This window comes from Pseudomonas sp. LF020, from assembly GCF_053456425.1.
Window position 1 is genome coordinate 1 of record NZ_JBRFIX010000005.1, and the last position, 57671, is coordinate 57671.

Consider the following 57671-nt stretch of genomic DNA (forward strand, 5'->3'; position numbering starts at 1 on the left):
CTCGAAAACACAGGCATTGGTAGCTCTTGCTCGCAAGCTCTGCCGAGTGGCATTCGCCCTGATGAAGAATCAGGGCGAATACCGATCAGTTTGAGATTCTAGGGTTGCTGAGCAACATAGAATCTCCCACAGGGTTTTATGCAAGCAGAACTATCCGCGTAATGTCAGTCGATTCCTATGTCACAGACATACCGCCTTCGCCAGCAGGCTGGCTCCCACAGGGGGATTTGTGCGGGGCATGACTATCCGCGCAACAGGCCCTGCTCCGCCTCGCACAGGCCGACGACATAATCCCAGACCACCCGCAGCCGCACCGACTTGTGCAGCTCGCGCCGGGTACTGATCCAGTAGCTGCGCTCGATGCTGTCATCCGGCAACAACGCCACCAGATCCGGATCCGACGCGGCCATGTAGCAAGGCAACACCGCAATGCCCAATCCCGAGCGCGCCGCTTCCTGCTGGGCGATGACGCTGGTGCTATGGAACACCACGCGCGGGCTGCGGCAGAAGCTGTTGAGGAACATCAGTTCCTGACTGAACAGCAGATCATCGACATAACCGATCCACGCATGCCGCCCGAGGTCTTCGCGGCTGCGCAACGGCGGTGCGTTGTCGAGGTAGCGTTGGCTGGCATAGAGCGCCAACCGATAGTCGGTGAGCTTGCGCGTGACCAGCATGTCGGCGGCCGGGCGCTCCAGATGAATGCTGATTTCCGCCTCGCGGTTGAGGATGCTGACGAAGCGCGGCACGGCGACCAGTTCCACTTCCAGCCCCGGATAACGTTCGAACAGGCCGATCATGCGGCTGGCAAGAAACTTGATGCCCAGCCCTTCGGTGACACCGACGCGGATCTTGCCCAGCGGCGCGGTGGACTGGGTGATTTCTTCCTGGGCCAGCAGCGCGACGTTCTCCATGGCTTCGGCGTGCTTGAGCAGCGCCTCGCCTGCCGGGGTCATTTCATAGCCTTGGGCGTGCTGGACGAACAGCGCGGTGCCGAGGCTTTTTTCGATGGCCTCGATGTGCCGGGCCACTGTGGCGTGGGTGGTGTTCAAGCGCCGAGCGGCGGTGAGCAAGCGGCCGCTGCGTTGCAACTCCAGAAAGAACCGCAGGTCGTTCCAGTCGAACATGGGGTGTCCTTGTCAGCTATCGTCAATCCAGGCTGTTTGAAAACGCACAGCGGCTGCGCAAAAACTAACATTCTTTTAACGAAAGCTAACAACTAGAGTGTCCGACAATAAAAACAAAAAGCGAGGTCAGGGAATGCAGACTTCCCTTGAAGAATACGACTACATCGTGGTCGGCGCCGGCCCCGCCGGGTGCCTGCTGGCCAATCGACTGTCGGCGGATAAACAGCAGCGGGTGTTGCTGCTCGAAGCCGGCGGGCGCGACAACTACGCATGGATTCACATCCCCGTGGGTTACCTGTTCTGCATCGGCAACCCGCGCACCGACTGGTGCTTCAAGACTGAAGCGCAACCCGGCCTGCAAGGTCGCAGCCTGAGCTACCCACGCGGCAAAGTGCTCGGTGGCTGCTCCTCGATCAACGGCATGATCTACATGCGCGGTCAGGCCGGCGACTATGACGGCTGGGCCGCCGAGGGCAATCCGGGCTGGGCCTGGAACGACGTGCTTCCACTGTTCAAACAAAGCGAAAACCATTTTGCCGGCGCCGCTGAATTTCACGGTGCCAAGGGTGAATGGCGGGTCGAGCAACAGCGCCTGTCGTGGCCGATTCTCGACGCGTTTCGCAGCGCCGCCGAGCAGAGCGGCATCGCCAGCATCGACGACTTCAATCGGGGCGACAACGAGGGTTGCGGCTACTTTCAGGTCAACCAGAAGGCCGGGGTGCGCTGGAACGCGGCCAAGGCGTTTCTCAAACCGGTTCGCGAGCGGGCCAATCTGACGGTGCTGACCGGGGTTGAAGTGGATCGGGTGCTGCTGGAAAACGGTCGCGCATCGAAGGTCAGCGCACGTCACGAAGGTCAGGTGAAAAGCTTCAAGGCGCGCAAGGAAATCATCCTCTGCGCCGGCGCCGTGGGTTCGCCGAGCATTCTGCAGCGTTCCGGGATCGGCCCGCGTCCGTTGCTGGAACGCCTCGGCATCGGGGTGATTCATGAGCTGCCGGGGGTTGGCGGCAATCTGCAGGATCACCTGCAATTACGGCTGATCTACAAACTGCAGAACGCCCGCACACTCAATCAGATCGCTGGCAGCGTGTGGGGCAAGATGGGCATGGGCTTGCGCTATCTGTATGACCGCAGTGGGCCGTTGTCGATGGCGCCGAGTCAGCTCGGAGCGTTTGCCCGATCCGGGCCGGAGCAGACCTCGGCGAACCTTGAGTATCACGTGCAGCCGCTGTCGCTGGAGCGTTTTGGCGAGCCGCTGCACAGCTTTCCGGCGTTCACCGCGTCGGTGTGTGATTTGCGTCCGCAGAGCCGTGGCCGCATCGACATCCGTTCGGCGGACCCGCAGGACGCACCGCTGATTCAACCGAATTACCTCAGCCATCCCGAGGATTTGCGCGTGGCTGCCGATGCGATTCGCCTGACCCGACGCATCGTCAGCGCCCCGGCCCTGCAAGCGTTCAAACCGGTGGAGTATCTGCCCGGCGACAGCCTGCAAAGCGAGGAGCAACTGCACGAAGCCGCGGCGCGTATCGGTACAACGATTTTCCATCCGGTCGGCACCTGTCGCATGGGCAATGACGCTGAAGCGGTGGTCGATGCGCAACTGCGCGTGCATGGCGTGCCCGGCCTGCGCATCGCCGACGCCTCGATCATGCCGCGCATCACCTCGGGCAACACCTGTTCGCCTACGCTGATGATTGCCGAGAAGGCGGCGCAGATGATCCTCAACCCACCGACCAGGACCTGCACAGCAACCCCAGAACTGGCCCAAACCCTGTAGGAGCTGCCGCAGGCTGCGATCTTTTGCCTTTGGCTTTTTCAGATCAGGAACAAGATCAAAAGATCGCAGCCTTCGGCAGCTCCTACAGGGGACCGTGTAATTCGTTCAAGGCAGCGCGCAACACCAGTGGAACAACAAAAACAATCACTGTGAGGGATACCGACATGTCAGAACACGCTCAGCCGCTGGACGCCGCGCGCGGCGCCAGCACCAGCAATGCCACGCAGAAAGTCATCTTCGCCTCGTCCCTGGGGACGGTGTTCGAGTGGTATGACTTTTTCCTCTACGGCGCCCTCGCGGCGGTGATCAGCAAGCAGTTTTTCGCCGGGGTCAACGACACCACGGCGTTCATCTTCGCGCTGATGGCCTTCGCCGCCGGGTTTATCGTGCGCCCGTTCGGGGCGTTGGTGTTCGGTCGGTTGGGGGACATGATCGGACGCAAATACACCTTCCTCGCGACCATCATCCTGATGGGCATCGCCACCTTCTGCGTCGGCCTGCTGCCGACCTACGCCAGCATCGGCATTGCCGCACCGATCATTCTGGTGGTGCTGCGCATGCTCCAGGGCCTTGCGCTGGGCGGTGAATACGGCGGCGCCGCGACTTATGTGGCGGAACACGCGCCGATCGGCAAACGCGGTTTCCACACCAGCTGGATTCAGTCCACCGCGACCCTCGGCCTGCTGCTGTCGCTGCTGGTGGTGCTGGGTTGCCGCTACTTCACTGGCGATCAGTTTGAAGTCTGGGGCTGGCGCATTCCGTTCCTGCTGTCGATCGTGCTGCTGGGCATTTCCACCTGGATCCGCCTGAGCCTGCACGAGTCGCCGGCGTATCTGAAAATGAAAGAGGAAGGCAAAGCCTCGAAAGCGCCGATCCGCGAATCCTTCGGCAAATGGGAGAACCTCAAGGTTGTGCTGATCGCGCTGTTCAGCATCAACGCCGGGCAAGCGGTGACTTTCTACGCGGCGCAGTTCTACGTGCTGTTCTTCCTCACCCAGTTCCTGAAAATGGACCCGGCGGTGGCCAACAGCCTGCTGATCATCAGCGTGGTGATCGGTGCGCCGTTTTTCATCATTTTCGGCTGGCTGTCGGACAAGGTCGGGCGCAAACCGGTGCTGATGCTCGGCCTGCTGCTGGCCACTGCGCTGTACTTCCCGATCTTCAAATCCCTGGCGCATTACGCCAACCCGGCAATCGATCAGGCCAGCCGTCAGGCACCGATCACCGTGCTGGCCGATCCGGCCACCTGCACCTTCCAGTTCGACCCGGTGGGCAAGGCCAAATTCGACAGCCCGTGCGACAAGGTCAAAACCTTCCTGGTCAAACAGGGCCTGCCCTACTCCAGCGCCGCCGCCCCGGCCGGCAGTGGCGTGCAGGTGAGCATCGGCGACGTGAAGATCGACGGCTACGATGAAGCCGCCCTGCGCGGCGCCGTCACCCTCGCCGGCTACCCGCAACAGGCCGACCTGCAACAGATCAACAAACCGATGATCGTCGCCCTGATCGTCGCGCTGATCATCATCTCGGCCATGTGCTACGGCCCACTGGCGGCGCTGATGGTCGAACTGTTTCCGACGCGCATCCGCTACACCTCGATGTCGCTGCCGTATCACATCGGCAACGGCTGGTTCGGCGGTTTCCTGCCAACGGTGTCGTTCGCGCTGGTGGTGTACACCGGGGATATTTTCTATGGGCTGTGGTACCCGGTGCTGATTACCGGGGTGAGCCTGGTGGTAGGGATGATTTGTCTGCGTGAGACGAAGAATATCGATCTGGACAAGAACTGATTCCAGATCAACTCAGCTTACCTGTGGCGAGGGAGCTTGCTCCCGCTCGGCTGCGAAGCAGTCGCAAACCCTGTAACCGTGGTGTACCTGATGCACTGTGTTTAGGGTCGCTTCGCAACCCAGCGGGAGCGAGCTCCCTCGCCACAGGTGATTTACTCGGTCACAGACTTGCGTGTCAGGCATCCGCCTTGATCACTTCAAACTTCACCTGATCCGGATAAAACGCCACATAGTCCTTGATCTGCTCGACCGAGATCTTCGGTTTCTCGTAAGTCCACACCGCATTCGCCCCCTCATGCCCCGGCACTTGCAGGCTGAAGTAATTGGCATCGCCCTTGTACGGGCAATAACTGGTGTGGTCGGTGCGGGCGAAGTATTTCTCGTCGATGTCCTCGCGGGGCACGTAGTACACCGGCGGGTAGTTGGCCTCATGGAGCACCAGCACATGCGAGGACGCCGCGACCTGGATGCCGTGGAATTTCACCAGCAGGCAACCGGGGAGTTCTTCGAGGGTGATGACGGGGTTGAGGCCGGTGGTGCTCATGGGGTTTCTCCAGGGACAAATGAACTGTGGCGAGGGCGCTTGTCGAATCGTCGCACCGTCCCGCTGGTCTGCATAGCAGACCCAAATCCGGAAATCGCGCTGCATCAGGTATAACGCGATTTCAGGTTTTGCGACGGCTTCGCCGCCGAGCGGGAGCGAGCTCCCTCGCCACAAGCGTCAGGTTGGCCCTGTCATTTCACATCAAACCACGATATCAGTCGCCAGCGCCTGCCCCACCACACCGACGGCAAAGTCAACCTCACCCTGCCCCGTCAGATCAATCAGCAGCCCGGTCTGACCACTCTGCGCGTAATAAGTCAGGATCGCATCGCCCGCATGGCCGGTGAAACTGCTGACGAAGTTCAGCGTGGCCGCACCCGTGGCGAAACCGGCGATGCCCGAGAGGTCGATCTTGTCCAGGCCGCTTTTGAAATCCATGATCCAGTCCGGCTGATTGTCGGTCGAATCGCTGGCTGCGCCGAACACAAAGGTGTCTGCGCCCTCACCGCCCCACAACGTATCACCGCCGCCGCCACCGTAGAGAATGTCGTTGCCGGCACCGCCATGCAGAACGTTGACCGCCGAGTTGCCGATCAGCAGGTCATTGCCCGAACCGCCAACCGCGTTCTCCACGGTCACGCCATAGGCAATCGACACGTTACCGACCAGCCCGCCAACGTCAGAGAACGCCCCCTCATTGAGGTTGATCTTCTGGTTCTGGGTGAAGCCGGAGAAGTTCAGCGTATCGTTACCGCCACCGTCCCACACTGAGAACACAACTTTCGACGCCGCCGATGTCGCGCTGTAGAAATCGCGGCCGGCGTTGGAGCCGAAACCGTAGGTGGTGTCATCGGCGCGGGTTGCATAGTTGGCGCCGTAGAGTTTCTGCACCGCAACGATATCGTCGAGCAACGGTGCGGAGGCATAGGCGCCGCTGCCGTCCTTGCTGAAGTTCTGGTCGGTATTGGCTTCGCTCCAGTAGCTCATCAGGCTGTAGCCACGGGTGTCTTCGGCGTACTTGGCGTCGTTGTAGGTCGGGCTGCCGTTGCCGGCGTTGTAGGCGCCCGGGTGCGACAGGCCGAGGGTATGGCCGATTTCGTGGGTCAGGGTCTGACGCCCGTAGTTGTTGGTGTCCGGGGTCTTATTGACCTGATATTGATTGTTGATCAGGTACCACGACTGACCGTCATAGCTGCCGCCGCTCGGCAGGTAAGCGAACGCCGCGCCGCCGGTGCTGACGTCGTAGTTGCCGAAGGTCATGTGGCCGTCGCCGCCATTGCCTTCGGTGAAGGTCACCTTGGCCACGTCGGCCCAGGATTGCATGGCCAGCACGGCTTGAGCCTTTTGCTGCGCGCTGAACTGGCTGAAGTTGCCGAGGTTCGGGTTGTAGTTCGCCGGTTTCTCGGTGAGGAAGGTGTAGGTCAGGGAGATTTTGCCGTCGCCGTTCTTGTCGTGCCACGACAGGTTTTTGCGCAGGATTTCGTCGGCTGCCTGGTCGGCGGTGAACGACGGTTTGCCGTTCACCAGGCCGACGCCACGGTCATACAGATGGCTGAAGGCGTTCACTTCGTCATAGGCGCTGCTGGTTTTCGCTTTGGCTTGAGCCATGGTGGGACTTCCTTGTTTCAGAGTTGGCAGTACGCGTCGGGAACGGCGATCCACTGGCGAGATCGTCCGCTCACTCGCGTTTCTAAGAAGCCCGGTGAACCTGACACGAGCGTCAACTGCCCTGCCAATCGATTTCTCGATAGCCACGCGCGACGTCCCGGTAATTCCGGTCATTCCCGGCAATGTTTTGATCTGTATATCCATACAGATAAAAGTTGCTCAGGGCGCCAACTGCGGCCATTCTGTGCACCTCCAGTGAACTGATCGACGACGGTGGTTATGCGGCTGTACCTCTGTGAAAAACCTTCCCAGGCCAAAGACATTGCGGCCGTGCTCGGCGCCAGGCGTCGGGGCGACGGCTGTTGGCTGGGAACGGACGTCACGGTGACCTGGTGCATTGGCCATCTGCTGGAAACCGCACCACCGGATGCCTACGACGCGCGCTACAAGCGCTGGGTGCTGGCGGATCTGCCGATCATTCCCGACAAATGGAAAATGACCGTCAAGCCGCGCACCGCCAGCCAGTACAAAGCGGTCAAGCGCCTGCTCGGCGAGGCCAGCGAACTGATCATCGCCACCGACGCCGACCGTGAGGGCGAGATGATTGCCCGGGAACTGGTCGAGCACTGCCGCTATCGCGGACCGATCCGCCGCTTGTGGCTGTCGGCGCTGGACGAAGCGTCGATTCGCAAGGCTTTGGCCGCGCTGAAGCCGGGGGCGGAAACCTTCAGCCTGTATCACTCGGCGCTGGGGCGCTCGCGGGCCGACTGGCTGATCGGCATGAACATGAGTCGCCTGTTCACCTTGCTGGGCCGGCAGTCCGGCTATCAGGGCGTGCTGCCGGTTGGTCGGGTGCAGACGCCGACCTTGCGGCTGGTGGTGGATCGTGACCGCAGCATCGCCGATTTCGTGCCGGTGCCGTATTGGGCGATCGATGTGCAACTGCTGCACGACGGCACGCCGTTCACTGCGCAATGGCGTGCGCCCTCGGACGTTTGCGACGATCAGGATCGCTGCCTGAATCAGGCACTGGCCCAGCAGGCAGCCGCCGCTCTGAACAGCGCCGCCAGTGCGCGGGTGGTCAAACTGCGCACCGAACGCATGCGTGAAGTGGCACCGCTGCCCTTCGATCTGGGCACCCTGCAGGAAGTCTGCTCGAAGAAACTCGGTCTCGGCGCCCAGGAAACCCTCGACATCGCCCAGGCCCTCTACGAAACCTACAAGGTCATCACCTACCCGCGTAGCGATTGCGGTTTCCTGCCGCTGAGCCAGCACAGCGAGGCACCGGGGATACTCGCAGCACTGCGTCAGGCCGACCCGAGCCTTGACGCGCTGAACGGTCACCTCGACCCGCAGCGCCGCTCGCGGGCGTGGAACGACGCCAAGGTCAGCGCCCACCACGGCATCATCCCCACAGCGGCGGCGAAAAATCTCGAGCGTTTGAGCGGTAAACACCGGGCGGTCTACACCCTGATTCGCGCGCGCTATCTGGCGCAATTTCTGCCCAACCACGAATACGATCGCACCCAGGCCGATTTCGATTGCGCCGGTGAAGCATTGCGCGCGGTCGGCAAGCAGATCATCGAACCGGGCTGGAAGCGCGCCTTGCCCGAAGCTCTGGCCCCGGCCAAGGGCCGTGAAGCGCCGGCTCCGCAAACCCTGCCGGCGCTGAGCCAGGGTATCGACTGCGCCGTAGCCGGCGTGAACCTCAAGGATCTGTGGACCCAGCCGCCTAAGCCCTACACCGAGGGCGATCTGATCAAGGCGATGAAGAACGTTGCCAAGCTGGTGGAAGATCCGCTGCTCAAACAGAAACTCAAGGACACCACCGGCATCGGCACCGAAGCGACCCGCGCCTCGATCATTCAGGGTCTGCTGGATCGCGGCTATCTGGTGAAGAACGGCAAGGCACTGGCCGCCACTCCGGCGGCCTTCAGCCTGATCGACGCCGTGCCCCGGGCGATCGCCGACCCCGGCACCACCGCCATCTGGGAACAGGCGCTGGACATGGTGCAGAGCGGCGAGATGAGCCTGGAAGAGTTCGTCACCAAACAGGCGGCGTGGATGAGCAAGCAGGTCACTCGCTGTTCTGCCCTAAGCCTCACCATCAGCGGCCCGCCACCGGCCGGCAAGGCTGCGGCGCCGTGGAAGAAGAAACGCAAATCGACGCGCAGTAAAACCACCAGTGCAACCAAGCGTACCGCCAAATAACTCAAACCTGCTGAGCTGCTGTGGCGAGGGAGCTCGCTCCCGCTCGGCTGCGCAGCAGTCGCAAAACCTGCAACTATGGTCTATCTGAAACATCGCGATTGCAGGCTTTAGGGCCGCTTCGCGCCCCAGCGGGAGCAAGCTCCCTCGCCACAGGGTTCTTAAGTCTCCCTTTTGGAGTTCATTGAACATGCCCACCATCGAACTGCACCCCGCCCACCGCGACGAACTGCAAACCATCGAAAACCTCATGCAGTTCTACATGTACGACTTCAGCCAATGGCTACCACTGAAACTCGGCGAACACGGTTTCTTCAGCATTCAGCAGAAAGACGATTACTGGCGCAATCCCGCTACCCAACCGTTCCTGATCCGCGTCGACGGTGAACTGGCCGGCTTCGTGACCGTGGATGACGACACCCACATCGACGGCGCCGAACACAACATCGGCTACTTTTTCCTCACCCGACGCTTTCGTGGCCAAGGCGTCGCGCAGTTTGTCGTCTCTGCCCTCTTGAGCCGCCTGCCCGGTCAATGGCAGATTTTCCACATCGACGCCAACCTGCCTGCGCAGCGCTTCTGGGCCAGGTTGATCCCCGAATTGACTGGCGGCGCGTTCACCCGTCAGCGGCGCGCCGTGGACGGTTACCCCTGCACCTTCTACGTCCTGTACGCCCCCGCATCCGTTGCCTGAACGGATCTTTTCTCATTCCAAAACCGCTTTGTCCGACAATATGTAGTGAGCAAAAATAATCACTACAAAACCGTTGACGGCACCGTTTTGCTTTTGCATGATGAAGACGTTCCCCGATCGGGAACATCGGTAACACGCTTGAGCAAACTCGTCTGACCGCCGAGTTGTTTTTTCCGGATACACGCTGCCCACAAGGCAGATTGAAGAAGCTGACCTGGCCTGAACGTCCAGTACAAGGACGAGAAGCGCTGGCGAAAATTCTCAAGACGCTTGTGGTCGACCCTGAAAACGTCGTCAAGGAGCCTCCCGGTTTTCGCTGCTTCTCCTCGTTGTGACGCTATTGCGTAGCAGTTATTCAACACGACTACATGCAACAGATGCATGACCCCGTACTTCACACGGGCGACCGCTGACGTCCTGGTTTCGGTGCCAGGGATCAACTAACCGATGGGCTACCTGTATTAGCGAATCAACTTTGAAAGATCACCAGACTGGTCAAGGGGCAAACATCATGAATCTGAACAATCAACCTACTATCGAAGAACTGGCTCGTATGTTCGCTGCGCAAAAAGACAGCCACGACAGCCACATTCTCTGGATCAGCAAGTCGGGTCAGGTGCATATCGACTGCCTGTCACCCCACGCTGGTGAAGAAGAATTCGACCGCAGCCACCAGAACCTGCTGGCCCGCCTGAAGATGTACCGCCGCGGCCACGGTTATGTCGGCAAGAAAGCTGCGGCCGACAAGGACTTCATCAGCAATGTCCTGCAGACGCTGAAACAGGCGTGGGATTCGATGCAGAACAAGAACGAAGTTCGGGTGATTGACCGGTTCTACTGATTTACAACTTCAATAAATAAAAGGGCCTGCTTCCTATAAGGAGCAGGCCCTTTTTATTGCTCCCTAAAACTCCGTGTAGGAGCTGCCGAAGGCTCGGGCCGCGATCGGACGATCTTTTGATCTTGTTTTTTAAGATCAAGATCAAGATCAAAAGATCGCAGCCTTCGGCAGCTCCTACAGTGAGATGTCAATGGCGTTGCAGTACCAGATTCACAAACGCCAGCGCCGCCGCGCTGTGATAATTATTGCGCCGCCGCAACAACGCCGCCCCACGCTGCGGCGCTTCGTTCTCGACGCTCAAGCGACGCAACGCCCGGTCTTCGCTGGCAATCGCTTCGGGCAACATCGTCGCCATTGGCGAATGACGCACCACTTCCAGCAAGGTACTAACCGAGTTCACCTCGATCCGCACCTGTGGCGTGATCCCCTGCTGACGAAAGTATTCATCGATCGATAACCGGGTGATGAAGTCCGGCGCCAGCAAGGCAAAATCCAGTTGTGCAAGGTCACTCGCCGTCAGCACTGACTGGCTCTCATACAGCGGATGCTCCCGCCCGACCATGATCCCCAGGGTTTCGGTAAACGCCGGAATGCATTCGATGTCCGGGTTGCGCACCGGCGTAAAGGCAATCGCAACATCCAGCGAATCGTCAGCCAGCCCCGCCTCGATGTCGTCCATCGACAACTCGAAAATCTGCAGATGAATACCCGGATGGCGCGCCGCAAAGTCGCGCACCAGTGGCCCGACCAGATAAGCCATGAACGTCGGGGTCATGGCCAGGCGCAGACTGCCACGGGACAGATCCTTCACGTCATGCAACGCGCGCTTGCCCGCTTCCAGTTCCACCAGCACGCGCCGCGCACACTCAATGTAAGCCTCGCCGGCATCGGTGGCTCTAACGGTGCGTGAAGTGCGATCAAACAGATTCACCCCGAGGCTTTCTTCCAGTTGGCGCATCTGTTGCGACAGGGTCGGCTGCGACACATGCAACGCCTCCGCCGCCCGGGTGAAGCCGCCGTGATCGGCCACGGCCAGCAGATATCGCAAATGTCGCAGCAGCATTGGACTCACCATCTATAGGCAGGACTTATGCGAAGCATTGTATATCGGTCTTGGACGCTATGGATCAATCAGCAGAAGATGGCTCCCAGACAGCAAGCCAACCTTGAAAGGAGTGACACCATGCAACAGTCCCACGCCTACAACGATGCCAGCCTGGCCCTGACCACCCGCATCCTCGACATCAAGGCCCGCAAGAATCTGTCATGGCAGGATCTGGCCGATGGCACTGGCCTGAGCCTGGCCTACGTCACCGCTGCCCTGCTCGGCCAGCACCCGTTGCCGCAAGACGCTGCGCAAGTGGTCGGCGACAAACTCGAACTGGACGCCGACGCCGTTGCCGCTCTGCAGATCATCCCGCTGCGCGGCAGCCTCAGCGGCGTACCGACCGATCCGACCATCTACCGCTTCCACGAAATGATCCAGATCTACGGCACCACCCTCAAAGCCCTGGTGCACGAGCAGTTCGGCGACGGCATCATCAGCGCCATCAATTTCAAGCTCGATATCAAGAAAGTCGAAGACCCGGAAGGCGGCTCACGCGCCGTGGTCACCCTCGACGGCAAGTTCCTGCCGCTGCGTCCGTTCTGATCCGCCAGGCCCGCACCCCGCGTGCGGGCCGACCGCTCTCTTGTTCAATGAGGACACGCCCATGAAAGCCCTGATCGACGGTTTCCTGAAGTTCCAGAACGAAGCCTTTCCGCAACGCACCGAACTGTTCAAACACCTGGCGACCACCCAGCAACCCGGAACCCTGTTCATCACCTGTTCCGACAGCCGTGTGGTGCCGGAACTGCTGACCCAGCAAGAACCCGGCGAGCTGTTCGTGATCCGCAACGCGGGCAATATCGTGCCGTCCTACAGCCCGCATCCGGGCGGGGTTTCGGCAACGGTGGAATACGCAGTCGCGGTGCTGGGTGTGACTGACATCGTGATCTGCGGGCACTCCGATTGCGGCGCGATGACCGCGATTGCCCAGTGCAAATGCATGGATCACCTGCCCGCCGTCAGCGGCTGGCTGCAACATGCCGAGTCGGCGAAAGTGGTGAACGAGGCGCGGCCCCATGCCAGCGAGGCGGCGAAATTGAGTTCGATGGTGCGGGAAAACGTGATCGCGCAACTGGCGAATATTCAGACTCACCCGAGCGTGCGCCTGGCCCAGGAGAAAGGCCTGCTGAATCTACATGGCTGGGTGTATGACATCGAGACCGGCTCGATCGATGCGCTGGCGGCGGATCGCCGTACGTTTGTGCCGCTGGCCGAACAGCCGGCGACGTGTGCCATTCAAGCAAATACCAGCGCAGCCGCGTGAAGGAGAACAGTGCAACCCTGTGGCGAGGGAGCTTGCTCCCGCTGGGGCGCGGAGCGGCCCTCGCTTTTTTCGGTCTGCTGCGCAGACCAGCGGGAGCAAGCTCCCTCGCCACAGGTTTGGTGTTCAGATCAGCGCTTTACGCTGAGGTCGATCTGGGTCATGCGACTACGCACCGTAAACACCCCATCCCCCGAAAGAATCGCACTGCGCGCAAACAGGCGCCCGCTCTCCCAGTTCGAAAGCCCCAGCTCCGGCTTGTTCAGCGCGTACTGCCCGTCGACCCAACGGGTAATCCCGTTGCCCACGAACGGCGCATTCACCGCGTTGTAAAAGCGTTCCTGAGCAGCAGCATCCTCGCTGATCAACGACACCGTGAACTGCGGGCTGTAGCGGTTGAACAGCGCGATCGCCTGATCCAGATCGTCGACGATCATCAGGCTGACTTCCGGGGTTTCTTCCCATTCCCACTCGCGGCCCAATTCGGACTCCGCCAGCGCTTCAGCCAGGGCTTCGGTCTGATAACCCTCGGCGCGATAGACCTCGACCGTTGCGTTCTGCCACTCGGCCGGCAGGCAGCTTTCGCTGCCGGCGACGATGTGCAATTTGCAGCCCTGCCCGCGTGCGCTGCCCGCCTGCTGCAGTGCATCGAGGAACAGCGGCACCAGTTCGGCGGCACGATCACGTTGAATCAGGCAAACGTTCAGGGTGTTGCAGACTTTGCGATCCAGCGAATTACGCACCACGGCGGCAAAACGTGTGGCATCGGCGTGACGATCGGCAATCAGCCACGCGCCACCAGTGCCATGCAGGCTGACCGCCGTGCCCGCCTGCTGGGCGATGCTGCCCAACTGGCTAACTGCACGCCCCGAACCCCGGGCCACCGCCAGCGATAGACGCCGGTCGGCGAACATCGCCCAACCGGCGGCATGATTGACGCTTTCCACCAGCGACACCGCCCCCGCCGGCAGACCGGCATCGGCCAGCGCCGGGTTCAGCGCGTGAGTGACGATCGCTTGCGCGGTGCCCAGCGCATCGCTGCCAATGCGCAGCACCGCAGTGTTGCCGGTGCGCAGTACGCCCGCAGCGTCTGCGAACACGTTCGGTCGACCTTCAAACACGAAGGCGACAATGCCCAGCGGCGACACCACTTGTTCGACCTTCCAGCCGTCGTGTTCGACGCTGCTGATGACTTTGCCGCGCGTGGCCGGTGCATCCCGCCAGGCGCGCAAACCGGCGATCATGTCGCGGCGCATGCGCTCGTCGGCGAGCAGCCGGGTGGTGGAGCGACCACGGGCCTTGGCGCGTTCGATGTCGGCCAGGTTCGCCGCTTCGATCAGGGTCCAGCACTCCGCGGTTTCCAAGCGTTGTGCGAACAGATCGAAGAAATGACTGATGGCCTCGTCGGACACCGCCGAAAGTGCAGTAAATGCCGCTGCTGCACGCTCGATTGCCACCGCAGCCGCTTGTTGATCGACCACCGGAATCAGCAACAGCTCGCCACTCACCTGCTCGACCAGCAGGTGGTCACCGGGCTGAAACCGCGCCGCCAGTTCGGGGCTGACCACGGTCACGCGGTTACCAGCGAAAGGGATCGGCGTGCCAGCGACTAGACGTTCGAGCGCAAGAGACATGAAGCGGATTCACCATATGAGGGGCGGCCGGAAAATGTAGCGGATTCTGCGCTGAAACACACCTTCTACAAACACCATCAAACCTGTGGGAGCTGGCTTGCCAGCGATGAGGCCGGCAAGCCCAGCATTGATGTTGCTGAACCACCGCTATCGCTGGCAAGCCAGCTCCCACAGGGTTTGGCAGTGTTTGGAAGATTGGGTCAGAACACCGACCAGCCAATCCGCGAACTGAGCATCTCCAGCGCCGCCATCCCCGCCAGCGAGTTGCCGGCAGCATTCAGTTCCGGCGACCACACGCACACCGTGAACTGCCCCGGCACCACCGCGACGATCCCGCCGCCGACCCCGCTCTTGCCCGGCAGGCCGACGCGATAGGCAAAATTGCCGGCCTCGTCGTACAGGCCGCTGGTGGCCATGATCGAGTTGACCTGCTGGGTCTGCCGCCGGGTCAGGATCTGTTCGCCGCTGTGTTTGCAGAAACCGTCGTTGGCAAGGAAACAGAACGCCCGCGCCAGATCGATGCAGTTCATGCGTAATGCGCAGTGGCTGAAGTAGCTGCGCAGCACCGCTTCGACATCGTTGTGGAAGTTGCCGAACGATTGCATCAGGTACGCCATGGCCGCGTTGCGGGCGCGATGCTGGTATTCGGATTCGGCGACCTTGCCGTCGACGATCACCTGCGGATTGCCCGACAGGCGTCGCACGAAGTCGCGCATCGACAGGGCCGGCGCGGCGAAACGCGATTGATTGATGTCGCAGATCACCAGCGCCCCGGCATTGATGAACGGATTGCGCGGGCGACCGCGTTCGAACTCCAGTTGCACCAGCGAGTTGAACGGCTGGCCGGACGGCTCATGCCCCAGGCGCTCCCAGATCGCCTCACCGGAATGCTCGATCGCCTGCACCAGGCTGAAAACCTTGGAAATACTCTGCACCGAGAACGGCGTCTCGGCGTCGCCGGCGCAATACATTTCGCCGTCGTTGCCATACACGGCGATGCCCAGTTGATTGGCCGGCACAGTGCCGAGGGCGGGAATGTAATCAGCCACTTTGCCCTGCCCGATCAGGGGCCGGACAGCGTCAAGAATCTCGTTCAACAGCGCTTGCATGCCGGGTTCCGAAGTCTCGCCCCATGGGATTGCGGGGACACTGGGGCTAGACGCTGCGCAACCTTGCGGAATCACACAAACCCTGTAGGAGCTGCCGCAGGCTGCGATCTTTTGACCTTGATTTTGAAAGGCAAGATCAAAAGATCGCAGCCTGCGGCAGCTCCTACAGGGTGTCGGTCAGTGGGCGCCGTCGAGGCCGGCGAGCAGTGCGCTGTCGCGGCTGTAGATATCCGGCGCATAACGCACCTGCCCATCCTTGCCGACCTGCGCCGTCCAGTAGGTCATCAGGATCGGCACCGGCGCCGACAGGCGGAATTCGTGGGTGCTGCCGGTAGCGAGCAAAGTATCGGTGCGCGTACGTTCCGCCGGGGTCAGCAACAGGTCGCGCAGTTGCATCGGGTGCTCGACCCGCACACAACCGGAGCTGAACGCCCGTGGGCCCTTGTCGAACAGCGCCTTGCTCGGCGTGTCGTGCAGGTACACGGCGAACGGGTTGGGAAAGCGGATCACCAGTTGCCCCAGCGGATTTCGCGGCCCGGCGTCCTGGCGCAGCATGATGTTGCCGGGGTTGTCCCAGTCGATATCCGCTGCGGCCAACGGCTGGCCATGGGCGTCGAGCACCTGCAGATTCTGCCGGCTGAGGAAGGTCTGATCCTTGCGGATTGCCGGCAGCTTGTCTTCTTTCCAGATGGTCGGCGGCACGGTCCAGGTCGGGTTCAGCGTCAGACGGGTGACCCGGGATTTCAGCAGCGGGGTCTGCCGTTCGGCGCGACCGACCTGGGTGCGGGTCTGCCAGACCGGTCTGCCTCCTTGATACAGGGTCAGCTCGGCAGCGGCGACGTTGACCAGCAGGCCGTCGGGTTCCATGTCCTGGGCCAGCCAGCGGAAGCGTTCGAGATTGACGCGCAATTGTTCGCGGCGCGTCAGCGGGCTGATGTTGAGCTCGGCAATCGTCCCCGGCCCGACTACTCCGTCGGCCTGCAGCGAATGGTTGGCCTGAAAGCTCTTCACCGCTTCCACCAGCACACCCTCATAGGCATTGCCGGGCGTGCCGATGGCGTGGGTCAGATAGCCCTCGTTGTACAGGCGCTGGGCCAGTTCCGGCACGCGTTTGTCTTCCATCGCCGGGCGCAGCAACGGGCCGTTGCCCACCGACTGCCAGTGCGGCAAGGCTTGCAGCCGCTGGCTGGCGTAGAGGTGGCGCAGGCTTTGGTATTGCGCCAGACGCGGACGCGCCAGATCGAACGCGGCCTTGATGTCGTGCAGACCGGGCACGGCGATGGCGAGCAATTCCGCCTGACGATCACGCGGGGTGTCATCGGAATGCCACAGCGGCTCGAAATGCGATTGCAGCAGACGACCGTAATGCAGGTCCTGCAGAGCTTGCAGGTAGTAGCGAGTAATGTCGATATCGGCGCACAACTCGCCGTCCTGCGGCGGATTGGCCACCACCGGGTAGCGCTTGGGATTGAGGCCATCATCGGCCAACAGCTGCAACTGCGCGCGCAAGGCCGGCAAACGCCCGGACTCGCTGGCCCACACCGGCAGCCAGTCCTGCTGCTGATAAAACGCCTGCAATTGCGTCAGCGCGGCGCCGCTCAAGTGCGCGGCAATCGCCGGGCACGCCTGAGGCAAACCGATCAGCACGGCTTGCAACGGACTTTGCGGTTCGACCGGCATCTCCGCCGGCGGCGTCGGCAGGGTCTGCAACGGTGGCAACGGCTCATCGGCACAAGCGACAAACGGCGCAGCGAGCAGACAAATGCTCAAGTAGCATGCGTACTTTTTGAACAACTGCTTTACTCCAATCCGTGGCCGTCTCATTGACGGCAACCTTACATCAGGTGCGCTGAACAGTCAGGCTCGAAACCGGGGTCTGTCGGGTATGACTGGGAGTCAGGAGCCAAAGTGCCAAATAAGTAGCAAGTGAGGACACTTTATAAATGTTGACGTTTTTGCGCCGACTTCTGCTGACCAGCGCGACCCTCGTCGTCGTGAGCAGCCCAGCTTTCGCCGCCGGCAAGCCATCGCCGGTTCTCTTCACCAGCCTCGCCCACGCCGCGCCGGAACTCAATCCCCAAGCGCTGAAAGGTGCCTTGAGCGCCATGCAATGCGCGGTCAACAATGGCGCGAAACCCTCACGCCATCTGGCGATCATCGATTATTCGCAACCCTCCACCGCCCGCCGGCTGTGGATCTTCGACTTGAGCAGACAGAAACTGGTGCTGCGCGATCTGGTCGCCCATGGTTCGAATTCCGGGGAAAACTTCGCCACCCAGTTTTCCAATCGCGAAGGCAGTTACCAGTCCAGCCTCGGTCTGTTCCGCACCCAGGAAAGCTACAAGGGCACGCACGGTTATTCGCTGCGCATGGACGGTCTGGAGCCGGGCTTCAATGACCTGGCCCGCGACCGCGCCATCGTGATCCACGCCGCCGACTACGTGAATCCGTTGTGGAGCAAGCGTCAGGGCCGCATCGGTCGCAGCCAGGGTTGCCCGGCGGTGCGCCCGCAAGTGGCAAAGCAGGTGATCGACAAACTCAAGGACGGCCAGTTCATGTTCTCCTGGTACCCGGACCAGCGCTGGCTGAAATCCTCGCCGTACCTCAACTGCCAGCCACAGCAGGTGGCGAGTATCTTGAGTACCCACGCCAGCTGATGATCAGGGCCATGACCATCAGCGCCGCCGCAACCCCGAAGGTGCTGTGCAAGCCACTGCCGATGACTTCGGCCGGGGCTTGCGTCGGGTCGCCCGTAGCGAAGGCAAACACCGCGCCCATGACCGCCGCGCCGGTGATCAGACCGAGATTGCGCGCCAGCCCGAGCAAGGCCGATACCACGCCGCGCTGATCCTGACTGACCGTCGCCATCAACCCGGTATTGTTCGCCGCCTGGAACAACGCGTAACTGCTGGCAACCACAGCCATCGGCAGCAGATACGCCGGCAGACCGAAACTCATCGGCAACAGCGCCAACAAACTGCATCCACCGGCCAACCCGAACAACGCCGCCGGCACCACCCGCTGTGCGCCGAAGCGGTCCACCAGACGCCCGGCCGGCACCCCGCCGCATGCCGCCAGCAGCGGGCCGACCGACAACGCCAGACCGACCACGGTGCTGCCCAGTCCCAACCCCCGACTCAGGTAAAACGGCCCGACCACCAGCGTGGTCATCATCACTGTCGTCACCAGCAACGTCAGCGCCAGGCTGCTGCTCAGACGCGCGTCGGCAAACAATGACAGACGAATCAGCGGCGCCCTGGCGTTCATCTCGACCGCGACAAACACGCCTGCGCCGCACAGGCTGACCAGCAACAACATCAGGGTGAATCCATCAACTGTCATCGCCAGCGCGTAGGCCGCCAGCGTCATCACCAACACTGCGCTGCCGAGATAATCAAACGCGACCCTCGACTTCGCTGGCCGATCCGCCGGCAGATAGCGATAAACCAGCCACGCATTGAGCAGGCCCAGCGGCACGTTGAGGACAAAGATCGACGGCCAGCCGACATGCGCGATCAGCAGACCACCCAACGATGGCCCGAGGCTGGTGCCGGTGGCCGACATCGTCGCCAGCAAACCCATCGCACTGCCCGCCCGCGCCTTGGGCACCGCATCCGCCACCAGCGCCACCGTCAAGGCGAACATGATCGCCGCGCCAAGACCTTGCACTGCGCGTGCGCCGATCAACCAGCCCAACCCCGGAGCCAGCGCACAGCACAACGAAGCACTGGTAAAAATGCCGATGCCGATCAGCAGCAGGCGACGCCGCCCGAACACATCGCCTAGGCGTCCGACACTGACAATCAACGTGGTGACCGCCAGCAGGTACGCCAGCACGATCCACTGCACCTGTTGAAACGTCGCATTGAACGCTGTGGCCAACGTCGGTAATCCGGCATTGGCGATGCTGGTGTCCAGCGACGGCATCAACATCGACAGCGCCAGACTGGTCAGCGCCCAGCGGGCTTGAGGGGGCAAGGGGGATCCGGGCATCGGGCGCTCCTGGTGCAAAGGTCAGACGGCATAGCCTGCGTCTCGACAAGGCGAGGCGCAAGACGCATGCTTTGCACTTGATACCTGCATGGAACGCCATGTCATGAGCACACCGGATCTGAACCTGTTGATCACCCTCGACGTGTTGTTGCGCGAAGGCAGCGTCGCCCGCGCCGCGCACATTCTGCGGCTGAGCCCGTCAGCGATGAGCCGCGCCCTGGCCCGTCTGCGCGAAACCACCGGCGATCCGTTGCTGGTACGCGCCGGCCGCGGTCTGGTGCCGACCCCGCGAGCGCTGGAATTGCGCGAACGGGTCAGCGCTCTGGTGCAGGAAGCCGAAGCGCTGTTGCGCCCCGCCGAAGTGCTCGATCCCGGCCAGTTGCAGCGCACCTTCACCCTGCGCAACACCGACGGTTTTGTCGAAACCTTCGCCGCCGCGCTGCTCGCGCGCATCGCTGAAGAAGCCCCCGGCGTGCGCCTGCGCTTTGTGCAGAAAGCCGACAAGGACAGCACGCCGCTGCGCGAAGGCCGGGTCGATCTGGAGACCGGCGTGGTCGACGACAGCACCGACCCGACGCTGCACAGCCGCATTCTGTTTGAGGATCACTGGATCGGTGTGGTGCGCGAAGGGCATCCGTTGAGCTCGGGCAAGATCAGCAGCAAACGTTTTGCCGGCGGCCAGCACATTCTCATCTCACGGCGCGGGCGCAGCAGTGGCCCGGTCGACGAAGCGTTGCTCGCCACGGGGATGACGCGAGATATCGTCACTTCATTCGGCGGCTTTTCGGCGGCGTTGACGCTGGTGCGCGAATCGGACCTGATCGCCACGGTCCCGGAGCGTCACACCAGCAAGCTGCGCATGGGTCTGCACAGCTTCGCCCTGCCCTTCCGGATGCCGCCGATCAGTGTGTCGATGCTCTGGCACCCACGGATGGACGCCGACCCGGCGCACCGCTGGCTGCGCAATTGTGTGCGCGAAGTCTGCCTCTAGCGCGCATCGCCGCCGGCCGGTTTATAGAACAGGAATTTGCCGACCGCGGCGGTCTTTTTGTACTCCCTGGCCCAGCTCGGATGCACCTTGCGATCATGAAAATACAGTGCGCCATGGGTGCGATCCGGCAACTGGCGGTTGAGGGCCTTGCCGGCGATGTCCTTGGCCAAGGTGTATTCGGCATCTTCCTTGACCTGATCGGCCTTGCCATCGCACCACCAGGAGAACTGGCAGCTCTTGGTTTCCGAACCTTGCTTGACCACTGCACACACGGTGTCGGGGAAGCCGTCATGGCCGAGGCGGTTCATCACCACGTTGGCCACCGCCTCCATTTCCAGCGTGTCGCGGCCCTTGGCTTCCCAGTAGATACTGCGCGCCAGGCAGGTGATCGGATCGTCCAGCGGCGCGGTGCCGGCGGGGTCAACCGCTTGCACTTCAGTGGGGGTAATCGCTTCGGATTTGGGCGCCGGCGCCGCGCTGACTTTGTCGGCGGCTTTTTCTTCCAGCACCTGCGCTTTCTCTTCGGCCTTGGCCTTGATCGGCGCCTGTTCGGTGGCGCTCACAACGCCGGCCATCAGGGTTAATGCGAAACAGCCAGCCAACCATTTCAATCCCATGTCAGTTCTTCCGGCAGCGCCCGTTCCGGGCAAGGTGTTTCGTCGGGGAGACGCCCGGTTCCCGGGGCCTTCGGAGAGTGTAGACGGCAAATACCGGCGCAACGTTCCGCAGAAAAAGCCGCTCGATGAAGAAAAAGACATTGCACTGACCGGGGGCCTTTCGCGCATCATGAACGCACTCAGCTCAAGGGAGATTTCCATGCGCTTCATGCCATCCGTTTTGCGTCTTGCCGCACTGTCCGTGGGGTTGGCCGTGGCCGCCTCGGCCATGGCTACCGACGAGTCGCAACTGATCGAGTCGATCAACGCCTACCGTAGCCAACCGCAGCGTTGCGGCAGCCAGGCGTCCAGTGAATTGCCACCGCTGTCGGCTGACCCACGGCTGAGACTGCCGGCCAGCGGTGCGGTCGATCTGCAACAGGCCATGGCCAGCGCCAGCTACCCGATGGTCAACGTGCAGGCGATCACCCTTAACGGCCCACGGGATGCGGCGTCGGCGATGAAGGCGATTCAGGAAAGTTTCTGTCAGGTGGTGCTGGATCCGCAGTTCGTCGATGTCGGTGTCAGCCGCGCCGATCGTGACTGGCGCATTGTGCTGGCGCGACCGTTGCTCTCGGCGAAGCTCGGCGATGCGCAGAGCGAAGGCCAGAAGTTGCTCGAACAACTCAACGCCGCCCGCGCCCAGCCGCGCCAGTGCGGCAGCCAGGCCTTTGCCGCTGCCGGGCCACTGGCGTGGAACGTGAGCCTGGGCACGATTTCCCAGGATCACAGCCGCGACATGGCCAACAACAACTACTTCGATCACAAGGACCGCGACGGCCGCACACCCGGTGACCGTGCCGAACTGGCCGGCTACAGCGGGCAACTGGTCGGCGAAAACATCGCCGCCGGGCAAGACACTGTGCGCAAGGTCGTCGACGGCTGGCTCGCCAGTCCCGGCCACTGCGCCAACCTGATGAACCCGCAATACAAGGAACTTGGCGCCGCCTACGCGACCGATCCGAAGAGCAGCGCCGGGATCTACTGGACGGCGATGTTTGGTGCGCAGTAATCCGCTAGCTGATGCACCACTCCTGCGACAGCGCCTGCAGGCATCAGGCGCTGGTCAGCCACCGCTATTGCGGCACACACCCGCCACGCTGTACTTGAGGGTATTGAGCTGCCCACGCGAATCTTCGTAAGTCATGGCCGTAGGCACCACCGAGCACGCTGGCTGCGGCTTCACCACGCTGACGATTTTCACCACATCCAGCTTCATTCCGTATTCGTATTCGGTCACCACCGGCGCCGCTTTGCCGCGTTCAGCCGCGTATTGCTCCATGGCTTTGGCGTTGGCACTGAACGCACGCTCGAAGGTGCGATCACCGCCGCCCTCGGCCAGTGCATTCACAGACAGCGCCATGACGCCAGCGAACACCATCGACTTAAGCATTTTCATCTCCACCTCCTTCCCGTCCAGGCTCAAAAAAGCCCGGCACCGATGCGCGATGACGGGCTTGTTTCAGGTTCACGCAGCGTTAAAGATCCTGGGTTTTCTGCGCTTTCTTTTCATTGACCACCACCGGGTTGGCAGCGGCTTTTTCCTTGGCCACGAACAGCTCCACGGCGCGATCATTGGCGCTCATCATCCGGTCGAACGTGCGGTCACCACCGCCTTCGGCCATGGCCAGGGACGACAGCATCAGAGCAGTTGCAAAGGCACTCAGTCGGGCGAATTTCATGGTTGATTCCTCGTTTAAGTAACTGACGGGATCAAGGTAACAAGGCGCACCTTTCGTGACGGTGGCGAGGGGATTACAGATTCGTAATGTGGCAAGTACGGCAGCCACACAGAACATGTCAGGCCTGAGAAATACCTTGTGGCGAGGGAGCTTGCTCCCGCTGGGGCGCGCAGCGGCCCTCGCTCTTCCTTTGAAAAAGCGCGGCCTGCTGCGCAGTCCAGCGGGAGCAAGCTCCCTCGCCACAGGGTTTGGGGTTGTTCTATTGGATAGGTGTGACGACCTCATCCCGGCGATGGGCGATCTGGTACAGCGCCGGCAAGATCAGCAACGTCATGTCAGGCCCGAGAAATACCTTGTGGCGAGGGAGCTTGCTCCCGCTGGGGCGCGTAGCGGCCCTCGCTCTTCCTTTGAAAAAGCGCGGCCTGCTGCGCAGTCCAGCGGGAGCAAGCTCCCTCGCCACAGGGTTTGGGGTTGTTCTATCGGCTAGGTGCAGTGTCCTCATCCCGGCGATGGGCGATCTGGTACAGCGCCGGCAAGATCAGCAATGTAAGAATCGTCGAGGACAGAATCCCGCCAATCACCACCGTCGCCAGCGGCCGCTGCACTTCGGCGCCGGTGCCCGTCGCCAGCGCCATCGGAATAAACCCCAGCGACGCCACCAGCGCGGTCATCAACACCGGTCGCAAGCGGGTCAGTGCACCGACGTTGATCGCCTCCGCCAGTGACCGTCCCTCCTCGCGCAGATTGCGAATAAACGCAATCATCACCAACCCGTTGAGCACCGCCACCCCGGACAACGCGATAAACCCCACGCCCGCCGAAATCGACAACGGAATATCTCGCAGCCACAGCGCCATCACCCCACCGGTCAACGCAAACGGAATCCCGGTAAACACCAGCAGCCCGTCCTTCAGATTGTTGAACATCATGAACAACAAGCCGAACACCAGCAGCAACGCCACCGGCACCACGATCTGCAAGCGCTTGGCCGCCGATTGCAGTTGCTCGAACTGCCCGCCCCAACTGGTCCAGTAACCGGCCGGCACCTGCACCTCGCGCTCGATCAGCGCACCCGCCTCGCTGACGAACGAGCCGATATCCCGCCCGCGCACGTTGGCGCTGACGATCACCAGACGCTTGCCGTTTTCGCGGCTGACCTGGTTCGGCCCCAGCACCAGGTCGAGGCTGGCGACGTCCTTCAGCGCGATAAAACCGATCTGATTCGCCGCACCGCTCAGCGCCGGCACCGGAATCAGCAACGCCGACAAACCGTCGATGTCCTTGCGCATCGCGTCGGATAAACGCACCACCATGTCGAAACGCCGATCGCCCTCGTACAAGGTGCCGGCCTGACGCCCGCCCACTGCGACGGCGATGGTGTCCTGCACATCGCCGACATTAAGGCCATAACGCGCCGCCTTGTCGCGATCAATGTTGATAGTCAGCACCGGCAACCCGGTGGTCTGCTCGACCTTCACTTCAGAGGCGCCGTTGACCTTCTGCATCGCCGCCGCGATCTTCGCCGCCGTGGCGTTGAGCACGTCCATGTCGTCGCCAAACACCTTGACCGCGACGTCACTGCGCACACCGGAGATCAGTTCGTTGAAGCGCAACTGGATCGGCTGCGACAGTTCATAGTTGCTGCCCGGCAGCGTCGCGGCGGCTTGTTGCAGCTCGGCCATCAGGGTTTCGCGGGACTTTTTCGGGTCGGGCCACTGTTCCTTCGGCTTAAGCATCACGTAGCTGTCGGAGATGTTCGGCGGCATCGGATCGGAGGCGATTTCCGCCGTGCCGGTGCGAGCGAACACCCGCTCGACTTCCGGCACTTTGTTGAGTATCAGGGTCTCCAGACGCTGCTGCATGTCCACCGATTGCGTCAGGCTGGTACCCGGCACACGCAGTGCTTGCAGAGCAAAATCACCCTCACTGAGGCTCGGCACAAACTCGCTGCCCATGCGGCTGGTGAGCACGCCACTGAATAGGATCACAGCCAGCGCCGCGCCTACCGCAACCGTGCGATGGGCCATGACCCACGCCAGCGCCGGTGCATACACCCGACGCGCACCGCGCATCACCGCGCCCTCTTCTTCCTTGACCTTGCCGGTGACGAACAGCGCAATCGCCGCCGGGACGAAGGTCACCGACAGCAGCATCGCACCGAGCAAAGCGATGACCACAGTGAACGCCATCGGGTGGAACATTTTCCCTTCAACACCGTTCAACGCGAAGATCGGCAGGTACACCACCATGATGATCAACTGGCCGAAAATCAGCGGTCGCCGCGCCTCTTTCGCCGCGGCGAAGACTTCCTTGAAACGCTCGGCACGGCTCAGCAAGCGGCCGTGATGCTGCTGCGCGTGAGCGAGGCGGCGCAGGGTGTTCTCGACGATCACCACCGCGCCGTCGACGATGATGCCGAAGTCCAGCGCGCCGAGGCTCATCAGGTTGGCGCTGACCTTGTTGCTGAACATGCCGGTGAAGGTGAACAGCATCGACAGCGGAATCACCATCGCCGTGATCAGCGCGGCGCGAATGTTGCCGAGGAACAGAAACAGAATCGCGATCACCAGAATCGCGCCTTCGACGAGGTTCTTTTTCACCGTGGCGATGGCTTTGTCGACCAGGTGCGTGCGGTCATACACCGGCACGGCGATCACGCCTGGCGGCAGGGATTTGTTGATCTGTTCGAGCTTGCTGGCGACTGCCTGTGAAACGGTGCGGCTGTTCTCGCCAATCAGCATGAACACCGTGCCGAGCACCACTTCGCGACCGTTTTCGGTGGCCGCGCCGCTGCGCAATTCGCGGCCGATTTCCACGCTGGCGACGTTCTTCACCCGGATCGGCGTGCCGTCGACATTGGCCATGACGATGTTGGCGATGTCTTCAGTGCTCGCCACTTGCCCCGGTGCGCGAATCAGCAACTGCTCACCGCTACGCTCGATGTAGCCGGCGCCGACGTTGGCGTTGTTGCGCTCCAGCGCGGTAACCAGATCGGTGAGGGTGAGCTTGTACGCGGCAAGGCGTTTCGGATCGGGCGCGATCTGATATTCCTTGGCAAACCCGCCGATGGTATTGATCTCCGCCACCCCCGGTACGTTGCGCAATTGCGGCTTGATGATCCAGTCCTGAATCACCCGCAGATCGGTCGGCGTATAGGCTGTACCGTCGTCCTTCAACGCACCGTCCTGCGCCTCGACCGTCCACAAAAAAATCTCGCCGAGGCCGGTGGAGATCGGCCCCATCACCGCTTCCGCGCCTTCGGGCAATTGCTCTTTGGCGATCTGCAGACGCTCGTTGACCAGTTGGCGGGCGAAGAACAGGTCGGTGCCGTCCTTGAAGATCACCGTGACCTGCGACAGCCCGGAGCGCGACAGCGAACGGGTCTGCTCCAGCGCCGGCAAGCCGGCCATCGCGGTTTCAATCGGGAAGGTGATGCGCTGCTCGGTTTCCAGCGGCGAGAACCCGGCGGCGCCGGTGTTGATCTGCACCTGGACATTGGTGATGTCGGGCAAGGCGTCGATCGGCAGTTTCTGGTAACTGGCGATGCCGAGGCCGGCCATGAGCAGAACGGCGAGCAGCACGATGATGCGCTGCTCGATGGCAAACTGGATCAGGCGTTCGAACATGGGGACCTTCCAGAATTAATGACTGTGCTCGGCTGAGGCTTTGCCCAGCTCCGACTTGAGGACGAAGCTGCCGGCGCTGGCGACTTGCACGCCCGGTTCCAGCCCTTGGATGACTTCCACGTGGCCGGCGGCACGGCTGCCCAGCTCCACCGCCTGCGCCTTGAAGCCGTCTTCGGTACGCACGAACACCGTGGGTTTGTCCTCGACGGTCTGGATCGCGGTTTCCGGCACGGCGACTTTGGCCAGGCGGCTCTCAGTGGCGACCCGCGCGGTGACGAACAGCCCCGGGCGCCACGAGCCCTGCGGGTTTTCCAGGGTCACGCGTACGGTCGCGGTGCGGGTCTGTTCGCCGAGCAGGCTGCCGACGTACGCCACGCTGCCGGTCACTTCGGCCTTTAACTCAGGCGCGCTGACAGTCACAGGTTTGCCCACCTGCACCTTGGTCAGATCCTTGGGTGAAACGCCGAACGTGACCCACACGCGGGACAAGTCCGAAAGGGTGAACGCGGCGGTGGTCTCATCGACCACCTCGCCCGGCGTCAGGTGTTTTTCCACCACCACGCCGTCGAATGGCGCGCGCAGTTCGTAGCGATTGCCGCCGGTGGCGACCACGCTGCCGCTGAGTACGCTGATTTTCTGCCGGGCGTTGTTCATGGCGATTTCCGCCTCTTCCAACGCTTGCTTGGCCTGGAGGAAATCCTGCTCGGCGGAGATCTTGTCCTGCCAGAGTTTTTTCTCGCGCTCGTAGGTGGTGCGCGCCAACGCCAAGCGCCGTTGTGCGGCGGCCTGTTCGCTGCGCTGATCGGAAATCTGCTGACTGGCGATCACCGCCAGCAACTGGCCCTTCTTCACCGCTTGCCCGAGGTTGACCGCCACCGACTCGACCACCCCCGGCACACGCGGTACGACGTGCGCCGTGCGGTCCTCGTCGAAGCGTACTTCGCCGGGGAACGACAGGCCCAGACTGATGCTCTGCGCCCGCGCCTCGGCCAGTTGAATGCCCGCTGCCGCGATCTGCTCGGCGTTCAATTCGATGTGGCCTTCTTCGGCATGTTCGCCTTCGGCGCCAGCGCCCTCCTCGGCGTGATCGGCATGTTCGGAAGCCTCATCGGCATGCGCGTCGAGATTTGAATTGGCCGGCCACATCGAACCGATGCCAATCCCCAGCGCCAAGGTCGCCACCGCGACCACCAGCAATTTTTTATCCATGGAAACTCCTCTGCGCCGTGCCATCGCGCAGTTGTCTGAAAGTGAAATTCAAGGGCCGACGCTGAGGTCGCCGAAGATCCGTTCGAGGCGCACGCGGGCGTCGGTCGCCTCGCTGACGGCCTGGATGTATTGGCTGCGCGCGGCGATCAGGGTGCGCTGAGCGTCGAGCACGTCGAGGAAGCCGAACTTGCCCATTTCGAAACCACGGGTGGCGCTGTCCACCGCACTTTGCGCAGCCGGCAGGATGGTTTGGTTGAACGCGTTGACTTCGCCGTTGGCGGTCTGCCATTGCTCGAGGCTGGTCTGGACTTCGGTGCGCAAACGCAGCTCGGTGGCGTTGCGCAGATCCCGCGCCTGATCGGTGCGCCGTGCAGCGGCGAGCACGTTGCCCTGATTGCGGTTGAACAACGGAATCGGCATCGACAGCCCGACCACGTTGACCCGCTCGCGCTCGGTTTCGCTGTACTGGCTGCCGATGCTCACGGTCAGGTCGGGAATGCGCTGGGACTTTTCCAGGCCCAGCGATGCTTCGCGCTGATCGATCTGCAGCTTCGCCAGACGCAGCTCGGCAGTCTGGTTCAGACGCTCGAGCAAACGGCCGGGCGGCGGCAGCGTGGCGAGGTTTGGCGTGGCGGCTTGGACGTTGGTCGAGGTCGGTAACGGCGCGCCCATGACTTGCGCCAGTTGCTGATAGGCGTTGGCCTGATCGCGCTCGGCGCGACTCACCTCCAGGCGCACTTCGGAGAGCTGCACCTGTGCTCGCGTGCCTTCGACCGGCGACGATTTACCGGCCTCGATCCGCCCCTGAGCAACGCGCACACCGTGCTCGGCCAGTTGCAGCGACTGGCGCGCCAGCTGCAAGCGTTGCTGCGCGGTTTGCGCGCTGTTGAACGCTTGAACCACATCGGCGCGCAAGGCGTTGCGCTTGCGCTCCAGCTCGATGCTGGCGGCGTCCTGCGCGCGGCTGGCGACATCGATGCGCGCGCCGCGTTTGCCGCCCAGTTCAATCGGCTGGCTGAGCATGAGCGTGGTGGTGCGCGAGTCGCGTCGGGTGTCTTCGGCTTCCCACGACACCGCGGGATTGGGGATCAGCCCGGCCTGCTGACGATCGCCCTCGGCAATGCCGATTTCCCATTGCGCGGCGGCGAGATCGGGGTTGCCGGCGAAGGCACTTTGCAGCGCCTGATCCAGGGTCAGGGTCGATGCGCTGGCAAGGCTGCTGCACGCCAGCAACAAGAGGCCGCTGGCGGTTTTGTTCAGGCGTGATCGCGCCGTCAGTTCAATTACACCGGGCAATGGGGGACTTCCTTTAATTCAGGATTTTTCGATGCCGCCACGTTAGGGTTTTGAACTTATCGACAAGGTGACTGGAACATTACAAATCCGTTATCCACGGTTCAGCAAAGTTGTTTTGTTCTAGGATGCGAAGTGCAAATGGAGTTTTCGAAATACATCGAAACAAAAACACGGTAGTTATCTGCTGAACAGCACTTGTCGGAATCAAACTTACGAGAATCCTGTGTTCCGCGCTGCGGCGGACTGTCGCACAGCCCCGGTTTAAAGCATCGGGTTGTTGACCCTGTAGCCGCTACAACCTTTATCGTCACGGACATCCCCTCACCCCAGCCCTCTCCCGGGGGGAGAGGGAGCCGACCGAAGTGTCTCGCGTTATTTATCGACCTGTTACATCAAGTCGATTATGGATTCAGTAAAGTTTTTTCACGTTGGCGTAGCTCTGAAATATCCCGCATTCAGTCCCCTCTCCCTCGGGGAGAGGGTTAGGGTGAGGGGTTGCCTTAATTAAATATCCATTAAATAAAAGTGGTGATAGATCATGCGAATCCTTGTCGTCGAGGACGAGCTTAAAGCTGCCGAATACTTGCATCAGGGTTTGACCGAAAGTGGTTATATCGTTGACCACGCCGCCACCGGTGCCGATGGATTGCATCTGGCGCAACAGCAGGCCTATGACCTGATCATTCTCGACGTGAATTTGCCGGAGCTGGACGGCTGGGGCGTGCTGGAACAACTGCGCCGCACCCATTCGACGCGGGTGATGATGCTCACTGCGCGCGGGCGGCTGGCGGACAAGATTCGCGGTCTGGATCTGGGCGCGGACGACTATCTGGTCAAACCGTTCGAGTTTCCCGAATTGCTGGCGCGGGTCCGCACCTTGATGCGCCGCAGCGAAAACATTCCAGTGCCGCAGGTGTTGAAAGTCGCTGATCTGGAGCTTGATCCGGGCCGGCATCGGGCGTTTCGTGGCGAGCAGCGCATCGACCTGACCACCAAGGAATTCGCCCTGCTGCACTTGCTGATGCGCCAGTCCGGCGAGGTGCTGACCCGTACGCAGATCATCTCGCTGGTATGGGACATGAATTTCGACTGCGACACCAACGTGGTCGAAGTGTCGATCCGCCGTTTGCGGGCGAAGATCGATGATCCGTTCGACAACAAGCTGATCCACACCCTGCGCGGTGTCGGCTACGTGCTGGAGGCCCGGGAATGAAGCCCGCCAGCCTGTCGATGCGCCTCGGTTTGACGGTAAGTATTCTCGGCGCGCTGTTGGTGGTGTTTCTGGCGATCCTCGCCTATTTCGCCCTGACCCATGAGCTGAATGCGCTGTCGCGCGACAGCCTGGAAAAGAAGATGGCGCAGGTGGAACACAGCCTGTCGCTGTACGTCGACGCCAACGAAGTCAGTGGCAAGCCGCACATTCTGCTCGATCAGGTCATGGGCCATGACAACCTGACGCTGACGATTTACGACCGTTCGAACCTGCGTTCGCCGCTGCTCAAATCCGGCTCAGGGCTGAAGGATCCGCGCGCCGAATTGCGTGCGGTGCGAGGCACTACCGAGCAGTTGGCCTATAGCGACAGCAGCGATGACGAGGGCGCGAAGTTCCTTACCGCGTCGAAATTGATTCGGCTCAAGGACGGCAGCAGCGTGCCGGTGCTGCTGTCGATGGACAACGCGCATGATCAAGCCTTGCTCAGCGCCTATCTGCGTTCGACGCTGATCGCCCTGCCGTTGCTGCTGGTATTCATTGGTCTGACAGCGTGGGGCGCGGTGCAGCGCGGACTGGCGCCGCTGCGCGAGTTTCGCAAAGTGGCGGCGATGGTCTCGACCCAGGATCTGGAGCATCGGCTGTCGGTGGTGAACATGCCGCAGGAGTTGAGCGAACTGGCGCAGGGCATCAACTTCATGCTGCATCGGCTGGATGCCGGGGTGCAGCAGTTGTCGCAGTTCTCCGATGATCTCGCGCATGAGCTGCGCACGCCGATCAACAACCTGATGGGCAAGGCCCAGGTGACGCTGTCTCGCGAGCGCACGAGTGGGGAATACCAGGACGTGCTGGTGTCGTGTACCGAGGAGCTGGAGCGCGTGGCGCGGATTGTTTCCGACATGCTGTTTCTCGCGCAGGTCAGTCATCCGTCGGCACTGGCGCCGTTTGAATCGGTGGCGCTGGAGGTTGAAGCGGCGAAAGTGGCGGAGATGTTTTCGTTGTCGGCGCAGGACAAGCAGATTCACTTGAACGTTGTTGGCAGCGCATCGGTGTTGGGTGATCGGCTGATGATTCAGCGGGCGATTTCCAATCTGCTGTCCAACGCGCTGCGCCACTGCCCGAACGGCAAAACCATCACCTTGCTGATCGAGCAAGGCGCGACGCAGGCGTCACTGCTGGTGAGCAATCCCGGCGCCGGCATCGAGGCGCAACACCTGCCGCACCTGTTCGACCGCTTCTACCGCGTCGACAGCGCCCGTTCGCGCTCGCAGGGCAGCACCGGGCTGGGGCTGGCGATCGTGCGCTCGATCATGAGCCTGCATCAGGGGGTAGCGGAGGTGAAGAGCTTGCCAGGTGTCATGACCGTATTCCGCCTCGGTTTTCCTGCGGTGACACCCATGGCCCCATCGCTTGCAGGCAAGCGCCCACAGTGAATCGCGGTGAACCCGAATTTTGATGGCAATACAAAACCTGTGGGAGCTGGCTTGCCAGCGATGACGGCGGCTCAGTCACATTTTTGTTGTCTGACACTCCGCTATCGCGAGCAGGCTCACTCCTACAGTGAATCGCGGTGAACCCGAATTTTGATGGCAATACAAAACCTGTGGGAGCTTGCCTGCAAGCGATGGCGGCAGGTCAGTCACATCCTTGTTATTTGACACACCGCTATCGCTGGCAAGCCAGCTCCCACAAGAGTTTGTGGTGTACCCAGATTGTGTGAGCAACACAGAACCCTGTGGGAGCGAGCTTGCTCGCGAAAGCGGTGGATCGGGCAACAAAAAAAACGGCACCTTGCGGTGCCGTTCGTTTTTCACGGTTCAGACTTACTTACGCGCATCCGCCCACGATTTCAGCAGCTCGTTGTAGCTCACGGTCTCGCCCTTCGGCTTCTCGTTGGCCAGTTTCGGTTTCGGTGCGCCCGGTTGATCAAACCAGTATTGCGCGTCGCGTTCCGGGTTCATTTTCGGGGCGCATACCGCTTGGGCCTTGGAGCGTTCGAGGCGGGTCATGATCGCGTCCTGATCCTTGGCCAGGCCGTCCAGCGCCTGTTGCGGAGTCTTCTCGCCGCTGGCCGCTTCGGCGATGTGACTCCACCACAGCTGCGCCAGGCGCGGATAGTCCGGCACGTTGGTGCCGGTCGGGGTCCATTGCACGCGGGCCGGGCTGCGGTAGAACTCGACCAGGCCACCGAGTTTTGGCGCCAGATCGGTCATCGCCTGCGAGTTGATGTCCGACTCGCGAATCGGCGTCAGGCCGACGATGGTTTTCTTCAGCGATACGGTTTTCGAGGTGACGAATTGCGCGTACAGCCACGCCGCGAGCTTCTGTTTCTCAGGCGTGGATTTCATGAACGTCCACGAACCCACGTCCTGATACCCGAGCTTCATGCCCTCCTCCCAATACGGCCCGCGCGGCGACGGCGCCATGCGCCATTTCGGCGTACCGTCGGCGTTGACCACCGGCAGACCGGGTTTGGTCATGTCGGCGGTGAACGCGGTGTACCAGAAGATCTGCTGAGCGATGTTGCCCTGCGACGGCACCGGCCCCGACTCGGAGAAGGTCATGCCCGCCGCTTCCGGTGGCGCGTAGGCCTTGAGCCAGTCGACGTATTTCTGCGTGGCGAACACCGCCGCCGGGCCGTTGGTGTCGCCGCCGCGGGTCACGCTGGAACCGACCGGATGGCAGTCCTCGACGCGAATCCCCCACTCGTCCACCGGCAAGCCGTTAGGCAAACCCTTGTCGCCGCCCCCGGCCATGGAGAACCAAGCATCGGTGAAACGCCAACCCAGCGACGGGTCTTTCTTGCCGTAATCCATGTGCCCGTAGACGCGCTTGCCGTCGATTTCCTTGACGTCTTCGCTGAAGAATTTGGCGATGTCTTCATAGGCCGACCAGTTCACCGGCACGCCCAATTCGTAGCCGTACTTTTCCTTGAATTTGGCTTTCAGATCGGCGCGTTCGAACCAGTCGGCGCGGAACCAGTACAGGTTGGCGAACTGCTGGTCGGGCAGTTGATAGATCTTGCCGTCCGGCGCGGTGGTGAACGAGATGCCGATAAAGTCCTTGATGTCGAGGGTCGGCGAGGTGAAGTTCTTGCCTTCATTGGCCATCAGGTCGGTGATCGATTCAGTCTTGCCGTAGCGAAAGTGCGTACCGATCAGGTCCGAGTCGTTGACCCAGCCGTCGTAGATGTTCTTGTCCGACTGCATCACCGTCTGCATTTTTTCCACCACGTCGCCTTCTTGCAGCAGGTCGTGGGTGAGCTTGATCCCGGTGATCTCGGTGAAGGCCTTGGCCAGCACCTTGGACTCGTATTCGTGGGTGGTCAGGGTCTCGGAAACCACTTTGATTTCCATGCCGCGAAACGGCTCGGCGGCCTTGATGAACCACTTCAATTCTTCGAGCTGCTGATCCGCCGTCAGGGTCGACGGCTTGAACTCGCTGCCGATCCATTTTTTCGCCGCATCTTCGTAGGCATCGGCCCAGGCAGATGCGCTCAAACCGCTGAGTGCCAGCAGGGCTGCCAATGAAATGCTATGTCGCAGCTTATTGTTTTTATCGAACATAGAGACCTCCAGTTAGAGTTTCGGAGCACGATTGCCGAGCGACTCGACTAGCCCCAGCGCATCACAACCAACAGCCACACCAGAGACAGCGCGGACGCTACCCAGATGCTCCAGTCGGTGACGCCGATTACCAGCAGATGCAGGTAGGCGCTGCCGAGAAGACCGATAAACAAGCGATCGCCACGGGTGGTGGCAATCGGCAGAAAACCGCGCCGCAGGATGCTCGGCGAGCGCAATTCCCAGGTGGTCATGCCCACCAGCAACAGGCCGATGGCGATAAAGAACCCCGCCGTGGGGGTGGTCCAGCTCATCCATTCCATCATGCGTTCCTCAGACCCGACCCAGAGCAAAGCCCTTGGCCACGTGGTTGCGAACAAACCAGATCACCAGCATGCCCGGCAGGATGGTCAACACCCCCGCCGCCGCCAGCACGCCCCAGTCGATGCCCGAGGCCGACACGGTGCGCGTCATCACCGCGGCAATCGGCTTGGCATTCACCGAGGTCAGCGTGCGCGCCAGCAGCAGTTCGACCCAGGAAAACATGAAGCAGAAAAACGCCGTGACGCCGATGCCGGAGCCGATCAGCGGGATGAAAATCTTCACGAAGAACTTGGGAAAGCTGTAGCCGTCGATGTACGCGGTTTCGTCGATTTCCTTGGGCACCCCGGACATGAAGCCTTCAAGAATCCACACCGCCAGCGGCACGTTGAACAGGCAGTGCGCCAAGGCCACGGCGATGTGCGTATCGAACAGTCCGATCGACGAATAGAGCTGGAAGAACGGCAGCAGAAACACCGCCGGCGGCGCCATGCGGTTGGTCAGCAGCCAGAAGAACAGGTGCTTGTCGCCAAGGAAGCGATAGCGCGAAAACGCATACGCCGCTGGCAGCGCCACACTCAGCGAGATCACCGTGTTCAGGCTGACGTAATACAGTGAATTGAGATAACCGGTGTACCAGCTCGGGTCGGTGAAGATCACCTTGTAGTTGTGCCAGGTGAATTCCTGCGGAAACAGCGTCAGTCCGCCGAGGATTTCGGTGTTGCTCTTGAACGACATGTTCAGCAGCCAGTAGATCGGCACCAGCAGGAACAGGATGTAGATCAGCAGCGGAATCAGCTTTCTTTTGCTCATGGCCGGGCCCTCAGCGGTTGGCGTCGGAATGGGTCATGGCGGTGTAGAACAGCCACGAGACCAGCAGGATGATCAGGAAGTACACCAGCGAAAACGCCGCTGCCGGCCCCAGATCGAATTGACCGACCGCCATCTGGGTCAAGGTCTGACTCAAGAAGGTCGTGGCATTGCCCGGCCCGCCGCCGGTGAGCACGAACGGCTCGGTGTAGATCATGAAGCTGTCCATGAAGCGCAGCATCACCGCGATCAGCAACACGCTTTTCAACTTCGGCAACTGAATATGGCGGAACACTGCCCACGCCGAGGCGCGGTCGATCCGCGCCGCCTGGTAATACACGTCGGGAATCGCCCGCAGCCCGGAGAAACACAGCAGCGCCACCAGCGAAGTCCAGTGCCAGACGTCCATCACCAGCACCGTGACCCAGGCGTCCATGGTGTTGGCCGCGTAGTTGTAGCTGATACCCAGTGCATTCAGGCTCGAGCCGAGCAAACCAATATCGGCGCGGCCGAAGATCTGCCAGATGGTGCCGACCACGTTCCACGGGATCAGCAGCGGAATCGCCAGAATGATCAGCACCACCGACGACCAGCGGCCCTTGGTCGGCATGGTCAGGGCGACGGCGATACCCAACGGAATTTCGATCAACAGCACGCAGGCCGAGTAGATGAACTGGCGTAGCAGCGAGTCATGCAGACGCGGATCGAGCAGCACCTGTTTGTACCAGTCGGCGCCGACGAAGTAGCGGCTGGACTGGTCGAAAATGTCCTGCACCGAATAGTTGACCACGGTCATCATCGGGATCACTGCGCTGAACGCCACCAGCAGAAACACCGGCAACACCAGCCACCAGGCCTTGTTGTTCTGCACCTTGTTCATGGCTGCACCTCGTCGTCGGCTTCAAGCAGAAACTCATCGGCATAGACCATCAGCCACTGTGCCGGAAAACTGATGTACGCCGTGCCCTGCGGCACCGGTTTGTCTTCGGCCAGACGCACCTTGAGCGGCGCGCCGTCGAGGTCGAGGGTGAGGATCTTGTAGGTGCCGAGGTCTTCGACGTGGACCACCCGCGCCTGCATCGCCTCGTCAAACGGCTCGTCCCAGACATGGATGAACTCGGGGCGGATGCCGACCTTCAGATTTTTCCACTGACCGTGTTCGATATGCCGTTGCAAAGCGTCGGACAACGGCAAGTGCGTCGAGGCGAAACCGACCCCACCCGGCTGCGGCTGCACCTCGATCAGGTTCATCCCCGGGCTGCCGATGAAGTAGCCGACGAAGGTGTGACTCGGCCGCTCGAACAACTCCCGTGGCGTACCGAACTGCACGATCTGCCCGCCGTACATCACCGCGATCTTGTCGGCGAAGGTCGAAGCTTCGAGCTGATCGTGGGTGACGTAGACCATGGTGATGTTGAACTGCTCGTGGATCTGCTTGAGCTTGCGTCGCAGTTTCCACTTCAGGTGCGGGTCGATCACCGTCAGCGGTTCGTCGAAGAGGATCGCCGAGACGTCGTCACGCACCAGACCACGGCCCATGGAGACTTTCTGTTTTTCGTCAGCGGTGAGGTTACGCGCCTTCTTGCTCAGCAGATTTTGCAGGTCGAGGACTTCGGCGATTTCCTGCACCTTGCTGTGCACTTTCGCCTCGTCCATGCCCTGATTGCGCAGGGGGAAGGCCAGGTTGTCGAACACGGTCATGGTGTCGTAGACCACCGGGAACTGGAACACCTGAGCGATGTTGCGCTTCTCCGGGGTCAGATCGTTGACCGCTTTGCCGTCGAACAGCACATGCCCTTGCGAGGGGCTGAGCAGGCCGGAAATGATGTTGAGCAAGGTCGATTTGCCGCAACCCGAAGGGCCGAGCAAGGCATAGGCGCCGCCCTGTTCCCAGATGTGGTCCATCTCGCGGATCGCGTAATCGTCAGGCCCGCTCGGGGTTTTGCTGTAGCTGTGGGCGAGGTGCTGCAAACGGATTTCGGCCATCAGGCAACCCTCGCGACACGCCGGCCCGGTGCCTGCACCAGACGGCCCTGCGCATCGAACACGAACAGTTTGTGGGTCGGGATGTAGATGCGGATCGGCGCATCGACGTCGTATTCGTGAACCCCCGGCAGGTGCAGCACCAGCAGGAAATGCTCGTTGCGCACGTGCAGGAAGGTTTCCGAGCCGCTGATCTCCGCCACTTCGACGGTGACCGCCAGTTCCAGATCGTCATCGTTGCTCGGCACCAGCGAGATATGGCTGGGACGCACGCCAAAGCGGAACTCGCCCTCACCCACCGGGCGCAGGTCGACGTTCAACGGGAAGTGCACGAAGTTGGCGAAGCTGACTTCGTTGCCGGCAATACGCCCCGGCATCAGGTTGATCGGCGGTTCGGAGAACAACTCTGCCGCCAGCACCGTTTGCGGCTGGTGGTAAACCGAGGTCGACGGGCCGCTCTGGATCACCCGGCCCTCGTGCAGGATCGTCGTAGTGCCGCCCAGCGCCAAGGCTTCGTTGGGTTCGGTGGTGGCGTAGATCGCGATGGTGTGGCGCAGCTTGAACAGCTCGCGCATTTCCTGACGCAGTTCTTCGCGCAGCTTGTAATCGAGGTTGACCAGCGGCTCGTCGAACAGGATCAGCTCGGCATCCTTGACCAGCGCCCGGGCCATCGCCGTGCGCTGCTGCTGGCCGCCGGACAGCTCCAGCGGATAGCGCTGCAGAAACTTCTCGATGCGCAGCATCTTCGCGGTTTCCTGCACCTTGCTGTGGATGATGTCCTTGGCAACACCGGCCTGCCGCAGCGGCGAGGCGATGTTCTCGAACACGGTCATGGTCGGGTAATTGATGAACTGCTGATAAACCATCGACACGTTGCGCAGGCGCACCGGGCGCTGGGTGACGTCGACGCCGTTCATCAGGACGCGGCCGCTGTCGGGCTTGTCCAGACCGGCCATCAGGCGCATCAGGCTGGTCTTGCCGGACAGCGTGCGGCCGAGCAGAACGTTGAAGGATCCGGGTTCGAATGTCAGGCAGGCATCGTCGATCCAGGTCTGGCCCTCGACGGTGCGGCTGACGTGCTCCAGGGTGAGTGACATGGCTCGGCCTTTTTTATTATTGGAGTCAAGCGACCTGTGCAGCAGAGCGACATTCGTGCCAGAAGTGGCAAGTGGTTGATTTGTCGTGAAAAGGCCTGAAAACGCGAGGAATGAGCGTTCATTGCTGAACACATTTGAACAGTTGGGCGATTGACAATGAACAATAGTGAACAACACTCTATGAACTGTTCACGCACCCTGTAGGAGCTGCCGCAGGCTGCGATCTTTTGACTTTTGTTTTTTAAAACAAGATCAAAAGATCGCAGCCTGCGGCAGCTCCTACAGGGGAAATGTGTGGGTCATAACAATAATAAAGACGCTGCATCAGAGGCCCACCACCATGGCCGCACCTGCCCCGCCGCTGTCCCATGACGCGATCGTCCAGAATTCCTGGCAACGTTGCCGCGCCTTCGGTCTCAACCATCAGAGCGCTCCGGCCTTCGATCAATTGCCCGCCGCCGGCATCGCGCAGTTGCTCGACCGGCACCACGCACTGGTGCAGACCACCCATCAGGAAGTGCTGCCGTATTACGAGAACATCCTGAGCAACTCCAACTGCCTGATCATGCTCGCCGACCATCAGGGCCAGGTGCTGACATCCTGGGGCACCCAGCGTTTTATCGAGCCGAACCTGGCTCGGGGTTTTCGCGCCGGGGCGAGCTGGATGGAACGCTGCAGCGGCACCAATGCGATCGGCACCGCGCTGGCCTGCGAACAAGCGGTGCACATCGAGCACGATGAGCACTTCCTCAAGGCCAACCGCTTCATGACCGGTTCCGCCGCGCCGATTTTCGATGCCGAGCGTAAGGTCATCGCCGTGCTCGACGTGTCCAGCGACAGCTATCTGCCGCCCTCGCACACGCTGGGCATGGTCAAGATGATGAGCCAGACCGTGGAGAACCGGCTGATCCTCAACCTGTTCCACGGCCAGCACTTTCAACTGACCTTCAACACCGGGTTGAACAACCTCGACAGTCAGTGGGCGGGGCTGCTGATTTTTGATGAGAGCGGTCAGGTGCTGTCGGCCAATCGCCGGGCGGACAATCTGCTCGGCGTGCGCCTGTCGCGGGTCAGTGTCGAAAGCCTGTTCAACGTGTCGCTGCTGGAACTGATGAACCAGCCCGACGGCTTGCCGTTCGCCCTGCAGACCTCGGGGCGCAACCGTTTTCAGTGTTTGCTGAAGCGGCCGAAACAAGTGCCTATTCAGCCAAGGGTATTTGCCGAACCCAAGCCCACCGCAGCGCCGCTCAAAGTCCCGGGTACGATCAGCCTCAACTCCCTGCACTTTGGCGACAGCCGCGTCGAGAAAGCCGTGCGCCAGGCCGAACGCCTGCTGGAAAAAGACATCCCGCTGCTGATCCACGGCGAAACCGGGGTCGGCAAGGAAGTCTTCGTCAAAGCCCTGCATCAGGCCAGTTCGCGCAGCAAACAGGCGTTCATCGCCGTCAACTGCGCGGCGATCCCTGCCGAACTGGTGGAGTCAGAACTGTTCGGCTATGAGAAAGGCGCGTTCACCGGCGCCAACCAGAAAGGCAGCATCGGCCTGATCCGCAAAGCGGACAAAGGCACGCTGTTTCTCGATGAAATCGGCGACATGCCGCTGCCGACTCAGGCGCGGTTGTTGCGGGTGTTGCAGGAGCGCTGCGTGCAACCGGTGGGCAGCAGCGAGTTGTTTGCGGTGGATCTGCGGATCATTTCGGCGACCAACCGCTCTTTACGCGAGCAAGTGCAATTGGGCCGGTTTCGCGAAGACCTGTATTACCGCATCGGCGGTCTGACCCTGGAGTTGCCGCCGCTGCGCGAGCGCAGTGATAAAGAAGCGCTGTTCAAGCGCTTGTGGGAGCAGCATCGTGAACCGACGCAATGGGCCGGACTCAGCCGCGAAGTGCTGGAGTTGTTCGAGCGGCATCCATGGCCGGGCAATCTGCGCCAAGTCAGCAGCGTGATGCAGGTGGCGCTGGCGATGGCCGAGGAACAACCGGTGCGGCCGGAGCATCTGCCGGATGATTTTTTTGTCGATCTGGAAATGGAGCCGGTAGAGAGCGTGCAGCCGCTGGGGCTGGATCTGAATGATGTGGAGGCATTGAACCGGGAGTTGAAAGCAGCCGGGGGCAATATTTCGCATCTGGCGCGCAGACTTGGGGTGAGTCGCAATACCCTCTACAAGCGTTTGCGCCAGGCTGAATGAATCGTTGCCTGGGCGAACCTCATCGCTGGCAAGCCAGCTCCCACAGGGTTTCGGGTTGTACGCAACAAGGGTGAACCACAAATAAACTTGTGGGAGCGGGCTTGCCCGCGATGGCGTCAGACCATTCACTCCACCACCACTAAACCGCCCCCATTGACCGAACCGACTAGACTGTGACGAAATGTTTCAGCTTTTCGCCCTGCCTTTGATCCAGACACCTCCCTCCTCCTGATCCTCACAGGACACGTGCTTTGACCAACATCTGTTCCACCGGCCTCGATATCGGCTTCGCTTCCCTGGACTACCTGCAGATCGGCTTCCTCGGCATCATTCAAGGCATCACCGAGTTACTGCCCGTTTCCTCCACCGCGCACATGCGCATCGTCCCGGCCCTGCTCGGCTGGCCGGATCCCGGCTCGGCGTTTTCCGCAGCGATGCAACTGGCCGCACTGGCGGCGGTGGTCAGTTATTTCTGGCGCGATGTCCGGCAAGTGGTCGGCGGCAGCGTCGATGCGGTGCGCCAGCGGGATTTCAACAACCGCTGGTTCATCCTCGCGGTGGCGATTGTGCTGGCGACCATCCCCATCGGCATTGCCGGGATCGCGTTGTCATCGACGCTCAACGCCTGCAACTCACCGTTGCGCGGCCTGATGGTGATCGGGATTTCCTGCGTGGTCATGGCGGTGCTGCTGGCGGCTGCCGAACTGACCTGCCGCCATCGCCGCAGCGTCGACGAAATGCGTCTGCGCGATGCGCTGATCGTCGGCATCGCGCAGATTGGCGCGTTGATTCCCGGGGTGTCGCGCTCCGGCTCGACGCTGACGGCGGCACTGTTTCTCAACTTCAAGCGTGAAGAAGCGGCGCGGTTTTCATTCTTGCTCGGGCTGCCAGCGATCGCCCTCGCCGGTCTGAAAGAGTTGTGGGTGCTGTTCCATGCCGACCTTCCCGCTGCCGTTTGGGGGCACCTGATTTTCGGTCTGGTGATCGCCAGCATCTCGGCGTTCTTCGCGATCTGGGGCCTGATGCGTTTTCTGGAGAAGTTCTCCACCTGGCCGTTTGTGGTTTACCGCGCAGTGCTGGGGATTTTCCTGATCGTCGCGGTCAGCACCGGCGCCTTGAGCTAAGGCCCCGCCAGAAAAAACAAAACCCGCACTCGGCGGGTTTTGTTTTAACGCAGGTCAGGCAATCAGTCAGCCAGACGCCAGGTCGTGCCGCCCTTGCCGTCTTCCAGCACCACGCCCATGGCAGTGAGCTGGTCGCGGATGCGGTCGGATTCGGCCCAGTCCTTGCCAGCGCGTGCCGCCAGACGAGCAGCAATCAGCGCATCGACTTCAGCCGCATCGACACGCCCTTCGGCGCCCGCTTGCAGGAAGTCATCGGCTTCCAGTTGCAACACACCCAGCACGCTCGCCAGTTCTTTCAGACGTGCCGCCAGGCCGGCCGCCGCATCGAGATCGCTCTCGCGCAGACGGTTGATCTCACGCACCATCTCGAACAGCACCGCGCAGGCTTCCGGCGTACCGAAGTCGTCGTTCATCACCGTGGTGAAACGCTCGACGAAGGCTTCGCCGCCAGCCGGAGCAACGCTCGGCAGGCCTTTCAACGCGTGGTAGAAACGCTCGAGTGCGCCCTTGGCGTCCTTGAGGTTGTCTTCCGAGTAGTTGATCGCGCTGCGGTAGTGGCTCGACACCAGCAGGTAACGCACGACTTCCGGGTGGTACTTGTCGAGCACGTCACGAATGGTGAAGAAGTTGTTCAAGGACTTGGACATCTTCTCGCCATTGATACGGATCATGCCGCAATGCATCCACGCGTTGGCGTAGGTCTTGCCGGTGGCCGCTTCGCTCTGGGCGATTTCGTTTTCGTGGTGCGGGAACTCGAGGTCGCTGCCGCCGCCATGAATGTCGAAGGTTTCACCGAGGCAGCAGGTGGACATCACCGAGCACTCGATGTGCCAGCCCGGACGCCCGGCGCCCCACGGCGATTCCCAGCTCGGCTCGCCCGGTTTGGCGGCTTTCCACAGGACGAAGTCCAGCGGGTCTTCTTTCGACTCGTCGACTTCGATCCGCGCACCGATGCGCAGGTCTTCGATCTTCTTGCGCGACAGCTTGCCGTAGCCCATGAATCTGGCGACGCGGTAGTACACGTCACCGTTGCCCGGAGCGTAGGCGTAGCCTTTGTCGATCAGGGTCTGGATCATCGCGTGCATGCCCGGAATGTGATCCGTGGCACGCGGCTCCATGTCCGGCTTCTTGATGTTCAGGCGCGCTTCGTCTTCGTGCATCGCGGCGATCATGCGCTCGGTCAGCGCTTCGAACGACTCACCGTTCTCGCGGGCACGATTGATGATCTTGTCGTCGATGTCGGTGATGTTGCGCACGTAGGTCAGGTCGTAACCGCTGAACCGCAACCAGCGGGTCACCAGATCGAACGCGACCATACTGCGGCCGTGGCCGAGGTGGCAGTAGTCGTACACGGTCATGCCGCACACGTACATGCGCACCTTGTTGCCATCCAGCGGCTTGAAGACTTCTTTGCTCTTGGTGAGCGTGTTGTAGATCGTCAGCACGTTAATTTCCTTGACGCTAAATCACTGGCCCCACGAATCACGCAGGGTCACGGTACGGTTGAATACCGGCTGACCTGGTTTCGAGTCCTTGATGTCGGCAACGAAGTAGCCTTCGCGCTCGAACTGGAAACGGTCTTCCGGCTGTGCATTGCCCAACGAAGGCTCAGCACGACAACCGGTCAGCACTTGCAGTGAGTCAGGGTTGATGTTGTCGAGGAAACTCGCGCTGTCTTCGGCCTTCTCCGGGTTAGGAGAGCGGAACAGGCGATCGTACAGCCGCACTTCGCACTCGATGCTGGCAGCCGCCGGCACCCAGTGGATCACGCCTTTGACCTTGCGGCCTTCAGGGTTCTTGCCGAGGGTGTCCGGGTCGTACGAGCAACGCAGCTCGACGATGTTGCCGTCGGCGTCCTTGATCGCTTCGTCGGCACGGATCACGTAGCTGCCGCGCAGGCGCACTTCGCCGTTCGGCTCCAGGCGCTTGTAGCCCTTTGGCGGTTCTTCCAAGAAGTCATCGCGGTCGATGTAGATTTCACGGGCGAACGGCAGCTGGCGCACGCCGAGCTCTTCTTTCTGCGGATGACGCGGCAGTTCGAGGTTCTCGACCTGACCTTCCGGGTAGTTGGTGATCACGACTTTCAACGGACGCAGCACGCACATGGCGCGTGGGGCGTTCGCGTCCAAGTCCTGACGGATGCTGAACTCGAGCATGCCGAAGTCGACCACGCCATCGGAACGGTTGGTGCCGACCATCTCGCAGAAATTGCGGATCGATGCCGGGGTGTAGCCGCGACGGCGGAAACCCGACAGCGTCGACATGCGTGGGTCGTCCCAGCCGTTGACGTGCTTTTCATCCACCAACTGCTTGAGCTTGCGCTTGCTGGTGATGGTGTAGTTCAGGTTCAGGCGGCTGAACTCGTACTGGCGCGGGTTGGCCGGCACCGGCAGGTTGTCCAGGAACCACTCGTACAGCGGACGATGGCTTTCGAATTCCAGGGTGCAGATCGAGTGGGTGATGCCTTCGATGGCGTCCGACTGACCGTGGGTGAAGTCATAGTTCGGGTAGATGCACCACTTGTCACCGGTCTGGTGGTGATGAGCGTGGCGGATGCGGTACATGATCGGGTCGCGCAGGTTCATGTTCGGCGAGGCCATGTCGATCTTCGCGCGCAGCACGCGGGCGCCGTCCGGGAACTCACCGGCACGCATGCGCGCGAACCAGTCGAGGTTCTCTTCCACCGAACGGTCGCGGAACGGGCTGTTCTTGCCAGGCTCGGTCAGGCTGCCACGGTATTCCTTGGCCTGCTCAGGGGTCAGGTCGTCGACGTAGGCCTTGCCGGCCTTGATCAGCTCCACTGCCCAGTCGTGCAACTGGTCGAAATACTGCGAGGCGTAGCGCACTTCGCCGGACCATTCGAAGCCCAGCCATTTGACGTCGGATTCGATCGCGTCGATGTATTCCTGGTCTTCCTTGGCCGGGTTGGTGTCGTCAAAACGCAGGTGCGTGACGCCGCCGAACTCCTGGGCCAGGCCGAAGTTCACGCAGATCGACTTGGCGTGGCCGATGTGCAGGTAGCCGTTGGGCTCAGGCGGAAAACGGGTGACGATCTGGGTGTGCTTGCCCGAGTCCAGGTCTGCCTGGATGATCGGCCGCAGGAAATTGACCGGCACGGCAGGGCCGGACTTGGCATTCGAGGTAGGGTCGACAGTGGGCTTGCTCATAGGATCCTTGACTTACATGTGCGCGGCCGCAAAGGGGGCCAGACAAAACAAAGCCGCTATCATAGCCGATGCTGTCAAGGGGCTGACAGAGCACGGCCTATAAAGGAGCGCATTTAATCGCCGGGATTTGAAAAACAGCCTCGAAATTCGCGCCTGTCACGCTAAACTGCGCACCTTGGCCGATGCAGGCTGAACCGGTTTCGGTACTCAGTGTCCGAAAACCACGAATTCCTTATAAAGAGTAGCGATCATGACTCAAGTCAAACTGACCACCAACTACGGCGACATCGTCATCGAACTGGACGCGGAAAAAGCGCCGATCACCGTTGCCAACTTCCTTGAATACGTTAAGGCCGGTCACTACGAAAACGTAGTCTTTCACCGTGTGATCAAGGGTTTCATGATCCAGGGCGGCGGCTTCCAGCCTGGCATGCAGGAAAAGAAAGACAAGCGCGCCAGCATCCAGAACGAAGCCGATAACGGCCTGAAGAACGAGAAGTACACCCTGGCCATGGCCCGCACCATGGACCCGCATTCGGCCTCGGCGCAGTTCTTCATCAACGCCACCGACAACAGCTTCCTCAACCACACCGCCAAGACCGCTCAGGGCTGGGGTTATGCCGTGTTCGGTAAAGTGGTTGCCGGTACCGATGTCGTCGACAAGATCGAAGGCGTTGCCACCACTTCCAAGGCCGGTCACCAGGACGTGCCGAAAGACGACGTGATCATCGAGAAAGCCGAGATCATCGAAGCGTGATATTGCTGATTTCAGACTTGCATCTGGAAGAGGAGCGCCCGGACATTACCCGGGCGTTTCTGGATTTGCTCGCCGGACGCGCCCGCTCGGCGAGTGCGCTCTACATTCTCGGCGACTTCTTCGAGGCGTGGATTGGCGACGATGCCATGACGCCTTTCCAGCGTTCCATCTGCCAGGCCCTGCGCCAATTGAGCGACAGCGGCACGGCGATCTTTCTGATGCACGGCAATCGCGACTTCCTGCTCGGCAAGGCCTTCTGCAAAGAAGCCGGCTGCACGCTGCTGAAGGACCCGAGTGTCGTGCAGTTCTATGGCGAGCCAGTGCTGCTGATGCACGGCGACAGCCTGTGCACCCGCGACGAAGCCTACATGAAGCTGCGCCGCTACCTGCGTAACCCGATCACCCTGTTCATCCTGCGCCACCTGCCGCTGAGCACCCGTCACAAACTGGCGCGCAAGCTGCGCAGTGAAAGCCGCGCGCAGACACGGATGAAGGCCAATGACATCGTCGATGTCACGCCGGAGGAAATTCCGCGGATCATGCAGGAATACGGGGTGAAAACCCTGATTCATGGCCACACCCATCGCCCGGCGATCCATAAGCTGCAGCTCGGTGAGCAGGCGGCGAAGCGGATTGTGCTGGGGGATTGGGATCGTCAGGGTTGGGCGTTGCAGGTGGATGAGAACGGGTTTGCCCTGGCGCCGTTCGACTTTGCTCCGCCACTGGCTTTGCCGCACGGCTGAAGATCGCTACCCCCTCACCCCAGCCCTCTCCCCCAGGGGGGCGAGGGGGAAAGGGAGCCGATCTTCATGCTATTCAAAACCTGAGTTCAACTCGGTGGCTCCAGGTCGGCGGACCTCGAAAGAAACCCTCAGTCAGTCCCCTCTCCCTCCGGGAGAGGGTTAGGGTGAGGGGCTTTTGACCTTAGTGTCCTGAAGCAGCAGGCCCGGCCTTCGCCGCAAACGGCGGCTTCGCCAGCCACACAATCAGAATCAGCCCCATGAAGCCCCAGCCCAGCAGCGTGAAGTAATCCACGGTGGAGAGCATGTACGCCTGGCTGGTAAGGATTTGATCCATCTGCGCATAAGCCGATTGGCTCGCGCCGCCCAAATGATTCAGGGTCTCGCGGGTCGCCGGTTCGAAGGTGCTGATGCTTTCGCTCATGTACGCATGATGCTGATCGGCGCGGCGGATCCAGATCCAAGTGGTCAGCGAGGCGGCGAAGCTGCCGCCCAAGGTGCGCAGGAAGGTCGCAAGGCCTGCGCCGTCGGCAATCTGACTCGGCGGTAAGTCCGACATCAGGATGCTCAGGGTCGGCATGAAGAACAGCGCCACGCCAATCCCCATGAACAGTTGCACCAGGGCGATGTGCTGGAAGTCCACCTCGTTGGTGAACTCGGCGCGCATGAAGCAGCTCAGGCCGATCGCGAGGAACGCCAGACCGGCCAGCAGGCGCAGATCGAACTTGTTCGCGTACTTGCCGACAAACGGCGACAGCAGCACCGGCAGAATGCCGATCGGCGCCACTGCCAGTCCGGCCCAGGTCGCGGTGTAACCCATCTGCGTCTGCAGCCACTGCGGCAGGATCAGGTTGATGCCGAAGAAGCCGGCGTAACCCAATACCAGCACCAGCGTGCCGATGCGGAAGTTGCGGTGGGCAAAAAGCCGCAGGTTGACCACCGGATGCTGGTCGGTCATTTCCCAGATCACAAACACTGCCAGGGCGATCACCGAAATCGCCGCGCCGATGATGATGAAGTTCGATTCGAACCAGTCCAGGTCATTGCCTTTGTCGAGGATCACCTGCAACGCGCCGACGCCGATGATCAGCGTGATCAGACCAACGTAATCCATCGGTTGGCGACTGGTTTCCACCGGGCGTTTGGCCAGTTGCGAACGCACCACCATCACCGCAAAGATGCCGATCGGTACGTTGATGAAGAAGATCCACGGCCAGCTGTAGCTGTCGGTGATCCAGCCACCGAGAATGGGACCTGCAATCGGCGCCACCACCGTGACCATCGCCAGCAACGCCAGGGCCATACCGCGCCTCGCGGGGGGATAGACCGCAATCAACAGGGTTTGCGTCATCGGGTACAGCGGCCCGGCCACCAGACCTTGCAGCACGCGGAAACCGATCAATTCCGGCATCGACGTCGAAATACCGCAGAGGAACGAGGCCAGCACGAACAGGATGGTGGCCCACAAAAACAGCTTCACCTCGCCGAAACGTCGACTGAGCCAACCGGTCAGCGGCAACGCGATGGCGTTGCTCACGGCGAACGAAGTGATCACCCAGGTGCCCTGCTCCGAACTCACCCCGAGGTTGCCGGAAATGGTCGGCAGCGCCACGTTGGCAATGGTGGTGTCGAGCACTTGCATGAACGTCGCCAGCGACAGGCCGATGGTGCTGAGCAACAGGCTGGGCGGCGTGAAAGAGGCGTTATTGCTCATTGTGAATCCTATGAAACCGGGTTGACGCCCTGGAGCGTACCTTTGTGGCGAGGGAGCTTGCTCCCGCTCGGCTGCGAAGCAGTCGCAAAGCTATTGGGGCCGCTTCGCGCCCCAGCGGGAGCAAGCTCCCTCGCCACAAAAGCCCGCACCTGAAGAGTGTGATCTCAGCGTTGCGCGGTCTTGCTCACCGCAGCGCTGTTGTCGTGGATCAGCTGCGCAATCATCGCGTCGGCTTCGGCCAGTTGGCGGTCGTAGACGTTGGTGCTGAACGAGGCCTTTTGCGGTGGTTGCTGGGCCAGCACCGGGCCGCTCTGGTCGTGCAGGTTCACTTCAACGTTGGTCGACAGACCGACCCGCAGCGGATGCTTGGCCAGCTCTTCGGCGTTGATGTGAATCCGCACCGGCACACGCTGGACGATCTTGATCCAGTTACCGGTGGCGTTCTGCGCCGGCAACAGGGCGAACGCGCTGCCGGTACCGGCGCCGAGGCTGTCGACGGTGCCGCTGTATTTCACGCTGCTGCCGTAGATGTCGGATTCGATGTCCACCGGTTGGCCGATGCGCATGTCACGCAGTTGGGTTTCCTTGAAGTTGGCGTCGATCCACAGCTGATCCAGCGGAATCACCGCCATCAGCGCGGTGCCCGGCTGTACGCGCTGACCGAGTTGCACAGTGCGTTTGGCGACGTAACCGGTGACCGGCGCGATCAGGGTGCTACGGGCGTTGGTCAGGTACGCCTGACGCAGATCGGCAGCCGCCGACATCACGTCCGGGTGCGACGACACCACGGTGTCGTCGACCAGCGCGCTGGTGGTTTTCAGTTGCTGTTTGGCGTTGGCCAGGGCGTTTTGCGCCGAGGTCAGATCGTCGCGAGCGTGGGACAGTTCTTCCTGGGAAATCGCCCCGCCAGCAGCGAGGTTTTTCCGGCGGTTGTAGTTGTCCTGAGCCTTCTGCACTTCTGCCTGTTGCGCGTTGACCTGGGCTTTCATGCCATCGACGTTGCTGTACAGGCCGCGCACCTGACGCACGGTGCGCGCCAGTTTCGCCTGGGCACTTTGCAGGCCGACTTCGGCGTCGTTCGGGTCAAAGTTGATCAGCACTTGCCCCTCGTGAACCAGATCGCCATCGTCGGCGCCGATGCTGACCACGGTGCCGGTCACCAGCGGGGTGATCTCGACGACGTTGCCGTTGACGTAGGCGTCGTCGGTGCTTTCGTTGAAGCGCCCGATAAACTCGTGATACGCCCAGACGCCGGCACCGGCGAGCAGGACCACGACGGCCAGCACCAGCAGCATCACTTTGCGCTTGCGCGGATTGCCGGTGTCGGGGGTGTTGGCTTGAGTTTGGGTGTTTTCGGCAGTGGCCATGACAAATACCTGAATTAGTTGTGCGACGTGGCTGGGGTGGCGTTGGCTGCGGTCAGGGTTTCACCCTGAAAGCCGCCGCCCAGCGCTTGCATCAGTTGAATCGACAGGTCGATCTGCTCGGCATTGAGGTTGGCCAGCTGACGCTGGGCCTGCAGCAATTGCTGCTCGATGCTGAGCACGTCCAGGTAGTTGCCGATGCCGGAACCGTAACGCTGGACGACGGTGTTGTAAGAATCCTGGGCAATCTCGGTGGCGTGTTGCTGCGCGCCGATCTGCCGGCCGATGTCACGCAACTGGTTGATCGTGTCGCTGACATCGCCCAGTGCCTTCACCAGGTTTTTGTTGTACTGCGCCACCGCCAGATCGTAATCGGCGTCGCGCGCATCGAGGTTGGCGCGCAGGCGCCCGCCGTCGAAAATCGGCACCGAAATGGTCGGGGCGATGCTGAAGAAGCGACTGGCCGACCCGAACATCGCGTCACCCAACAAGGATTCGGCACCGGCCGAGGCCGTGAGGTTCAAGTTGGGATAGAAGCGGGTTTTCGCCGAGTCGATGTCTTTGCTCGCCGCCTCCACGCGCCAGCGCGCCGCGACCAGATCCGGACGCCGACCGAGCAGTTCCGCCGGCAGCACCGACGGCACCGCCACGGCGCTGGCTTGCAGGACTTTCGGCCGGGCGATTTCGTTGCCACGATCCGGGCCTTTGCCGAGCAGCACGGCCAGGGCGATTTTGGCGCTGTTCAACCGTTTTTCGGCGTCGATCAGGCTGGCTTCGGAACTGGCCTCAAGGCTTTGGGTTTGCTGGAACTGGTACTGGCTGTCGATCCCGGCACTCAAGCGGCGCTGGCTCAGATCGAGCATCTGTTTGGTGCGTTTGAGATCGTCGTTGGCCAGGTCGTAAACGATATGCGCCTGACCCAGATCGCTGTAGGCCCGGGCCACGTCGGCGGCGAGGGTCAATTGCGCGGCCTGACGGTCGACTTCGGCAGCGCGAGCCTGACCGAGTGCAGCTTCCCAGGCATCACGCTGGCCGCCCCAGAGGTCGAAGTTGTAATTGAAACCGGCGCTGACGTTACGCACGGTGGCGTAAGCATCGCCCTGCCCGCGCGGATCCTGATCCTTGGCCAGGCGCGAACGGCTGATGCCGGCGCTGGCGTCGAGGGTCGGATAGCGTTCGGCATCGGCGGCATAGGCTGCGGCGCTGGCCTGATGCGCGCGGGCTTCGGCGATCTGCATGTCCGGGCTGTCGTGCAGCGCTTCGCGGATCAGACCGTCGAGTTGCGGATCGCCAAGGCTGGTCCACCAGTCGCTCTTCGGCCAGGCGGCCGGCGACAGAGTCACGCCGTTGAGGGACTGGCTGGCGTTGAGGCTTTTCGCATCCAGGCTTTTGCCTTGAGTGTCGAGGCCGCTGTAGTTGGCGCAGCCGGCGAGGATCATCGCCGACAGCACCAGGGTCAGGCTGCTGCGCAAGGTTTTACTGCTCATTGTGTTCACCTAAGCGCTGGATAGTGATCGGGTCACCGGCTGCCAGCAGGATTTTCTTGAGGATGTATTCCAGGGTTTTCAACTCGTCCGTAGTGACGGCGCCGGCCAGTTCATTCATTGCATCGGCGCCGATGTGCGGCAGGCGATCGGCCAGTTGCTGGCCCTGCTCGGTGAGCTTGAGCTGCACCTGACGGCGATCGCCTTCGCTGCGTTGGCGAGCCAGGAAACCTTTCTGCTCCAGACGATCGAGCATGCGCGTCATCGAACCGCTGTCCAGCGACAGGTGCCGGCACAGCTCGGCCGGGGTGTCGACGCCGTACTGGGCCATGATGATCAACACCTTGAACTGCGCGGCGGTGATGCCGTGGGGTTCCATGTGGGTGTCAATGATCCGGTCTTTCAGCAGCGCAGCACGGCCGAGCAACAGGCCGAGATAGCAATGTTTGAATCCGTCCGGGGTGAAGTGCTTCATGTGCTCACCTAATAACTGCCTAGGCAGTGAATGTATGTCGAGATGTTACTGCCTAGGCAGCGAATGTCAACGTAATAGTTAGGTTGCTTTGTAATTAGTTGACCAGTGGAGTGGGTTTTGTGTTTGGCGGGCGAACGCTATCGCTGGCAAGCCAGCTCCCACAGGTTTCTATGGCGTACGTGAATTTTGAGTACACCACTGACCCTGTGGGAGCTGGCTTGCCAGCGATTGGGGGCAACCCGGTTTAAAGGCGTTCAGACTTCATCGGAAGGACGGGCAGCCGCCGGCGGCTGGAGGGGATGCACTTCGCGCCCACGCAAGGCCGTGACTGCATAACCGCAGGCGCGTCGGGTCACCGCAAACATGCTGTGCCAGCCCGGCGGTGCGGGCTCGATGGCGGCATGCAGCGCCCGGGCATAGTCGAGCACCAGCCCGGGCGTCCACGCCATCACTTCGGCGCGTTTACGCACCTGCGCCGCCACCCAGAACTCGGGGCTGAGTATCACTCTGGCGAAATCGAGCATGCTCGAATGCCCGCGATTCATCGAGCCTTCCAGAGCCGCCTCCAGGCTATGGGCCACCGCACTGGAACAGTTGCGGCTGGTGAGGTTGTAGGTGTCGTTCTGTCGATAAGCCACCCAGAACGCCTGCAATCGCCGGGCATCGTAGTGGGCAAAACTGACCTGAACCGAAGACGGGCACCAGTCCGCCACCTCGCCGGCATAGTCCGGCAGAAACCGCCCGGCGACATCGTTGTTCGGCGTCGCCCGCAGTAACCGCACGAAATCCCCCGCCGAGCGGTCGATGTCGTCCAGCGGGTAATGGCTGATGTAAATGTCCGGGCCACATTCCAGTGCCGCGTGACCGGCCGAGATCACGCCGTTGATGTCGACTGCTGCGATATAACGATTGAGCAAGCGGTTGCGCACCAGAGTGTCATCGACGGTGCCGCTGGGGGTCCAGACATGAATGATCAATGCGTCGCTGCTGGCCGGCGCACTAACCGCAGCAGGGTCGGTCAGCGGCGGCAGGTGCCTGAAGCGCACGGCTTGGCGCAACAACGCGCAGCCCGAGAGAAACAGGCTCATGCCTATGCAGAACGGCACCGTGCCCTTATACAGTGTCGGATACGGCTCAAGGATAAACACGCCAAAGCCGAGTTCGAACAACCCGGCCAGCAGCGACACTTGCCAGCCGACAAAACGTACCACCACCGCAGCCGCCAGCCTGAAGACCCCATCAACGATGAAAGCCCCGCCAAACAGCACCGCCAGAATCAGCCCGGCAGCATGTTGCCGGTCAACGATCAGCAGCCCCAGCAAGAGAAACGCCAGACCTCGCGCTTTACGCAGGGCCGCAGCGGTCCCGGTTTGCGGGGCTGGCACCAGCAGCAGGATCAGCGCTTCGAGCAACAACAGATAGCCGAAGAGATGCAGCGGAAAATACAGAACGCCATCCAGCGCATCGATAAAGATCGCCACCCCGGCCGCGCCCCAGACAATGCCGGTCAGCGCCAGCGCGGACCAACGCTTGCGGACGAAGTCGTTACCGAGCAGGACCATACTCAAGCGAACCATAGACGCAACCGGCAAGGTTTTCGGGGGTTCGGTGAGTCTAATACATCCTGAAAAAACCGGATCGCAGCGTCACGACCCGGCTATTGGCCACGTTCTCAGAAATCGCGCTTGTAGAAGATATCCAGCGAACTGGCGACACCGCTGGCGGCTTCGACATATACCTTCTTGCTCAGCTTGTAACGCAGCGCAATGGTGTTGGCCGGCTCAAACACTCCGACGCCATAACGCAAACTGAGCTTCTCGGAAATGTTGCCGCTGGCGACCACGCTGGTGGTGTTGCCGCTGCCTTGGGTGTCGAGCTGGAAGTCCTGAATCCCCAGGTCTTTGGCCAGGCCGCTGGTGACCCCGGAACTGCCCATCAAGCCCAGGCCCAACGCCGCTTGCGCGAGCATGTTGTTGTCTTCGCCGTTGGTGCTCAGCGGACGCCCCAGTACCAGGTAGGACAACGCCTGCTCCTGACTCATGGCCGGTTCGGAGAAGATTTGCGTGGTCGGTTGCTCGGCGCTGCCGCTCAGGCGGATACCGGCTATCACGTCGTCGGTCTGGCGGATCGCTTCGATGTCCAGATACGGCTGATCGATCGGGCCGGCAAACAGCAGCCGCGCACGACGCACGTTCAGGCGCTGGCCATAGGCGCGGTAACGGCCGTCGTTGAGCCAGAGCTCGCCACGGGTGTCCATGTTGTCGCCGATGTGCACGTGACCTTGCAGGTTGGCGGTCAGGCCGAACCCGGCGAAGCTCAGTTTGTCTTCGCCGACCACCACGTCGATGTCCATCTTCATCGCCAGCGGTGGTTTGCCCTCTTCGGTCTGCGCCCCGACGATGATCGTGTCGTCGGAAACCTTTACCGTTGACGGCGGAAGTTCACGCACGGTGATTTCGCCTCGCGGCACCTGTACCTTGCCGGCAATTTTCAGCTCATCGCCGGCCATGGAAATCTTCAGGTCTGGCGCCACTTCAAGCTTGGCGTACGGCTCGACGGTGACCGGCAATTGCGTGCCCTTGAGCGCCAGATCGACTATCAGCGCCTGGCCCCAGGCGACGTTGCCATTGAGGCTGCCCTGCCCGGTCTTGCCGCTGTTCCAGCCGCCGTCCAGGCGCACCGATTCGCCGGCAATCACCGCTTGCAGCTGCAGGTTCTTGAGTTCCATCGGCAGTTCGGCGCCGGAGACTTCGCCGTCGCTGAGTTTGACCGTACCGTTGACCAGCGGCGCCAGCAGCCCGCCGGAAATCGTCCCGCTACCGTTCAGGCGCCCGGTGAGCTTCTCGACCATCGGCACAAACGGCCGCGCCACCGACAGGTCCAGTCCGCTGAGACGGAACGAACCGCTCAGCGGTTTGTTTTTCGGCAGCGGGTTGAGCTGCGCCTGCACCATCAACTCGCCGAGTTTGCCGCCGACGAAGTTGAGGTCGGTGTCGATGCGCTTCGGTGTGAGTTTGCTGGTGAGTTTCAGGGTCTGGTACGGGAAGTCCAGCCACTGATCCTTTTCCTTCATACGCAAGGTGCCGCCGCTGGCGTCGATGCTGACCACGCCGTTCGGGCCGCTGGCCGGCAAGTCCAGTTGCAGGTCGGCGTTGAGTTTGCCCTGCCAGGCGAAGTCTTTCGGCAACCATTGCGCCAGACTTTCGATCGGGAACTGCTTGAGGTGGTAAAGCAGTTTCGGCTCCGGCAGCAGACGCTGGTCTTCACCGCACAGGCTGGCGTTGCCGGACATCCAGCAATGCGCGCCGAAGTTGATCTTGCCGTCGGCGAGGCGTTCGAGTTTGGCCGGGCTCTGCAGTTTCCAGTCCTGGCCGCCGGCCTGAATATCGCCGCTGGCCAGACGGCCGCGCCAGTTGCCCTTGTCCAGATTGCCGTCCAGACCGAGGGCCAGTTTCAGCTTCGGCCCGAGCAGGTCGAGGTTGAGTTTCTGGCTCTTGATGTCGCCCTGGGCGCTGGCGGTTAACACACCGAGGTTGGTGTCGCCAGCCTGAATGCCGCTGCCTTTCAGATCAATCTTCGCCCGTTGCGCACTGTCGAGGGTCGCATCGAGGTTGAGGCTTTGCAGGCGATTGTCCTGGAATGCCAGTTGCGAACCTTGCAGATCAAGTTTGCCTTGCGGTGCTTTCAGCGTGCCGGCGACGTTGACCTGTCCCGTGACCTGCCCGCGCAGCTGTGGCCAGAGCTGGGCCAGGCGCGTCAGTTTGATGTCGATCTGCCCGGTGAGTTTTTGTTGCAGGCTGCCCTTGCCGCTGATGCTGTTGTCGCCGAGGCGGACTTGCAGGGCGTTGAGGTTCCACTGTTCGCCGGCACCGTCAGCCTTGGCCTGGAGGATCGCCGGTTGGCCGCGCAGTTTGCCCTTGAGGTCGAGGTCGGCGGTGAGGCTCAGGCGTTCGTTCTTCATTTCGCCTTTGCTGCGCAGCGGCCCCGCCAGCGTGCCCGGCAACTCCGCAACCCAGTACGCCGGGTTCAACGCAGAAAGATCCAGCGCCGTGTCCCAGGCGATGCCATCGGCGAACTGCACGTTGACATGCCCTTCAGCCTTGCCCTGCCCCGCTTCCATCTTCAGCTGTGGCAAGGCGATTTGCTTCAGGCTGCCGCTGAACGGACTGCTCAGGCTGAACGCCCCCGCCGGGCCATCGAGATCGGCGGCGAAGTTACCGAGGTACTGACCGTCGGTGTAGGAGACTTCGCCGGTGAAGGTACGCAAGGCGACTTGCGGCTCATCGATTTCGTTATAGAGCCGATGCCACGGGAAATCCTGCCAGTTGACGTTGGCTTGCGCCGTGAGGCCCTTGCTCCAGTCGACACTGCCGGTGAGCTTGAGGCTTTGCTTGTCGTTGGCCGTCAGGTCGAGGCCGGCGATCTGCGCGCCGCTGGCATCGACCTTGCCTTTGAGCAGCAGCGCCACCGGGCCTTTATCGGCGGGCAGCGTGGCGTTGCCGTTTAACTGGTAACCGTTTTTCAGATCGCCTTCGCCGGTCAAAACCAGTTGATTGAGTTGCAGGGTGTCCGGCAAATCGGCGCTCGGTTTGAACGCGTCGCTGGTAATGCGCACCTTGGCCGGCAGGTTTTCTGCCAGCGGCTGCAGTTCGCCGCTCAACTGGCCGTCGAGGTAACCGTGGCTGTCGGCGTGCAGGTTGAGGGTTTTCAGCAGATCACCGTCGACTTTGAGCGCCAGCGTCCAGGGGCCTGTGCCTGGGGACGGCAAGCTCAGGTCACCGGCGATGTTCAGCGGCCAATTGCCGGTCGGTTGCAGCAGGCCGGAGAGGTTCAGGCTCAGGTCGTCGCGCTGTAGTTTCACACTGTCGATCTGCATGCCCTGGGCGGTCCAGTGCGCCGCCAGTTGCAGGCCCTTGAGTTGCTCGCTGCCGTTGAACAGCAGGCTGCCGACTTGCACGTCACCGAGCTCGATGCCTAGCGGCAATTGCAGATCCGGCAGTTTGATCGGGCCGCTGTCGGTGGTTTCTTCACTCGGCGGGAATTGCAGAATCACCTGATCGGCCTTGAGCTGTTCGATGCACAAAGTCATGCGGGTCAGGCACAACGGCGACCAGGCGAAAATCGGCTTGCTCAGCTCGACCCGGCTGCTGTCCTGTTGCCACAGCAGATGGTCGGCGCTCCATTGGCCGCCGAGGCGACCCTGGAAATTCTCCACGCTCAAACCCGGCACCAGGCTCAGCGCCCAACGGCTGCCGGCTTGCGTGCCGAGTACGGCTGCGATGCTCAATACAACCAACAGCACCAGCGCCAACAACGCCAGTGCCGTTATTTTCAAACCACGCTTCACAGCTCAGGCCCCATGGAAAAGTGCAGCCGGATGCCGCCGTCGTCGTCCAGTGCGTGGGCCAGGTCGAGGCGGATCGGCCCCACCGGCGAGACCCAGCGCACACCGATACCGACCCCGGTCTTGAGGTTCGGCAGTTCGAGTTTGTTGAAAGAGTTGCCCTGATCGACGAAGGTCGCGATCCGCCATTTCTCGGCAATCGAATATTGGTACTCGACGCTGCCGGCGACCATGTAGCGGCCGCCGATGCGGTCGCCCTTGGAGTTCTCCGGGGACAGACTTTGGTAGTCGTAACCGCGCACGCTCTGATCGCCACCGGCGAAGAAGCGCAGCGACGGCGGCACCGAGTTGTAACCATTGGTGGCGCTGCCGCCGACCTGCACCCGACCGAGGAAGCGGTGGTTGTCGAACACCGTGGTCAGGCCTTTGATCAACGCCGTGCCATATAAAAGGTTGTTGTCCGAACCGAGGCCCTCCTTCGCCACTTTGCTTTCGAAGGTCAGGCGATAGCCGTTGTGCGGGTCGATGCGGTTGTCGCTTTTCAGGTACGAGTAACTGATGCCGGGCATCAGCAAGGTACTGAGGCCGGAGTCGTCGCCAAGTTCATATTCTTCGCGCTGCCATTTCAGCGAGATCACTCGCTGCCAGCCGCTGGGCAACTTGCTGTGCCATTCCGGGCCAAACGTCAGCAGCTTGCTCAGGGTGTCGGAGCCGTCGATGTCTTCGTATTGATAACCACCGGCCCAGCGCAGTTTGTCGGTCAGCGGCGGGTCGAGCGGGATGTCATAGAACAACCCGACGTTCTGCCGTGGCGCCGACAATTCGGCTTCCCAGCCGTAACTGTCGCCCTGCGGGTTGACCCAGTGGCGTGTCCAGTTGGCCTTGATCCGCGGGCCGACGTCAGTCGAATAACCGAGGCCCAGGCCCATGGTCCGTGGTTTGCGCGTGTCGAGTTTGACGTCGACCGGAATCACGTCGTTTTTCGCTGCCGTCGGCGCCGCATCGACGCGCACGCCTTCGAAATAGCCGCTCGATTGCAGGTCGCGGTTGAGTTCGGCAATCAGCTCGGAGTCATACGGATCGCCGGCCTTGAACGGCACCATACGTTGCAGCAGGTCTTCGTCGAACGGCGTATCGCCCTCGAAACTGACTTTGCCCAACGCATAACGCGGGCCG

General features: G+C 61.5%; 45 protein-coding genes (1 of these 45 running past the window's edge). 16 read left to right on the forward strand and 29 right to left on the reverse strand.

What is annotated here, in order from left to right; all coding sequences use genetic code 11:
- Positions 1 to 242 precede the first annotated feature (242 nt).
- Positions 243 to 1127: a LysR family transcriptional regulator gene (locus ACU680_RS13270; RefSeq protein WP_007966865.1), complete on the reverse strand. Its 885-nt coding sequence runs from the start codon at positions 1125 to 1127 to the stop codon at positions 243 to 245.
- A gap of 133 nt (positions 1128 to 1260) precedes the next feature.
- Between ACU680_RS13270 and ACU680_RS13275 the strand changes: the two genes are divergently transcribed.
- Both ACU680_RS13275 and ACU680_RS13280 read left to right on the forward strand, forming a co-directional pair.
- Entirely contained in the window at positions 1261 to 2907 is a 1647-nt protein-coding gene (locus ACU680_RS13275; protein ID WP_448179658.1) for a GMC family oxidoreductase, read from the forward strand.
- 164 nt (positions 2908 to 3071) lie between these two features.
- Positions 3072 to 4694: an MFS transporter gene (locus ACU680_RS13280; RefSeq protein ID WP_448179659.1), complete on the forward strand. Its 1623-nt coding sequence runs from the start codon at positions 3072 to 3074 to the stop codon at positions 4692 to 4694.
- 175 nt (positions 4695 to 4869) lie between these two features.
- On the opposite strand, the gene ACU680_RS13285 is transcribed toward ACU680_RS13280, so the two are convergent.
- Entirely contained in the window at positions 4870 to 5238 is a 369-nt protein-coding gene (locus tag ACU680_RS13285) for a DUF427 domain-containing protein (RefSeq protein ID WP_448179660.1), read from the reverse strand.
- 201 nt (positions 5239 to 5439) lie between these two features.
- Complete coding sequence (locus tag ACU680_RS13290) at positions 5440 to 6846, reverse strand: serralysin family metalloprotease (RefSeq protein WP_448179661.1); 1407 nt, start codon at positions 6844 to 6846, stop codon at positions 5440 to 5442.
- Between the two features lie 279 nt (positions 6847 to 7125).
- Between ACU680_RS13290 and ACU680_RS13295 the strand changes: the two genes are divergently transcribed.
- From ACU680_RS13295 to ACU680_RS13305, 3 genes are all read left to right on the forward strand, one after another.
- Positions 7126 to 9057: a DNA topoisomerase III gene (locus ACU680_RS13295; protein ID WP_448179662.1), complete on the forward strand. Its 1932-nt coding sequence runs from the start codon at positions 7126 to 7128 to the stop codon at positions 9055 to 9057.
- A gap of 187 nt (positions 9058 to 9244) precedes the next feature.
- Entirely contained in the window at positions 9245 to 9748 is a 504-nt protein-coding gene (locus ACU680_RS13300) for a GNAT family N-acetyltransferase (RefSeq protein WP_448179663.1), read from the forward strand.
- A 511-nt stretch (positions 9749 to 10259) separates the two neighbouring features.
- Positions 10260 to 10589, forward strand: a complete 330-nt coding sequence (locus ACU680_RS13305) for a hypothetical protein (protein WP_448179664.1) — start codon at positions 10260 to 10262, stop codon at positions 10587 to 10589.
- 187 nt (positions 10590 to 10776) lie between these two features.
- Here ACU680_RS13305 and cynR read toward each other — a convergent pair whose 3' ends face one another.
- Entirely contained in the window at positions 10777 to 11652 is an 876-nt protein-coding gene (gene cynR, locus ACU680_RS13310) for a transcriptional regulator CynR (RefSeq protein ID WP_448179665.1), read from the reverse strand.
- A gap of 120 nt (positions 11653 to 11772) precedes the next feature.
- Between cynR and cynS the strand changes: the two genes are divergently transcribed.
- Together cynS and ACU680_RS13320 are read left to right on the forward strand one after the other, a co-directional pair.
- Positions 11773 to 12240, forward strand: a complete 468-nt coding sequence (gene cynS, locus ACU680_RS13315) for a cyanase (protein ID WP_097090280.1) — start codon at positions 11773 to 11775, stop codon at positions 12238 to 12240.
- A 61-nt stretch (positions 12241 to 12301) separates the two neighbouring features.
- Complete coding sequence (locus ACU680_RS13320; protein WP_448179666.1) at positions 12302 to 12961, forward strand: carbonic anhydrase; 660 nt, start codon at positions 12302 to 12304, stop codon at positions 12959 to 12961.
- A 128-nt stretch (positions 12962 to 13089) separates the two neighbouring features.
- Here the strand turns inward: ACU680_RS13320 and ACU680_RS13325 are convergent, their stop codons facing one another.
- From ACU680_RS13325 to ACU680_RS13335, 3 genes are all read right to left on the reverse strand, one after another.
- On the reverse strand, positions 13090 to 14592 hold the full coding sequence (locus ACU680_RS13325; protein ID WP_448179667.1) for an aldehyde dehydrogenase family protein: 1503 nt from the start codon (positions 14590 to 14592) through the stop codon (positions 13090 to 13092).
- Positions 14593 to 14792: 200 nt separating this feature from the next.
- Positions 14793 to 15701 carry a glutaminase B gene (glsB, locus tag ACU680_RS13330; RefSeq protein ID WP_003226050.1) on the reverse strand — a complete coding sequence of 303 codons (909 nt, stop codon included), beginning with the start codon at positions 15699 to 15701 and terminating at the stop codon, positions 14793 to 14795.
- A gap of 177 nt (positions 15702 to 15878) precedes the next feature.
- Complete coding sequence (locus ACU680_RS13335) at positions 15879 to 17495, reverse strand: L,D-transpeptidase family protein (RefSeq protein ID WP_448179668.1); 1617 nt, start codon at positions 17493 to 17495, stop codon at positions 15879 to 15881.
- Positions 17496 to 17644: 149 nt separating this feature from the next.
- Between ACU680_RS13335 and ACU680_RS13340 the strand changes: the two genes are divergently transcribed.
- The gene (locus tag ACU680_RS13340) at positions 17645 to 18358 is read left to right on the forward strand and encodes a murein L,D-transpeptidase catalytic domain family protein (RefSeq protein ID WP_448179669.1); all 714 of its coding nucleotides are present in this window, start codon (positions 17645 to 17647) and stop codon (positions 18356 to 18358) included.
- Here ACU680_RS13340 and ACU680_RS13345 read toward each other — a convergent pair.
- Positions 18306 to 19694 (reverse strand): MFS transporter, encoded by a 1389-nt coding sequence (locus tag ACU680_RS13345; RefSeq protein ID WP_448179670.1) that lies wholly within the window; start codon positions 19692 to 19694, stop codon positions 18306 to 18308. The two genes, ACU680_RS13340 and ACU680_RS13345, sit on opposite strands and share 53 nt — an antisense overlap.
- 103 nt (positions 19695 to 19797) lie before the next feature.
- On the opposite strand from ACU680_RS13345, the gene ACU680_RS13350 reads away from it, so the two are divergent.
- On the forward strand, positions 19798 to 20685 hold the full coding sequence (locus tag ACU680_RS13350) for a LysR family transcriptional regulator (RefSeq protein ID WP_448179671.1): 888 nt from the start codon (positions 19798 to 19800) through the stop codon (positions 20683 to 20685).
- Here the strand turns inward: ACU680_RS13350 and ACU680_RS13355 are convergent.
- On the reverse strand, positions 20682 to 21302 hold the full coding sequence (locus tag ACU680_RS13355; RefSeq protein ID WP_448179672.1) for a cell wall hydrolase: 621 nt from the start codon (positions 21300 to 21302) through the stop codon (positions 20682 to 20684). The two genes, ACU680_RS13350 and ACU680_RS13355, sit on opposite strands and share 4 nt — an antisense overlap.
- Before the next feature lie 199 nt (positions 21303 to 21501).
- On the opposite strand from ACU680_RS13355, the gene ACU680_RS13360 reads away from it, so the two are divergent.
- Entirely contained in the window at positions 21502 to 22353 is an 852-nt protein-coding gene (locus ACU680_RS13360; RefSeq protein ID WP_448179673.1) for a CAP domain-containing protein, read from the forward strand.
- A gap of 54 nt (positions 22354 to 22407) precedes the next feature.
- Here the strand turns inward: ACU680_RS13360 and ACU680_RS13365 are convergent, their stop codons facing one another.
- The 5 genes from ACU680_RS13365 to ACU680_RS13385 form a co-directional block, all read right to left on the reverse strand.
- The gene (locus ACU680_RS13365; RefSeq protein WP_123586824.1) at positions 22408 to 22740 is read right to left on the reverse strand and encodes a DUF2790 domain-containing protein; all 333 of its coding nucleotides are present in this window, start codon (positions 22738 to 22740) and stop codon (positions 22408 to 22410) included.
- 79 nt (positions 22741 to 22819) lie between these two features.
- The gene (locus tag ACU680_RS13370) at positions 22820 to 23023 is read right to left on the reverse strand and encodes a co-regulatory protein PtrA N-terminal domain-containing protein (RefSeq protein ID WP_367084133.1); all 204 of its coding nucleotides are present in this window, start codon (positions 23021 to 23023) and stop codon (positions 22820 to 22822) included.
- Between the two features lie 476 nt (positions 23024 to 23499).
- Positions 23500 to 26649 carry a CusA/CzcA family heavy metal efflux RND transporter gene (locus ACU680_RS13375; protein ID WP_448179674.1) on the reverse strand — a complete coding sequence of 1050 codons (3150 nt, stop codon included), beginning with the start codon at positions 26647 to 26649 and terminating at the stop codon, positions 23500 to 23502.
- A 15-nt stretch (positions 26650 to 26664) separates the two neighbouring features.
- Complete coding sequence (locus ACU680_RS13380; protein WP_448179675.1) at positions 26665 to 27858, reverse strand: efflux RND transporter periplasmic adaptor subunit; 1194 nt, start codon at positions 27856 to 27858, stop codon at positions 26665 to 26667.
- Between the two features lie 48 nt (positions 27859 to 27906).
- Entirely contained in the window at positions 27907 to 29154 is a 1248-nt protein-coding gene (locus tag ACU680_RS13385) for a TolC family protein (protein WP_448179676.1), read from the reverse strand.
- Between the two features lie 538 nt (positions 29155 to 29692).
- Between ACU680_RS13385 and ACU680_RS13390 the strand changes: the two genes are divergently transcribed.
- Positions 29693 to 30367, forward strand: a complete 675-nt coding sequence (locus ACU680_RS13390) for a heavy metal response regulator transcription factor (protein WP_003223767.1) — start codon at positions 29693 to 29695, stop codon at positions 30365 to 30367.
- The gene (locus tag ACU680_RS13395; protein ID WP_448179677.1) at positions 30364 to 31797 is read left to right on the forward strand and encodes a heavy metal sensor histidine kinase; all 1434 of its coding nucleotides are present in this window, start codon (positions 30364 to 30366) and stop codon (positions 31795 to 31797) included. The genes ACU680_RS13390 and ACU680_RS13395 overlap by 4 nt, the downstream gene beginning before the upstream one ends.
- Before the next feature lie 390 nt (positions 31798 to 32187).
- Here the strand turns inward: ACU680_RS13395 and ACU680_RS13400 are convergent, their stop codons facing one another.
- Genes ACU680_RS13400 through ACU680_RS13425 form a run of 6 tightly spaced genes read right to left on the reverse strand, consistent with a single transcriptional unit; the run spans position 32188 to position 38138 of the window.
- Positions 32188 to 33930 (reverse strand): ABC transporter substrate-binding protein, encoded by a 1743-nt coding sequence (locus tag ACU680_RS13400; RefSeq protein WP_247842031.1) that lies wholly within the window; start codon positions 33928 to 33930, stop codon positions 32188 to 32190.
- Positions 33931 to 33977: 47 nt separating this feature from the next.
- Positions 33978 to 34250: a DUF2160 domain-containing protein gene (locus tag ACU680_RS13405; RefSeq protein WP_027614647.1), complete on the reverse strand. Its 273-nt coding sequence runs from the start codon at positions 34248 to 34250 to the stop codon at positions 33978 to 33980.
- Positions 34251 to 34260: 10 nt separating this feature from the next.
- Positions 34261 to 35061: a carbohydrate ABC transporter permease gene (locus ACU680_RS13410; RefSeq protein WP_007961997.1), complete on the reverse strand. Its 801-nt coding sequence runs from the start codon at positions 35059 to 35061 to the stop codon at positions 34261 to 34263.
- 10 nt (positions 35062 to 35071) lie between these two features.
- Positions 35072 to 35938 carry a carbohydrate ABC transporter permease gene (locus ACU680_RS13415; RefSeq protein WP_007961995.1) on the reverse strand — a complete coding sequence of 289 codons (867 nt, stop codon included), beginning with the start codon at positions 35936 to 35938 and terminating at the stop codon, positions 35072 to 35074.
- Complete coding sequence (locus ACU680_RS13420; RefSeq protein ID WP_448179678.1) at positions 35935 to 37044, reverse strand: ABC transporter ATP-binding protein; 1110 nt, start codon at positions 37042 to 37044, stop codon at positions 35935 to 35937. Before ACU680_RS13420 ends, ACU680_RS13415 begins: the two co-directional genes overlap by 4 nt.
- Positions 37044 to 38138: an ABC transporter ATP-binding protein gene (locus ACU680_RS13425; RefSeq protein WP_448179679.1), complete on the reverse strand. Its 1095-nt coding sequence runs from the start codon at positions 38136 to 38138 to the stop codon at positions 37044 to 37046. The genes ACU680_RS13420 and ACU680_RS13425 overlap by 1 nt, the downstream gene beginning before the upstream one ends.
- 340 nt (positions 38139 to 38478) lie before the next feature.
- Between ACU680_RS13425 and ACU680_RS13430 the strand changes: the two genes are divergently transcribed.
- Together ACU680_RS13430 and ACU680_RS13435 are read left to right on the forward strand one after the other, a co-directional pair.
- On the forward strand, positions 38479 to 40326 hold the full coding sequence (locus tag ACU680_RS13430) for a sigma-54-dependent Fis family transcriptional regulator (RefSeq protein WP_448179680.1): 1848 nt from the start codon (positions 38479 to 38481) through the stop codon (positions 40324 to 40326).
- Positions 40327 to 40577: 251 nt separating this feature from the next.
- Positions 40578 to 41450 carry an undecaprenyl-diphosphate phosphatase gene (locus ACU680_RS13435; protein WP_367084124.1) on the forward strand — a complete coding sequence of 291 codons (873 nt, stop codon included), beginning with the start codon at positions 40578 to 40580 and terminating at the stop codon, positions 41448 to 41450.
- A gap of 62 nt (positions 41451 to 41512) precedes the next feature.
- On the opposite strand, the gene cysS is transcribed toward ACU680_RS13435, so the two are convergent.
- On the reverse strand, positions 41513 to 42895 hold the full coding sequence (gene cysS / locus ACU680_RS13440; RefSeq protein WP_448179681.1) for a cysteine--tRNA ligase: 1383 nt from the start codon (positions 42893 to 42895) through the stop codon (positions 41513 to 41515).
- Positions 42896 to 42916: 21 nt separating this feature from the next.
- Complete coding sequence (locus ACU680_RS13445) at positions 42917 to 44617, reverse strand: glutamine--tRNA ligase/YqeY domain fusion protein (RefSeq protein WP_448179682.1); 1701 nt, start codon at positions 44615 to 44617, stop codon at positions 42917 to 42919.
- A gap of 250 nt (positions 44618 to 44867) precedes the next feature.
- Between ACU680_RS13445 and ACU680_RS13450 the strand changes: the two genes are divergently transcribed.
- Both ACU680_RS13450 and lpxH read left to right on the forward strand, forming a co-directional pair.
- A complete protein-coding gene (locus ACU680_RS13450) occupies positions 44868 to 45374 on the forward strand; it encodes a peptidylprolyl isomerase (RefSeq protein WP_007961987.1) in 507 nt (168 codons plus the stop codon).
- A complete protein-coding gene (gene lpxH, locus ACU680_RS13455; protein WP_400758860.1) occupies positions 45371 to 46117 on the forward strand; it encodes a UDP-2,3-diacylglucosamine diphosphatase in 747 nt (248 codons plus the stop codon). The genes ACU680_RS13450 and lpxH overlap by 4 nt, the downstream gene beginning before the upstream one ends.
- Before the next feature lie 181 nt (positions 46118 to 46298).
- Here lpxH and ACU680_RS13460 read toward each other — a convergent pair whose 3' ends face one another.
- The 7 genes from ACU680_RS13460 to ACU680_RS13490 form a co-directional block, all read right to left on the reverse strand.
- Positions 46299 to 47828 (reverse strand): DHA2 family efflux MFS transporter permease subunit, encoded by a 1530-nt coding sequence (locus ACU680_RS13460; protein WP_027614637.1) that lies wholly within the window; start codon positions 47826 to 47828, stop codon positions 46299 to 46301.
- 164 nt (positions 47829 to 47992) lie between these two features.
- Entirely contained in the window at positions 47993 to 49195 is a 1203-nt protein-coding gene (locus ACU680_RS13465; RefSeq protein WP_448179683.1) for an HlyD family secretion protein, read from the reverse strand.
- A 14-nt stretch (positions 49196 to 49209) separates the two neighbouring features.
- Entirely contained in the window at positions 49210 to 50679 is a 1470-nt protein-coding gene (locus ACU680_RS13470; RefSeq protein WP_448179684.1) for an efflux transporter outer membrane subunit, read from the reverse strand.
- Positions 50669 to 51151, reverse strand: coding sequence for a MarR family winged helix-turn-helix transcriptional regulator (locus ACU680_RS13475; RefSeq protein ID WP_448179685.1), 483 nt, complete (start codon positions 51149 to 51151; stop codon positions 50669 to 50671). Before ACU680_RS13475 ends, ACU680_RS13470 begins: the two co-directional genes overlap by 11 nt.
- A 254-nt stretch (positions 51152 to 51405) precedes the next feature.
- Positions 51406 to 52728, reverse strand: a complete 1323-nt coding sequence (locus ACU680_RS13480) for a hypothetical protein (RefSeq protein WP_448179686.1) — start codon at positions 52726 to 52728, stop codon at positions 51406 to 51408.
- 95 nt (positions 52729 to 52823) lie between these two features.
- Positions 52824 to 56498 (reverse strand): translocation/assembly module TamB domain-containing protein, encoded by a 3675-nt coding sequence (locus ACU680_RS13485; protein ID WP_448179687.1) that lies wholly within the window; start codon positions 56496 to 56498, stop codon positions 52824 to 52826.
- Positions 56495 to 57671, reverse strand: the 3' portion of a protein-coding gene (locus tag ACU680_RS13490) for an autotransporter assembly complex protein TamA (protein WP_448179688.1). It continues 551 nt past the right edge of the window; 1177 of the gene's 1728 nt are visible here — the last part of the coding sequence; the start codon falls outside the window, past its right edge; it ends in the stop codon at positions 56495 to 56497. Before ACU680_RS13490 ends, ACU680_RS13485 begins: the two co-directional genes overlap by 4 nt.

Excerpts from the sequence above, each read along its gene's own strand:
- ACU680_RS13360 (WP_448179673.1), top strand. The coding sequence starts at position 21,502 with ATGCGCTTCATGCCATCCGTTTTGCGTCTTGCCGCACTGTCCGTGGGG.
- ACU680_RS13420 (WP_448179678.1), bottom strand. The coding sequence starts at position 37,044 with ATGGCCGAAATCCGTTTGCAGCACCTCGCCCACAGCTACAGCAAAACC.
- ACU680_RS13410 (WP_007961997.1), bottom strand. The coding sequence starts at position 35,061 with ATGAGCAAAAGAAAGCTGATTCCGCTGCTGATCTACATCCTGTTCCTG.
- ACU680_RS13390 (WP_003223767.1), top strand. The coding sequence starts at position 29,693 with ATGCGAATCCTTGTCGTCGAGGACGAGCTTAAAGCTGCCGAATACTTG.
- ACU680_RS13425 (WP_448179679.1), bottom strand. The coding sequence starts at position 38,138 with ATGTCACTCACCCTGGAGCACGTCAGCCGCACCGTCGAGGGCCAGACC.
- ACU680_RS13370 (WP_367084133.1), bottom strand. The coding sequence starts at position 23,023 with ATGAAATTCGCCCGACTGAGTGCCTTTGCAACTGCTCTGATGCTGTCG.
- ACU680_RS13350 (WP_448179671.1), top strand. The coding sequence starts at position 19,798 with ATGAGCACACCGGATCTGAACCTGTTGATCACCCTCGACGTGTTGTTG.
- ACU680_RS13340 (WP_448179669.1), top strand. The coding sequence starts at position 17,645 with ATGTTGACGTTTTTGCGCCGACTTCTGCTGACCAGCGCGACCCTCGTC.
- ACU680_RS13285 (WP_448179660.1), bottom strand. The coding sequence starts at position 5,238 with ATGAGCACCACCGGCCTCAACCCCGTCATCACCCTCGAAGAACTCCCC.
- ACU680_RS13395 (WP_448179677.1), top strand. The coding sequence starts at position 30,364 with ATGAAGCCCGCCAGCCTGTCGATGCGCCTCGGTTTGACGGTAAGTATT.
- ACU680_RS13270 (WP_007966865.1), bottom strand. The coding sequence starts at position 1,127 with ATGTTCGACTGGAACGACCTGCGGTTCTTTCTGGAGTTGCAACGCAGC.
- ACU680_RS13345 (WP_448179670.1), bottom strand. The coding sequence starts at position 19,694 with ATGCCCGGATCCCCCTTGCCCCCTCAAGCCCGCTGGGCGCTGACCAGT.
- ACU680_RS13375 (WP_448179674.1), bottom strand. The coding sequence starts at position 26,649 with ATGTTCGAACGCCTGATCCAGTTTGCCATCGAGCAGCGCATCATCGTG.
- ACU680_RS13355 (WP_448179672.1), bottom strand. The coding sequence starts at position 21,302 with ATGGGATTGAAATGGTTGGCTGGCTGTTTCGCATTAACCCTGATGGCC.
- ACU680_RS13300 (WP_448179663.1), top strand. The coding sequence starts at position 9,245 with ATGCCCACCATCGAACTGCACCCCGCCCACCGCGACGAACTGCAAACC.
- ACU680_RS13480 (WP_448179686.1), bottom strand. The coding sequence starts at position 52,728 with ATGGTTCGCTTGAGTATGGTCCTGCTCGGTAACGACTTCGTCCGCAAG.
- ACU680_RS13415 (WP_007961995.1), bottom strand. The coding sequence starts at position 35,938 with ATGAACAAGGTGCAGAACAACAAGGCCTGGTGGCTGGTGTTGCCGGTG.
- cynR (WP_448179665.1), bottom strand. The coding sequence starts at position 11,652 with ATGCTGCTGCGACATTTGCGATATCTGCTGGCCGTGGCCGATCACGGC.
- ACU680_RS13460 (WP_027614637.1), bottom strand. The coding sequence starts at position 47,828 with ATGAGCAATAACGCCTCTTTCACGCCGCCCAGCCTGTTGCTCAGCACC.
- ACU680_RS13320 (WP_448179666.1), top strand. The coding sequence starts at position 12,302 with ATGAAAGCCCTGATCGACGGTTTCCTGAAGTTCCAGAACGAAGCCTTT.
- ACU680_RS13430 (WP_448179680.1), top strand. The coding sequence starts at position 38,479 with ATGGCCGCACCTGCCCCGCCGCTGTCCCATGACGCGATCGTCCAGAAT.
- ACU680_RS13275 (WP_448179658.1), top strand. The coding sequence starts at position 1,261 with ATGCAGACTTCCCTTGAAGAATACGACTACATCGTGGTCGGCGCCGGC.
- ACU680_RS13400 (WP_247842031.1), bottom strand. The coding sequence starts at position 33,930 with ATGTTCGATAAAAACAATAAGCTGCGACATAGCATTTCATTGGCAGCC.
- ACU680_RS13305 (WP_448179664.1), top strand. The coding sequence starts at position 10,260 with ATGAATCTGAACAATCAACCTACTATCGAAGAACTGGCTCGTATGTTC.
- cynS (WP_097090280.1), top strand. The coding sequence starts at position 11,773 with ATGCAACAGTCCCACGCCTACAACGATGCCAGCCTGGCCCTGACCACC.
- ACU680_RS13470 (WP_448179684.1), bottom strand. The coding sequence starts at position 50,679 with ATGAGCAGTAAAACCTTGCGCAGCAGCCTGACCCTGGTGCTGTCGGCG.
- ACU680_RS13365 (WP_123586824.1), bottom strand. The coding sequence starts at position 22,740 with ATGAAAATGCTTAAGTCGATGGTGTTCGCTGGCGTCATGGCGCTGTCT.
- ACU680_RS13295 (WP_448179662.1), top strand. The coding sequence starts at position 7,126 with ATGCGGCTGTACCTCTGTGAAAAACCTTCCCAGGCCAAAGACATTGCG.
- ACU680_RS13465 (WP_448179683.1), bottom strand. The coding sequence starts at position 49,195 with ATGGCCACTGCCGAAAACACCCAAACTCAAGCCAACACCCCCGACACC.
- ACU680_RS13450 (WP_007961987.1), top strand. The coding sequence starts at position 44,868 with ATGACTCAAGTCAAACTGACCACCAACTACGGCGACATCGTCATCGAA.
- ACU680_RS13475 (WP_448179685.1), bottom strand. The coding sequence starts at position 51,151 with ATGAAGCACTTCACCCCGGACGGATTCAAACATTGCTATCTCGGCCTG.
- ACU680_RS13445 (WP_448179682.1), bottom strand. The coding sequence starts at position 44,617 with ATGAGCAAGCCCACTGTCGACCCTACCTCGAATGCCAAGTCCGGCCCT.
- ACU680_RS13280 (WP_448179659.1), top strand. The coding sequence starts at position 3,072 with ATGTCAGAACACGCTCAGCCGCTGGACGCCGCGCGCGGCGCCAGCACC.
- ACU680_RS13325 (WP_448179667.1), bottom strand. The coding sequence starts at position 14,592 with ATGTCTCTTGCGCTCGAACGTCTAGTCGCTGGCACGCCGATCCCTTTC.
- glsB (WP_003226050.1), bottom strand. The coding sequence starts at position 15,701 with ATGCAAGCGCTGTTGAACGAGATTCTTGACGCTGTCCGGCCCCTGATC.
- ACU680_RS13290 (WP_448179661.1), bottom strand. The coding sequence starts at position 6,846 with ATGGCTCAAGCCAAAGCGAAAACCAGCAGCGCCTATGACGAAGTGAAC.
- ACU680_RS13380 (WP_448179675.1), bottom strand. The coding sequence starts at position 27,858 with ATGGATAAAAAATTGCTGGTGGTCGCGGTGGCGACCTTGGCGCTGGGG.
- ACU680_RS13405 (WP_027614647.1), bottom strand. The coding sequence starts at position 34,250 with ATGGAATGGATGAGCTGGACCACCCCCACGGCGGGGTTCTTTATCGCC.